Origin of the sequence: Arthrobacter sp. C9C5 (assembly GCF_013359735.1) — a bacterium.
Classification (GTDB): Bacteria; Actinomycetota; Actinomycetes; order Actinomycetales; family Micrococcaceae; genus Arthrobacter.
The window spans coordinates 1-57,479 of sequence record NZ_JABFMX010000011.1; the positions used below are offsets into that span (position 1 = coordinate 1).

Here is a 57,479-nt window from a genome sequence, read left to right on the forward strand (position 1 = left end):
TGCTCCCCGGGAGTCGGAACTGAATTTCTCAGTCCAACTTCCGGGGAGCAGTTCAGTTCTCCTCCCGGGGACTACTTTTTTGTGGTCTTGGTGGTGCTGCGCCCTAGTGGCCGCCTCCGCCGATAACGCCCTTCTCCACGGCCTTGGTGACCGCGTCGGCCTCGGCCTGGGTCAGGGTGCCGTCGCTGACAGCCTTGTCCAGCCTGGTTTTCAGCGCCGCGGCGCGTTCCGTCTGTTCGGCGGTACGGAGCTCCGTCAGGGCCGCGGTGACCTTGGCCTCGTCGATGCCCAGCGAGGAGGCGAGGGACTTGGCCAGCTCGGCCTCCATCGCCGCACGGTCCGGCTTGGTGCCTTCGGCCGGCGGGGCGGCGGGCCGGTGGGCGTCGCGGAAGGCCTTCAGCGCGTCGGTGACCTTGGCTTCGTCGACGCCGAGCTTGGCGGCGAGTTCGGACGCCCGCGCTCCGCCAAAGCCGCCGCGTTCGCCGCCATGGCCGTGGCCGCCGCGCATGCCCATGCCCCCTCCCGGCCCGTTGCTGCCGTCCAGCGAGGCGCTGGAGGTGGGGCCGGGGGTCGGCGTCGTGGTGGCGGAGGCCATCCCGGCAATTCCGAGACCGGCGCCGAGGGCCAAGGCACCGGCGGAAATGCCGAGCGTAATTCTCTTCGTGCGTGACATGTGCGCTCTCCTGGATCTGCCGTACGGCGACGGCTCTGCGGTCAGTGGTCTTTCGCAAGACGTGTTTCCATTGTGTGCCGGCGGGTTCGGCGGGAGCTGTCCACAACCTTTCATCTTGCTGTGAATGTTTCCAGGGCATGCCATTCCCCGGACCAGCCCTTGTCCGGGGGCGCAAAATGGCTAGGCTCAGGTCATGCTGATCGTCACCTCGAACGAGATCCCCGGCCACCGGATTGACGCCGTCTTCGGCGAAGTCATGGGACTGACCGTCCGGTCGCGGGACGTCGGCGCCCAGGTTGTTGCGGGACTCCGTTCCCTGGCCGGCGGCGAGCTGCGCGAACTGACCCAGGTGCTTTACGAGAGCCGGCAGGAGGTCATGGCGCGGATGGTTGCGGAGGCCGCGCAGCGCGGTGCCAACGCGATCGTGGCGATGCGGTTCGACACGGCCCACATGGCCAATAACTGGACGGAGATCTGCGCCTACGGCACGGCGGTGTTTGCAATCCCGCTGGGCGATGGCGAGCCCGGCGCCACGGGCCAGTCAATCCAGCTGACCAGCGCGCGGACGGCAGGCGCCGCGGCGGACGAATAAACTTGCCCTGAGTGCAAACATGCACATAGTGTAAGCGCATGCCCACTCCTCCTCTTTCCGGCCACGACGACGGCGCCGTGACCCCTTCGCGGCGCGAGCTGAACAAGGCCGCCACCCGGCAGGCCATTACGGACGCGGCGCTAAGCTTGCTCCGCTCCCGGGGGCCGGGCAACTTCACCGTGGAGGACATCGCCGAGTCCGCCGGAATCTCCCGCCGGACCTTCTTTAACTACTTCGGCAGTACCGAGGCGGCCATCGCCTCGGTGACGCACGGCTTCCTGGACAAGGCGCTCCAGCAGTTCCGGCTCCGGCCGGCCGGCGAGCCCATCCTGGAATCCGCGCGGGCTGCCCTGGTTGAACTCGCCGACCCGATGACGGTGGCGCCCCTGGCCGAGCTCTACAGCCTCGGCCAGTCCAACCCGCAGCTCAACCGGTCCGAACTTGAAGCCTGGGACCACTGCACCGTTGAGATCATTGACGCCGCCCGCGAGCGCTTCGCCCGGGGCGCCGACGTCGAAATCGACGAACTGTACCTGCGGGCCCTCGCCGGCTCCGTGATCTACTGCGGCAAAGCCGCCATGGATGTCTGGTTCGCCCGCTGCGCCGGCTCCCTCTCCGCCGAATCGCTCTCCACCCTGCGCCAGCTACTGATCGATTCCATGAGCCTGCTGGGCTCCGGATTTGCCTCCCCCGCAGCCGCCCCGGCCGCCACCCCAATCGCCGCCCCTTCCCCAGATCGGTCCTGACATGGCTCTTTTGCTCTATCGACTCGGCAAGTTCTCCTACCGCCACCGCTGGCTCGTCATCTCGCTCTGGCTTGCCGTCATGGTGGCCGTCGGCGGTGCCGCTGCGGCGTTCCACGGCACGCTGTCCAACAACTTCCAGATCCCGGGCACCGAAACCCAGCAGATGGCGGACAAGCTGAAAAAGGAACTCCCGTCCTCCTCGGGCGGCTCGGCGAGCATCGTTTTTGAAACCAACGACGCGCAGTTCAGCCAGGCCGGCAAGGACTCGGTGTCCGCCGCGCTGACCAAGCTGAAGAACCTCCCCGACGTCCAGGGGACCGTGGATCCGTTCGCCACCCAGGCCCAGCTGGACAAGGCCGTCACGGACCTTGCCGCCGCAGAACAGAAGGCCGCGGCGGGCAAGGCCCAGCTGGACAAGGCCTCCGCGGAACTCGCCGCCGGCAAGGCCCAGCTGGTCGGCGCCGAACAGCAGATGGCCGCCGCAGGGCTGCCGCCCGCGGCGATCGACGCCCAGCTCGGCCAGCAGAAGGCAGCCCTCGCCGCAGGCCAGGCAAAGCTCGACGCCGGCACCAAGGACCTCGAGGCCGGCAACGCCAAGCTGGCCCTCGGCAAACGCCAGCTTGAGGCCTCGAACGGCCTGCGCTTTGTCTCCGAGGACGGCAAGGCCGCCATCGCCCAGGTGCAGTTCAAGACCTCGATCAACGGCCTCAAGCCGGAGGTGCGGCAGCAAGTCCAGGACATCGTCAAGGAGGTCTCCTCCGCCAACGTGACCGCCCTGCCCAGCAAGGAAATCAGCGAGGACATCTCCGAGATCTTCGGCACCGCGGAGATCATCGGCATCGCCGTCGCCGCCCTGGTGCTCATCATCATGCTCGGCACCCTCGTCGCCGCCGGCCTCCCGCTGCTGATGGCAATCGTCGGCGTGGCCGTCGGCGTCGGCGGCACGTTCGCGCTCAGCGGTGCCGTAGACATGAGCTCCATCTCCCCGATGCTGGCGCTCATGCTCGGCCTGGCCGTCGGCATCGACTACTCCCTGTTCATCGTCAACCGGCACCGCGGCCAGCTGCTCGCCGGGATGGATCCCGAGGAGTCCGTGGCCCTGGCCACCGGTACCTCCGGCAACGCGGTGCTCTTCGCCGGCCTCACGGTGATCATTGCCCTCGCCGCCCTCGTGGTGCCGGGGCTGCCGTTCCTCGCTGTCATGGGTGTCTCCGCCGCCGCCACGGTGGCCGTCGCCGTCGTCGTTGCCCTGACTTTGACGCCGGCCGTCCTGTCCCTGGTGGGCCGCAAACTGATTTCCAAGCGGGCCTGGGCCAAGGCGGAGCGGCACAACGCCGCCCCGGGCCACGAGACCGAGGACCGGGCCAGGGACGAATACCGCAGCAGCCACGGCTGGGGCGGCGTCGTCACCCGGCACCCCTGGCTGTCGCTGGTGGCTGGCGTGCTCCTGCTGGGCGTGGTGGCCCTGCCCGCCAGCCAGCTCCGGCTCGCCCTGCCGGATGCCAGTTCGGAGCCGGTCGCCTCACAGGCGTTCAAAGCCTATGACGTCACCAAGCGGAGCTTCGGCGAGGGCATGACCGGGCCGATCATCGTCGTCGGCGACTTCCCCGCGGGCCTCAGTGCCGCCGAGGCGCAGGCCAAGCAGTTCGACGTCGCGGACATCCTGCGCAAGACGGACAACGTAGCCGCCGCGGTGCCGCTGGCGCTGAGCGAGGACCGCCGCACCGCCGTCTTCCAGATCCTGCCGAAGGAGGGTCCGGCCAGCGCCAGCACCGTCGAAGTGGTCTCGGATCTGCGCAACGAAAAGGGCCCGATCCAGGACTCCACCGGCGTCAGCATCGGCCTCACCGGCCAGACCGCCGGCAACGTCGACGTCTCCAGCAAGCTCGGCGCCGCGCTGCCGCCGTACCTGGCGATCGTCGTCGGGCTCTCGCTGATCCTGCTGCTGCTGGTGTTCCGTTCCATCGTGGTGCCTCTGCTGGCCACCGGCGGCTTCCTGCTCTCGCTCGCGGCCGCGTTCGGCGGCGTCGTCGCGGTGTACCAGTGGGGCTGGCTGGGGACCCTGTTCGGCGTCGAGAACCCTGGCGCGGTGCTGAGCTTCCTGCCCATCATCCTGATCGGCGTACTGTTCGGCCTGGCCATGGACTACCAGGTGTTCATCGCCTCCGGGATGCGCGAGTCCTACATGCACGGCGAAACGGCCAAGCACGCGGTCCGTTCCGGCTTCAGCCACGCGGCCGCCGTGGTCACGGCCGCGGCGATCATCATGGTCAGCGTGTTCTCCGGCTTCATCTTCTCGCACCTGAACATGGTGCGGCCGCTGGGCTTCGCAATGGCCTTCGGCGTGCTGGTGGACGCGTTCGTGGTGCGCATGACGATCGTCCCGGCCGTGATGTACCTGCTCGGCAGCAAGGCCTGGTGGCTCCCGCGTTGGCTGGACCGCATCCTGCCGGACGTCGACGTCGAGGGCGCCAAGCTGCGCAAGCCCGCCGGCGGCGAGGGCGACGCCGCCTACGTGGAGCCCGTCGCGGCCGAGGCACGGTAGCCGCATTCCGTCCCCCATTGCCGCCCGTCGATCCTTGCGATCGGCGGCCGGCTTTGTTGGTGGGAGACCTTGGTCGCGCAGCCTGCATCGCTCCAGACAATGATTCTAGGCCGCCGGGTTTATTGTGCGCGCGGGGAGGAGCGCTTTGATCCGTTTTGTGCGTATTCGACGGTGGGATCCCGCCAGCGTCCCGCCCGGTAGCGGCGGAGCCATGGAGTGGTAGCTGTGGCCGGTGGGGGTGGTGAGCTGAATGGTGTGCCGTCCGGGTCCTGGGCGTGGCTGGGCGTTCCAGCCAGGGGTCTCCTTGGAGTGGTTGCAGGCTTCGCAGAGTCCGGCGCCGTTTCCGCTGGTGGTTGGGCCACCGGTGTGCCAGGGGACGATGTGGTCCAGGTGCCGGATCGGAGCGTCGCAGTAGGGTGTCCGGCAGGTGTCGTCGCGAGCCTGGATGAACCGGCGCAATCCGGACGGGAAGATCCGGGCCCGGGAGTCCATAGCTAGGAGTTCGCCAGTGCCGGGGGCGGTATAGAGCCGGCGGAGCCAGACTGGGAGGCGTTGTTCGTCTCCGGCCCCGCTCGACTTGCCTGTCCCCGCGTTCTCAAGCAGAGCACGGGCCCAGCCTGCCGGGACGATGCCGTACCCCGGCAACCGTGCAGGATCGCTGTCGCCTTGAAACAGGGTGCGGTCGGTCATGACGAGTTGGATTTCGACGCCGCTGATTCCGCCGGCTTTCCCAGTGATGCGTTCGACCAGGGCATCGGCCATGAGCTGACCTCGGGAGCGGGGGTCACCGGAGCTGCGGACCGAATCGGCATGCCGGGTCAGGGCCGCCTGCACGGCGACGCCCTGGGCGACCGGCAACAGCGCGGTGAGGTAGCACATGGTGTCCGGCGCGGGGCGGAGACTGACGTGGCGTTCTGTTTCGGCGTGCGCGGCCCGCTGGGTGACAGATCGCGGGTCGCGGCGGTACGCGGCCGCCCGGGCTGCGGCAATAGCGGTACGGTCGCCGGCGCCGTCGAAGGTCCCGGAGTCGGCGGCGAGTTCCTCATCGACCGCGGCACGGTCGGCGGCTGGCAGGCACGCGGTTTCGCGGACCAGCAGGGTGGCGCGCCATTCGTTCAGCTGCCCGGCTTCGAGGGCGGCGAGGGTGTGCGGCATCTCCGTGACCAGCGCCCGCGCCAGCCCCAGCAGCCGGCCGCCCTTGGCCGGTGATTCCCGCCGTGCCAGCGCGATCTCGGCTCCGACGCCGGAGCCTTGCTTCTCGGCGGGTACCCCGGCAGCGGCTTGTTCGCGGCGACGAGCCAGATCGAATGCGGCGGCGAGCCGTGCCTGACGCGCCGCAAGCCCGGATTTCTGGTCTTCCAAAGCCCGTATCTCAGCAATCATGTCGGCACTGTCCAGCGCCGCGACGTAGTCGCTTCGCACCATTGTTGGAGGAGCAGCCAATTCGGGCTGCCGATTGCCGTCCATAGTTCAAGTGTCCCGGAGAGCTATGACATTACTAACGGCCACCAGAAGCCGCTCCCCCGCTTCGCGGGCCATCGGCGTGCTTCCCCACCGGGCCGCGCCATACTTCGCGAGCGGCGTCCGGTTGAGGACCGCGGCCACATTGCACCGCGTCGTGACTGTGGCCAGCGCGGCGGTCAGCTCATCGAGCCGGCGCAACATGTCTATCCTGCCCGCCTGGCTCTTGGGCAGCGCCAGTCCGTCAAGGGCGATGGTGCACAGTGCCGCTACGGCACGGAGGCTGGCTTCCGGTTCTTGGGTCCCGTCCATGAACCAACTCTCCCCGTGACCTCTGACAATATGGCGCAGCAGAACGAAGCCCAGCGGCAACTGGACCAAGGAACTAGGCTGGAGCCGTGACCCGCCTCATTCTCGCCTCCCAGTCCCCCGCCCGCACCAAGCTGCTCAGCAACGCCGGCATCGCCCACGACGTCCTTGTCTCGGACGTCGACGAGGACGCCGTGCAGGCCCGCTACGGCGTGACCGACCCGCACGACACCGCCCTGCTGCTGGCGCGAGCCAAGGCCGAGGCGGTCGCCTCGCTGCCCGAGGCCGACGGCGCCCTGGTGATCGGCTGCGACTCGGTCTTCGAGTTCGACGGCGAGGCCCACGGCAAGCCATACACCGCCGACGTCGCCAAGGAACGGATGCTCCGGATGAGCGGCAGCATGGGCGTGCTGCACACCGGCCACTGGCTGGTGGACTGCCGCGACACGGACTCGGACTCCTCCGACGACGGCACTGGTGACAGCAACGACGCCGGCACGGGCGCGACGCTCGGCGCCGTCTCCTCCGCGGAGGTGCACTTCATGGAGATGAGCGAGGACGAGATCGACACCTACATCGCCACCGGCGAACCGCTCCAGTGCGCCGGTTCCTTCACGATCGACGGCTACGGCGGGGCCTTCATCCGCAAGGTCGACGGCGACCCGCACACCGTCGTCGGGCTCTCCATCTCCACCCTGCGCGGCCTGCTGGGCCAGGCCAAAGTGAATGTCACCGAACTCTGGACCGGCGGGGCCGCCGACCCCGCCGACATCCGCGCCGAGTGAACGCCGGGCGGCTCCGAGGTCCGCGCCGCGTGAGCCATTTCGCACCACCTTGTAGGAACCCCACAAAGGATCGGCCGTTTACGCGCGGGATCCGCAAGTAATATCGGCGGAACCCACAAAACCGCGCTAGGCTCCCTGAAGGAAAGAAGGAGACGCCTTGTCAGCAAATTCGGAGCAGTCCGCAACGCCAGTGCCCGCAGCCACCACGCCGGGCACCCACCGCCTGAGCAAGGTGCTGATCGCCAACCGCGGCGAAATCGCCGTGCGCATCATCCGCGCCGCACGCGATGAAGGCATCGCCTCCGTCGCCGTCTACGCGGATCCGGACCGCGACGCCCTGCACGTCAAGCTCGCCGACGAGGCCTACGCCCTGGGCGGCAACACCGCCGCCGAGTCCTACCTCGTGATGGACAAGCTGATCGAGGTGGCCCAGCGCTCCGGCGCCGACGCCATCCACCCCGGCTACGGCTTCCTCGCCGAGAACGCCGAATTTGCCGCCAAGGTGATCGCCGCCGGCATCACCTGGATCGGGCCCTCACCCGAGGCCATCTCCGCCCTCGGCGACAAGGTCCAGGCCCGCCACATCGCCGAGAAGGTCGGCGCCCCGCAGGTTCCCGGCACCGCCGATCCGGTGAATTCCGCCGAGGAAATCCTCGAATTCGTCGACAAGTTCGGCCTGCCGGTCGCCATCAAGGCTGCCTTCGGCGGCGGCGGACGCGGCATCAAGGTGGCCCGCACCCGCGAGGAAATCCCCGAGCTTTTCGAATCCGCCGTCCGCGAAGCCACCGCAGCGTTCGGCCGCGGCGAGTGCTTCATCGAGCGCTTCCTGGACGCCCCGCGCCACGTCGAGACCCAGTGCCTCGCCGACGCCCACGGCAACGTCGTCGTCGTGTCCACCCGCGACTGCTCTCTGCAGCGCCGCAACCAGAAGCTGGTGGAAGAGGCCCCCGCCCCGTTCCTCACCGAGGAGCAGAACCAGCGGCTCTACGAATCCTCCAAGGCCATCCTCAAGGAAGCCGGCTACCTCGGCGCCGGCACCTGCGAATTCCTCGTCGGCCAGGACGGCACCATCTCCTTCCTCGAAGTCAACACCCGCCTCCAGGTGGAGCACTGCGTCTCCGAGGAAGTCACCGGGATCGACCTGGTCCGCGAGCAGTTCCGGCTGGCCCGCGGCGAGGAGCTCGGCTACGGCGACCCCGAGGTCCGCGGCCACTCGATCGAATTCCGCATCACCGGCGAGGACCCGGGCCGGAACTTCATGCCCGCCCCCGGCACCATCACCGGGCTGAAAAACCCCACCGGTCCCGGCGTCCGGATCGACTCCGGCGTGGAGCAGGGCGACGTCATCAGCGGCAACTTCGACTCGATGCTCTCCAAGCTGATCGTCACCGGCGCCACCCGCGCCCAGGCCCTGCAGCGCTCCCGCCGCGCGCTCGAGGAAATGGTGGTGGAGGGCATCCCCACCGTCATCCCGTTCGACCTCGCCGTCGTCAGCAACCCCGACTTCGCCCCCGCCGAAGGCCCGTTTAAGGTCCACACCCGCTGGATCGAGACCGCTTTCGTCAACGACATCCCCGCCTGGACCCCCACCGGCACCGCAGCTGAAGCGGCCGACGCCGGCGAACGCCAGCGCGTCGTCGTCGAGGTCGGCGGCAAGCGCCTCGAAGTGGTGCTCCCGGCGTCCCTCGGCTCCGTCTCCGGCGGCGGTGGCGGCAAGCCGGCGAAGGCCAAGAAGCGCTCCCGGAGCGCCGGCACGGCGGCACCGGCCGGCGGCAACGCCTTGACCTCCCCGATGCAGGGCACCATCGTGAAGGTGGCCGTCACCGAGGGAGAGCGGGTTTCCGAAGGCGACCTCGTCGTCGTGCTCGAAGCCATGAAGATGGAGCAGCCGCTCACCGCGCACCGCGCCGGCATCGTGATCGGGCTCTCCGCTTCGGCCGGCGAGACCGTCTCCGCGGGCGCCGTGATCGCCATGATCGAGGACGGCGAGTCGGCCGAATAGCGGCCAGGGGGCGGCGGGGGCAGACTTAGTTACGTGAAGCCATTTCTGCTCCTCGCCTCCCGCGCCGAGGACGCCGCCGCCGACGACGAATACCTCGCCTACCTGCGCTACACCGGGCTCGCCGAGACCGAGCTGCACCGGGTCCGGATGGAGGCAGCCCCGCTGCCCCGGCTGGAGCTCAGCGAGTATTCCGGCGTGATTGTGGGCGGCAGCCCGTTTACCTCCAGCGACCCCGCGGAGCACAAGAGCGACGTCCAGCACCGGGTGGAGCGCGAGCTGTTCGCCTTACTGGACCGGATCGTGGCCGCGGACTTCCCGTTCCTGGGCGCCTGCTACGGCGTCGGCACCCTGGGCCTGCACCAGGGCGCCGTGATCGACCGGACCTACGGCGAAGGGCTCGGCGGCGTCACCGTCAGCATGACCTCCGCCGGGCAGCAGGATCCGCTTCTTCGCGGCCTGCCGGAGCGGTTCACGGCGTTCGTGGGCCACAAGGAGGCGTGCACCGTGCTGCCCGGCGGGGCGGTGCTGCTGGCCAGTTCGGAGACCTGCCCGGTGCAGATGTTCCGGATCCGCTCCAACCTTTACGCCACCCAGTTCCACCCCGAGCTCGACGCCGACGGCCTCACCACACGGATCGATATCTACCGCCACGCCGGCTACTTCCCGCCCGACTCCGCCGAGGAGCTGATGGCCCAGGCCCGGCAGCACAACGTCACCGAGCCAATGGCCATCCTGCGCAACTTCGTCGAGCGCTACGCCCGGTAGCGCGCTGCGACGTCGTCTACGCCGCGCTGCGGACGCTCCTCCCCGGTTACTGCCCGCCGCACCCTCCCCGGACACGGAAATGCCCGGCGTGTTGACCTCACACGCCGGGCATCCGATTCATTAACTGGGGAGGAGCGTCAGGCTACGTTGTTCTCGTAGTCCAGGTCCCGGGTTTCCTTGCTCACGAACAGGGCAATCAGCGTCAGCACGGCCATGAGCGTGAGGTACACGCCCACCAGCACGGGGCTGCCCTTCGCCAGTTCCCAGAGCCAGACGGCGATGAACGGTGCCACGGCCGCGCCCAGGATGGACGAGAAGTTATAGCTGATGGCCGAGCCGGTGTACCGGACATTGGTCGGGAACAGCTCGGGCAGCAGGGCGCCCATGGGACCGAAGGTCAGGCCCATCAGCGAGAAGCCGATGATCAGCAGGGCCATGGTGCCGACGAAGCCGCCGCTGAACAGCGGAACGAACAGCAGGCCGAAGACGAAGATGCCCGCGGTCACGGCGATCAGCATCTTGCGGCGGCCGTACTTTTCGGCAAGCGGGCCGGAGACCAGGGTGAAGATGCCGAAGAAGACGACGCCGGCAATGAGCATCCAGAGGAAATCGTTGCGGGTGAAGCCCAGGCCCGGGACGAACGCGGCCGCTGCCGCCTCGGTCATCGGCTTGCCGGCCTTCTCGGCCGCTGCCTTGGCGGCGTCCAGGCTGGACGCGCGGGTGCCGTAGGTCAGGGTGAACGTGGTCATCAGGTAGAAGAGCACGTAGGTAGCCAGCATGATGAAGGTGCCCAGGATCAGCTGGCGCCAGCTGGTTTTGAAGACGCGGCCCAGGGGCAGCTTGGCGACCTCGTTGGACTCGATGACCTTGGTGAAGGCCGGGGTTTCGATCAGCTTGAGGCGGACGTACAGGCCGATGATGACCATGACGGCGCTGACCAGGAACGGCACACGCCAGCCCCACGCTTCGAAGGCCGCGGGGGTCAGGGTGTAGCTGAAGACCAGGAAGATCACGTTGGCGATGATGAAGCCGATCGGGGCGCCAAGCTGCGGGAACGTGCCGTAGATGGCGCGCTTGTTGGCCGGGGCGTTCTCGGTGGCCAGCAGGGCCGCGCCGCTCCATTCGCCGCCGAGGGCGAGGCCCTGGGCGAAGCGCATCACGACGAGCAGGGCCGGGGCCCAGAAGGTCCAGCCGGGAACGGTCGCCGTCGGGAGGCAGCCGATCAGGAACGTCGCGATGCCCATGGTGAGCAGCGAGGCGACCAGGGTGCCCTTGCGGCCGAACTTGTCACCGAAGTGGCCGAAGACGATCGAGCCGAGCGGGCGGGCGATGAAGGCGACGCCGAAGACGGCGAAAGAGCTCAGCAGCTGGGTGGTTTCGTTCTGGCCCGGGAAGAAGAGCTTCGGGAAGACCAGGACGGCGGCCGTGGCGTAGACGTAGAAGTCGTAGAACTCAACGGTGGTGCCGATCAAGCTGGCGACGATCACGCGGCCGCGCGAGTTCACCTGCTTGGCAGACCCATGCTCCGTCGAAGTGGCAGTGGATGACATGTAGTGACGCTTTCATGAAGACCGGATCGCCCTGCGGAGAGACGTCCGGCTAAGGAATGGATATATGTCTGATATTAGTTCCTCGTGTCCACGCAATGGACAAATGTTCCACTATTTGGACAATTCGTGTCGTCCCACCTGTTGGTCACCCCCGTTGCGGCGCCCATGCCGCCTCACGCCGTCACATATGCGCCGATAGGCAAACGTCACAGCACGTTAACAATGCGCGAGCTTCCCGGAAACGCGGCATCCCTAGTTTTGAGGGACACCCCGAAGGAGGTCCCTGTGACTGCTGAACGCATTGCCGACGCCGCAACCGGCGTTTCCCCGAACCACGACGCCGATGCCGCACCCGCCGCCGAGCGCACCGCCGTCGGCGGCCCCGCGCTGGAGTACCGCCCTGGCCGCTGGATCGCCAACTGGGACGCCGAGAACAAGACCCAGTGGGAGTCCCTGGGCCGCGGCATCGCCCGACGGAACCTGAACTGGTCCATCTTCGCCGAGTTCCTGGGCTTTGTGGTCTGGCAGCTCTGGTCGATCGTGGTGGTCCAGCTCCCCGCGGCCGGCTTCCGCTTCTCCACCAACGAAATCTTCTGGCTGATCTCGATGCCCAGCCTGGTGGGTGCGACGCTCCGTATCCCCTACACCTTCATGGTTCCCCGCTTCGGCGGCCGGAACTGGACCATCGTCTCGGCGATGCTGCTGCTGATCCCGTCGACCGGACTGGCCCTGTGCGTCGGCAACCCCGGCACCCCGTTCGGCGTCATGCTGCTCGTGGCGGCCCTGGCCGGTTTCGGCGGCGGCAACTTTGCCAGCTCGATGGCCAACATCACCTTCTTCTACCCGGCCCGCGAAAAGGGCTGGGCGCTGGGGCTGAACGCCGCCGGCGGAAACCTGGGCGCCGCCGTCGCCCAGCTCGCCGTGCCGGTCGCCATCACCGTGCTGGCCGCCGGGGCCGTGAACCTGCCGGTGGCCGGGCTGATGTGGATCCCGTTGATCCTGCTCGCCGCGTTCGGCGCCTGGAAGTACATGGACAACCTGACCAGCGCCAAGGGCGACGTCGCTGGCTCGCTCGCCGCGGTCAAGGAACCGCACCTGTGGATCATGGCGCTGCTCTACATCGGCACCTTCGGCTCCTTCATCGGTTTCGCGGGCGTGTTCCCGAAGCTGATCAAGGACTACTTCCCGGCCTTCTCCTCGATCGGCGTCGGTACCGTGGCCCTGTCCCTGGCGTTCCTCGGCCCGCTGGTCGGTTCGCTGGCCCGGCCCTACGGCGGACGGATGGCGGACCGGCTGGGCGGCGCGCGGATGACCGTGACCGCGTTCGCCGCGATGGCCGTCATCACCTTGACCATGGTCTGGACCCTGCCGCTGGGCAACTTCTGGCTCTTCCTGGCCCTGTTCCTGGCGCTGTTCACGGCTAGCGGCTTCGGCAACGGGGCCACCTACCGGATGATCCCGGTCATCTTCGCCCTGCACAGCCGGGCCGCCCTGTCCGGGGCCAGCACCGTGGCCACCCAGCGGCTGGCGTCCTCCGCGCTGGGCCTGATCTCCGCGATCGGCGCCTACGGCGGCTTCGTGATCCCGCAGGTCCTCAACGCCTCCAACACCGCCAGCGGCTCCTACACCCCGGCCTTCTACGGCTTTGTCGCCGCCTACCTGGTGATGCTGGCCGTCTGCTGGGCCTGCTACCTGCGCCCCGCCACCCGCCACGGAAAAGGACACGTCTAAATGACCGACGGCGCCGCCACGCACTGCCCGTACTGCGCGCTCCAGTGTGCCATGACACTGACCGTTCCGGCGGCAGCTCCGGCGGCTGCAGTTCCGGCACGGCCGGCGGACGCTCCGCTGGAGGTGGCCGGCCGGGACTTCCCCACCAACCGCGGCGGCCTGTGCCGCAAGGGCTGGACCTCGGCCTCGCTGCTGGAGCACCCGGGGCGCGTCACCGAGCCGCTGCTCAGGGGCCCCGACGGCGTACACCGCCCGGTCAGCTGGGAGGAAGCGCTGGAACTCACCGCCGCCGCGGTCAAGGACACCCGTGCCGCGTACGGGCCGGACGCCGTCGGGGTGTTCGGCGGTGGCGGCCTCACCAACGAGAAGGCCTACCAGCTGGGCAAATTCGCCCGGCTGGCCCTGGGCACCTCGCGGATCGACTACAACGGCCGGTTCTGCATGTCCTCGGCCGCCGCGGCCGGGATGCGCGCCTTCGGCCTGGACCGGGGCCTGCCGTTCCCGCTGGCGGACCTGGATTCCGCCAACACCGTCCTGCTGCTTGGCTCCAACGTCGCCGAGACCATGCCGCCGTTCGTCCAGCACCTGCAAGGGGCCCGCGACGCCGGCGGGCTGATCGTCGTCGACCCCCGTCGCTCCGCCACCGCGGCGTTCACCGCCGACGGCGGCGGCCTGCACCTGCAGCCCCTGCCGGGCACCGACCTCGCCCTGCTGCTGGGCCTGGCCCACGTGGTGATCCACGAGGACCTGGCGGACAGCGACTACATCGCGGAGCGGACCACCGGCTATTCGGCCCTGGCCCGCAGCGTCGCCCCCTACTGGCCGGAGCGCGTGCAGACCCTCACCGGGGTCCCGGCCGGGCTGGTCCGCGACACCGCCCGGCGGCTGGCCGAAGGTGCGCGGCAGGGCGGCAGTTACATCCTCACCGGCCGTGGTGTGGAACAGCACGTGGACGGCACGGACACCGCCACCGCCGCCATCAACCTCGCCCTGCTGCTGGGCCTGCCGGGATCGGGGCGCAGCGGCTACGGCACCCTCACCGGCCAGGGCAACGGCCAGGGCGGCCGCGAGCACGGCCAGAAAGCGGACCAGCTCCCCGGCTACCGCAAGATCACCGACCCCGCCGCCCGCGCCCACGTCGCCGGCGTGTGGGGCGTCCCGGAGGCCTCCATCCCCGGCCCCGGCGTCCCCGCCGTCGAGCTGCTCAAGTCCCTGGGGAGGGCCGACGGCGTCCGCTGCCTCTTCGTGCACGGCGCCAACGTGGCGGTCTCTGCCCCGGATGCGAACGCCGTGATCGCCGGGCTGCGCAGCCTGGACTTCCTGGTGGTCTGCGACTTCTTTATCTCCGAGACCGCGGCCGAGGCGGACCTGGTCCTGCCCGTCACCCAGTGGGCGGAGGAGGAAGGGACCCTGACCAACCTCGAGGGCCGGGTGCTGCGCCGCCGCCGGGCCATCGCTCCCCCGCCCGGGGTGCGCAGCGAACTTTGGATCATGACCCGGCTGGCTGCATTGTTGGACGCGCCCTCGACCTTCAGCGAGGATCCGGAGACGGTCTTCGAGGAACTCCGGCTCGCGTCCGCGGGCGGCCTGGCCGACTACTCCGGGATCGACTACGCCCTGCTGGACCGCGGCGAGGAAGCCTACTGGCCCTACCCTGCCGGGAGCTCCGGGACGCCGCGGCTGTTCCTGGACTCCTTCGCCCATCCGGACGGGCGGGCGGTGTTCGCTCCGGTGGCGCCCCGCCGTGGGACGCTTCCGGTCGCGGCGGCCGGCGCTGTCTCGGCGGGTGCTGACCCGGCGGGTCCTGACCCGGCGGGCACCCCGATGACCCTGATCACCGGGCGCCTGCTGGAGCACTACCAGTCCGGCGCCCAGACCCGCCGGGTGGCCGCCCTCGCCGCCGCCCGGCCAGAGGCCCGGCTGCAGATCCACCCGGCCGCCGCCGCGGCGCAGGCCATCGCCGAGGGCGACGTCGTCGCTATCGCCAACGGGCGGGGCGAGGTCCTCTGCCGGGCGGAACTGAGCGCGGGGATCCGTCCCGAAACGGTGTTCCTGCCGTTCCACTTCCCCGGCCCGGAGAGCGCCAACCGCCTCACCGAGGCTGCCACGGACCCGGTCTCGGGGATGCCGGAGTTCAAGACCAGCACGGTGTGGGTGCGCCCGGCTGTGGCAGGCTCCCGGGTCGAAAAAGTGCAGGCCGAAGTCCTGCAGATGGATGGTGCATCATGACGGAGCGGATTGTGGTGGTGGGCTTCGGCCCGGTGGCGGCACGGCTGATCGACGAACTGCTGCCCGCGGTGCGGGGCGGCCTGGTGGAACTGACCGTCGTCGGCGAGGAAACGGAGGCGGCCTACAACCGCGTGCTGGTGGCCGACCTCGGCGTCGGCCGGACCACGGCTGGCGCCCTGGCGCTGGCCGACGCGGCCGCACTGGTGGCCGACGGCGTCGACGTCCGGCTGGGCGTCCGGGTCCGCCGGGTGGACCGGGCCCGGCAGCGGGTCCTGCTCACCGACGGCAGCTCCCCCGGCTACGACCGGCTGGTCTTCGCCACCGGTTCCCGTCCGATGATCCCCAACCTCACCGGGCTGAACCCGGATCCGGCCGCCCCGGTGCTGCCCGCCGGCGTGACGGCGCTGCGGGACCTGGCGGATGCCGCGGCGCTGCAGGCGGCGGTGGCCGGAGACAAGCGGGTGGTGGTCCTCGGCGGCGGTGTGCTTGGTCTCGAGACGGCGCTGGCCGCGGCCGAGGAGGGCGCCGCCGTGACCGTGGTGCACAACGGCCCGCACCCGCTGGGGCGCAACATTGACCGCGGCGGCGGCGCCGTGCTCGCGGCTTCGCTGCGGAACTGCGGCGTGCGGGTAGCCGGCAACGCGCGCTCGGTCGCCGTCGAGACCGGGGCCGACGGCGGATTCTCGGCGCTGCTGCTGGAGGACGGTTCCGCGATCGACGGCGAGCTGCTGGTGCTCTCCTGCGGTGTCCGGCCGCGGACCGAACTCGCGGAGGGCTGCGGGCTGTCGACCGCGGCCGGCATTCTGGTGGACCACCGGCTACGGGCGCACCACGAGCCCCACATCTTCGCGATCGGAGACTGCGCCGAGGTCCGCTGCCCCGAGCCGGATTGCATGGTCTGCCGGAGCGCCCGCGGCCCGTCCGGGCTGGTGGGACCGGGCTGGCGGCAGGCCGAATGGCTCGCTGGGTACCTGACGCTGCTGGCCTCCGGCGTTCCCGGTGAGGCCGACGCCTTGCCGCCACTGCCGGCGGAACAGCCGGGCGTGCTGGTGCTCAAGGCCCGCGGGCTGACCATGGCCGTGGCCGGAGATGTTTCCGCCGAACCGTGGGACGAGGAAGCTTTGACCGCCGGGGCTGTTGGCGGCCGGGCCCGGCTGCAGGTGGCCCAGTGGGCCGATCCCGAGCACGGCCGCTACGTCAAGATGACCACGCGCGCCGGCGTGCTCGAGGGTCTGGTGGCCGTGGGCATGCCACGCACCGCGGCGGAGCTGGTGCAGCTCTTTGAGCGCGGCGCGGAGCTCCCGGCGGACCGGTCGCTGCTGCTGCGCCTGGACGGACCGGACCAGGCGGGGGCTACGGCTACTGATCCGGAGCGCACGGTGTGCCGGTGTGCCGGGGTGAGCGGGGCATCCATTGCCGCCGCGGTTTCCTCCGGCTGCGGGACGGTGGCCGAGGTCGCAGCTTCCACCCGCGCCGGAACCGGCTGCGGCGGCTGCCACGAGGACATCAAGGGGCTCATCGAAAAGCACTTCCAGGGGGCCGTGGCTTAGGTGCCTGATTGTACTGACGTCGGGCAGTCCGAAGAAAAGTTCAGGAGCGATCGCGTCTGTGCACCCGAGCCTCCGGCAGTGCTTTGCTAAGCCACGCTGTCGAACTGCTTCTGCCAGTCATCATGCTCACGATCAGTGTAAAACCGGCGGGTGGTGTTCCATCTGGGCAGGTAGTCCGGTGACGGCAACTCACGCGCTGGCATGGGCCTAGGCTTGGCTGCGAATTCCAGGACGCCCTTGGGTACCGGCTTGATCCGGACGGGCTCAGACTTGGCTGGCCGCTGCCTTTTCGGCTCCGGATACGGTTCGGCGTCCTTGCTGACATGGACCTTCCACAGAATCCGGACGAGTATCCAAAGGATGATCCCCAGCAGGATCCATTGCCAGAATGTGACCACCAGCGCGATGGCGATTAGCGCGACTACAAAGCCGGCAGACGATCCGTCATTTTTGCGGGATTTTGCCATGGCCGACACTATCGCATAGGCGTCACGGCCGGAGATAGAGGACTTAATCCCTGGTCGCCCGCACCGGAATTGTCGTCCGTTTGGTCCACGTGAGGCCTTTCTCCCCTTGGCTGCGTCTCCCCATAGGGCTTCAATGGGCACAGGATCCCACCGTCCCAGGAGGCACCCATGTCGGTCCCCATCATCCTGGCCGTAGCCGCCGTCGTCGTGGTCGCCGTCGTGCTCGGAGTTGTCCTCACCCGGCAGAAGGATCCGCAGCGGCGTGCGACGGCGCTGACGAGGGCGGGCGCGGTGCTGATGGCGGTCTTCACCGTGTTCGGCGGGGCGTTCATCGGCGGCTACGCCATGGAGGAGCCGGGCGGGCCGGCCGGCCTGACGGTGCTCCTGGCCTGGGCGGGGCCGATGCTGGTCCTCGCGGCCCTCGCCTGGTTCTGGCCGGCAGGGGCCGCTCCCCTGCTTGTGGCACTGACGGCGGCCTTCGTCGCGCTCTGCGTGTGGTTTGCCGTCGATTCGACGATGGCGCGCAGCTTCCAGGAAGTGAACGGACCCGTGCTCGCCGTCGGCGTCGTCGCCCTGGCGTTCCCGGCCGCCATCCTGGGGCTGAAGCGGACCGCCCTGGCCGGGTGGCTGCTGCTGGCCTTGGGTTCGCTGCCGCTGCTGATCACGGTGTTCGGCCGGTCCGGTCCAATCGCCTCGCTCGCCGCGGCAAGCGTGGTCCCGCTGGTCACCGGTGTCGTCTACCCGCTGGCCGCCCGGATGGCCCGCGGCAGTTCGACGTCGGGAAGCGTTCGGGCGGCTGCCGTCTAAGCGCTGGCTGGCGGCAGCCCGGCCAGGAAGTCCTCCGCGAAGCGCCGGACGCCGTCCCACTCGGTATAGACGTAGTCTCGCGACATGTCCGTGTCCGGGGAGCCCTGGCCGCTGACGATCCTCTTCATCATGTGCCGTTTGAGGAAGCCGTACTGGGTGTAGGGCAGCGCGCCGGCGAACAGGCCGACGTGCGCCGGACGCCAGCCGGTCTCCTCCTCGAACTTCTCCACATAGCCTTCCGCGCTCTCCTCGTCCCCGTGCGCGGCGAGACTGACCGAGAACAGCGCTGAGGGCAGCCGTTCCAGCGCGGCCTTGTTCGCGCGGACGAAATCCGTGACAAACCCCTCGTGCTTGCCCATGTGGACCGAGGCGCCGACGATGACGCCGTCGTACTCGTTCGGGAGGACGTCGCCGGAGGTCTGGAGATCGGCGGTCCGTGCCGCGTGGCCGTGTTCACGGATGACGTAGGCGATGTACTCGGCGATCCGGGCCGTCTGGCCCTCGACGGTCCCGAAGGGAAGGTAAATGTTGGCCATGGTCCACTGTGCGAGCACCCGTTAGCGCCGGGCTAGGGCCGAATGTCACCGGAGGGTCTTGACGGCGGCGGCGGCACAGCATGTGATGGACGGGATCGGCCCGTACGCTTTCGGCCCGGCGCACGGCCGCCCGAGGCAGCCCCACGATGAAAGGACAGACATGTCCCTGCTCGACTCCGCCCTCTGGGAGGGCAAGATCTACCTCAACGGCTGGCGCACCGGCGGCGGCGGGACCGCTGACGCCGTCGAACCGGCCACCGGCGACACCCTGGGCAGCTACGGCATCGCCTCCGTGGCGGACGTCCGGGAGGCCGCCACGGCCGCCGCCACGGCACAAAAGGAATGGGCCGCCCGCAACCCCGAGGACCGCGCCGCCGTACTGCGCCGCGCCGGGCAGCTCTGGGAGGAGCACGCCGCGGAAATCCAGGACTGGATCGTGCGCGAATCCGGCGGCATCCCGCCCAAGGCCGGACTCGAAACGCACATCGCCGCCAACGAATGCTACGACGCCTCCGCGCTGCCCTCACTCCCGGCCGGCGACGTGCTCACCTCCAACGAAAACCGCTGGTCCTTCGCCCGACGCCGGCCGGTGGGCGTGGTCTCGGTGATCGCGCCGTTCAACTTCCCGCTGATCCTGTCCATCCGCGCCGTCGCCCCCGCCCTGGCCCTCGGCAACGCCGTGCTGCTCAAGCCGGACCCCCGCACCGCAGTCTGCGGCGGCGTGAGCGTGATGCGGATCTTCGAGGAGGCCGGACTCCCGCAGGGACTGCTCTCGTTGCTGCCCGGCGGCGCGGACATCGGCGCCGCCGTCGTCGAGGCCCCCGAAGTCCGGGTGATCGCCTTTACCGGCTCGACGGCGGCCGGCCGCAAGATCGGCGAAACGGCAGGGCGGCTGCTCAAGCGTGCCCACCTCGAGCTGGGCGGCAACAACGCGCTGATCGTGCTGCCCGGCGCCGACCTGGCCAAGGCGGCGTCCGCGGCGGCCTTCGGATCGTTCATGCACCAGGGCCAGATCTGCATGGCGGCAGGCCGGCACATAGTGCACGAGGACATCTACGACGACTACGTCGCCGCCCTTGCCGAGAAGGCCGGGCATCTGCCGGTGGGCGATCCGAAGAGCGGCACCGTGGCCCTCGGCCCGGTGATCGACGAACGGCAGCTGCACCGGGTGGACGGGATCGTCCAGGACGCGGTGCAGGCCGGGGCACGGCTGGCCGCAGGCGGCACCCACGACGGCCGGTTCTACCAGCCCACCGTGCTGGTGGACTTGGCCGAAGACAGCCCGGCGTGGAAGGACGAAATCTTCGGCCCGGTGGCCCCGGTGATGAAGTTCTCCACCCTGGACGAGGCCGTGGCGCTGGCCAACGACAACGAATACGGCCTGTCCATCGGCATCCTGGGCGACGTCGGCATGGCCATGACCATCGCGGACCGGCTGGACTCCGGCAAGGTCCACATCAACGAGCAGACAGTCTCCGACGAGGCGAACTCGCCGTTCGGCGGGACGAAGAACTCCGGCAACGGCTCACGGATCGGCGGCCACCACGCCAATATGGAGTCCTTCACCGAGCTCCAGTGGCTCACCATGCGCCCGGACATCGCCCCGTACCCGTTCTAAGACGAGTCCGAAGAGCGGAGAACGGAAAGGGAGGAACCGGCGGAGACTTCCGCCCGTTCCTCCCTTTCCGCCTTCATTTCCTGCTCCTGAACTGTAGGCGGAGGTAGGCATCGAAAAGTCCCGAGCCCAGGAACCGCCGGGACTGGACGATGGCTTTGGCGGCCGGGGTGACGGTGTAGCGGGCCCGGGGCCGCCGGGACGTCACGGCGTGCTCAACCGCACTGGCGACGGCGTCCGGTTCGGCAGCGAGGAACGGCGAGGCGTAGGAGGTGGCCATTTGCTCGTCCGCGGCAGCCCGCAGTGCCGCGTACGGTCCTGCCGCGTTGCCGGAGGCGGCCAAGGTCCGGGAGGCTGTGGCACCAAAGCCGGTGCGGATCAGGCCCGGGGCGATCAAGGAGGTGTGGATGCCGAAGGGCGCGGTCTCGAAGCGGAGCGCGTCAGTGATGGCCTCCACGGCGTACTTGGTGGCGTGATAGTAGCCGCCGACGGGGAACGTGACCCGGCCTCCCATCGAACCGATGTTGACAATCCGCCCGGCCCCGGCGGCCCGCATCCCCGGCAGGACCAGCTGGATCATCCGGGAAAAGCCGAAGACGTTGGTCTCGAACTGCCGCCTGACCGCATCCAGTTCGGCTTCCTCGATCGTCCCGTACTCGCCGTAACCGGCGTTGTTAATGAGGACTCCGACGCTGCCGTGCTGTTCCTCGACGGCGCGAACGGCCGCGGCCATCGACTCTTCGTCGGTGACGTCGAGCGCCAGGATTTTGGCTCCGGCAGACCCCAGGTCGGCAATCGCCTCGGGTTTTCGCGCCGTCGCGTAGACGGTGAACCCGGGTCGGGCGAGCAGCCGTTCGGCCGTCGCACGGCCAATGCCGGAGGAGGCTCCGGTGATCAGTACTGCTGTGGTCATGGTTGTTCCTTCATAGGGGTGAGGTTGTTGAGACCGGCGACGAAGACTTCGACGCCCCGACGCAGTCTCTCGGGCAGGGCGGCTGGATCAGAGACTCCCGCTTCCAGGCCGCGGGTGAAGGCCAGCAGGATCTCGGCCGCTTCCGGGGCGTCCGCCGCCGGGTAAGAGTCCTGAACCGTCCGCGTCAGCAGACCGAGCATTGCCTCGTCGTAACGTCCAAGCACGTCCGAACTCAGGCGGGTGTCGACGCCAAGGAGTTCTGCCGCATGTGCCGGGCTGTCCCGCCAGATCTGCATCACCAGGCCGAGCTTGGCCGACAGGATCCCTGCCAGCCGCGCCTCGGGGAGCCCTTCCATTTCCGCCGCGCGTTCGGAGGCGGAGAGGGCACCGGCCAGCAGGCGCTCGACCAGCGCCCGGAACACGTCTTCCTTATTCCGGAAGTACTGGTACAGGGCCGCCCGGGAAATACCGGCTTCCTCCGCCAGGTCGTGCATCGTGGTCCGGCGGGCACCGTGGCGGGTGAAGCACACGTAGGCCGCGTCGATGATTTCGTCTGGACGGCTATTCATTCCGACAATATATGCATGAAATGTCAGAATGTAAACTAGTCGACCACCGAACCTGCCGCCGCGGACGGCGCGACCGCTCCGCGGCTCCCCTCTTTAGGGAAGCCCCGGCTCAAAGCGAAGCACCGGCTTAAAGCGAAGCACCGGCGCCCTGGGGACGCCGGTGCTGGCTTTTCCTGACCGAAAGGAACTGCCGGTCAGCTACATGTGGACGTGCAGGCGCCTCGCGGCTTCGGAGATGGAGCCGCTGAGTGACGGGTACACGGTGAAGGTGCTGGCGACGTCGTCGACGTGCAGTTTCTGCGTCACCGCGAGGGAGATCGCGAAGATCAGCTCGGAGGCGTTCGGCCCCACCACGACGCCGCCGATCACGGTGCCGGAACCCTTGCGGGCGAAGATCTTGATGAAGCCGTCCTTGTGGTTGCGCATCTTGGCGCGGGCGTTGCTCTTCAGCGAGAGCTTAACGACGTCGCCCTGGTACTTGCCGGAGTCGATCTCCGCCTCGGAGACGCCGACGTTGGCGATCTCCGGGGAAGTGAAGATGTTCGACGCCACCTGGTGCAGCTTGAGCGGGGTGACGCTGTCGCCAAGGAAGTGCGCGATCGCGATGCGTCCCTGCATGGCCGCGACCGAGGCGAGGGCCAGCACGCCGGTGCAGTCGCCCGCGGCGTAGATGTTCGGCGCGGTGGTGCGCGAGACGCCGTCGACCTTGATGTGGCCGCTCTCGGTCAGCGCGACGCCGGCCTCATCCAGGCCGATCCCGGCGGTGTTCGGGATGGAGCCCACGGCCACGAGGCAGTGGCTGCCGGTGACCTTGGAGCCGTCGCCGAGGGTGACCACGACGCCGTCCTCCGTGCGCTCCACGGTCTCTGCACGGGCCCGGGACAGCACCTTCACGCCGCGGCGTTCGAAGACGCCTTCCAGCACCTCGGCCGCGTCCGTGTCCGAGCCGGGCAGCACCCGGTCGCGGGAAGAAATCAGGGTGACCTTGGAGCCCAGGCCGTTGTAGGCGGAGGCGAATTCGGCCCCGGTGACGCCGGAACCCACCACGATCAGTTCCTCGGGCAGCTCGTCCAGGTTGTAGATCTGTGCCCAGTTCAGGATGCGTTCGCCGTCCGGCCGGGCCGTGGGCAGTTCGCGCGGGTGGGCGCCGACGGCGAGCAGGATGGCGTCGGCCTCAATCGTCTCGGTGCCCTCGGAGGTGAGGACCTCGATCGTGTGGTTGTCCAGCATTTTGCCGGAGCCGAGCAGGATGCGGACACCCTGGCCCTCCAGGCCCTTCTGGATGTCGGCGGACTGCTGCCGGGCCAGGCCCAGCAGGCGGTCGTTGATGTGCTTGAGGTCCGCACGCATCGTCGGGCTGCAGTCGCCGCCGTCGAGGTCGAACTTGACGCCCAGCTCGCCGGCCTCCCCCACGCGGGTCATCAGGTCCGCCGTCGCGATCAGGGTCTTGGAAGGCACGACGTCGGTCAGGACCGCGGATCCACCGAGTCCGGCGCGCTCAATAATGGTGACCTGCGCTCCCAGGGAGGCTGCGACCATGGCGGCTTCGTAGCCACCGGGCCCTCCGCCGAGAATTGCGATCCGGGGTGCGCTGAAATCGGGATGCGTAGTCACAATCATCCATTGTCCATCATCCGGACCGGCGCCACCAATAAAGATGCTGTGCGGTGCGGCACGGGCACGGTAGCTTGTACCAGTGAGTAATACAGAATTCCTGAACACGGACCCCTTCGACGCCGCCCGCGCCGCCGCCGACTACATTGCCGAAGAGACCGGCGTCGACAGCCACGACGTCGCGCTGGTGCTGGGCTCGGGCTGGGGCGACGCCGCCGAACTGATCGGCGAGACCACCGCCACGCTCTCCGCGGACGAGGTCCCCGGCTTCTCCTCACCCTCCGTGGTGGGCCATGTGGGCACCATCCGCTCGGTCCTCACCCGGGAGGGCAAGCGCGCGCTGGTCCTGGGCGCCCGCACGCACTACTACGAGGGCAAGGGCGTCCGCGCCGTCGTGCACGGCGTGCGCACCGCGGCCGCCGCCGGCTGCAAGACGCTGGTCCTCACCAACGGCTGCGGCGGCTTGAACGAGGACTGGGCGCCGGGCACCCCCGTGCTGATCAGCGACCACATCAACCTCACCGCCACGTCCCCGCTCGAGGGCGCCACCTTCGTGGACCTCACCGACCTGTACTCCTCGAGGATCCGCGGCCTGGCCCGCGAGGTCGATCCCAGCCTGGACGAAGGCGTCTACGCACAGTTCACCGGCCCGCACTACGAGACGCCGGCAGAGGTGCAGTACGCCAAGCGGATCGGCGCGTCCCTGGTGGGCATGTCCACCGCGCTGGAGGCCATCGCCGGCCGCCACGCGGGCATGGAGGTCTTCGGCATCTCGCTGGTGACCAACCTCGCCGCCGGCATCAGCCCGGTGCCGCTGAGCCACGCCGAGGTCCTGGAGGCCGGCCAGGCCGCGGGTCCGCGCATCTCCAAGCTGCTCGCGGAGATCATCGCCAAGCTCTGAGCCGGCCCTTGCGGGCCGCGGCCCGCGCGCCGGCGCGCCCCTTAGCCGAGGCCCGCGGTCAGATGGCGGACGGCCTTGTCGCGGTCGCCGGGAAGCCGACGCTCCATCGAGTCGGCGATCCCGGCAATGGTCTGCCGAGCCAGCGCCTGCCGCCAGGCCAGCTCCGCCTGCCGCATGGTCTGGGAGATCAGGCAGGTCCGGACGAAGTTCTCCTGCCGGTCAGCCTCCGGCACGTCGCCGAGGATGGCTTCACAGCGGAAGGCCGGCTCCTGCCCCTCCAGGGCCAGGACCACATCCAGCACGCTGATGTTCTCCGGCCTGCGCGCGAGGTGGAAGCCGCCGCGCGGGCCCGAGACCGAGGTCAGGATCCCGGCGCGGACCAGGGCCTGGAGCTGCTTGTTCAGGTACGCCGCGGGGAGCTTGTACAAGGCCGCGAGCCTGGCGCTGTTCACGGCCTCCCCCGGCGGCGTCCAGGCCATGTTGACGCACGAATGCACGGCCCATTCCACCCCACGGCCCATTTTCATATTCCAGACGTTACGTGTCCGGAAAAATGGGTGTCAATGACCCGCCACTGCCTTCGCGCCGGTCTTGAGCCGATCCTTCGGAAGACCTGCGCCGAGCTGACACTTCGCGGCAGTGCCGGCCGGAAACACTGCCGTGATGTGCCCACCCGCGCGCCCTTCGCCGGCCGGGTGTGATGGAACTGTAAGCCCCGCCCGCGCTTGTCGGGGCGCGCCGGGCCCAGCTTTGACGCTAGTTTGGTACCCATGACGTCTTCCGATGCCGCACTGACCCGACTGTTGAGCGACGCCCGCACCTGGGCGGCCCAGGACCCGGATCCCGCGACCGCCGCCGCCCTGACCGAGCTGGTCCGCCTCGCCGACGAGGGAGCCGCAGGAGCACGGCAGGAACTGGCGGACAGCTTCAGCGGCACACTCCAGTTCGGCACCGCGGGTCTGCGGGCGGCCCTCGGCGCCGGGCCGAACCGGATGAACCGCGTCGTGGTGCGCCGCGCCGCCGCGGGCCTCGCCGCATTCCTCGGCAGCGCTGTCGCGCAGGCCGCTCCCGGGACCCGGCCGCGCGCCGTCGTCGGCTACGACGCCCGCTACAACTCCGACATCTTCGCCGAAGAAACCGCCGCGATCTTCACCGCCGCCGGCATCGAGACGTTCCTGATGCCGGCCGCGCTGCCCACGCCGCTGCTCGCCTACGCGGTCCGCGCCCTGGACTGCGACGGCGGCGTGATGGTCACGGCAAGCCACAACCCGCCGCAGGACAACGGCTACAAGGTCTACCTTGGCCGCCACGCCGTCGAGGAGAGCGGACGCGGCGCCCAGATCGTGGCGCCGTACGATGCGCTGATCGCCGCGGAGATCGACGCCGTCGGCGCGCTGGACTCGATTGCCCTGGCCGCCGGGGGCTGGACGGTGCTGGATCCCTCCATCGCCGCCGACTACGAGGCAGCCGTCGCCGCCCTCGCCGTGCCGGAGCGCTTCCCGGCCCGCGAGCTGAAGATCGTCCTGACGCCCATGCACGGCGTGGGCGGCGAGACGGCCGTGGCCGTACTCAAGGCCGCGGGGTTCACCGACGTCACACTGGTGGCCGAGCAGGCGGAACCGGACCCCGACTTCCCCACCGTGAACTTCCCCAACCCCGAGGAGCCCGGCGCGCTGGACCTCGCGCTGGAAACCGCGGCCCGGGTGGACGCCGACATTGTGATCGCCAATGACCCCGACGCCGACCGCGCCGCGGTTGCCGCGAAGGACCCGGACACCGGCGCCTGGCGGATGCTGCGCGGGGACGAGGTGGGCGCCCTGCTGGGGGCGCACGTCGTGGCCCGGCTGGCCGCCACCGGCGACGGGGCCGCGGGGGGAGCCGCTACCGGCGTCTTCGCCAATTCGATCGTTTCCTCCCGCCTGCTGGCCCGCATCGCCGCGGCCGCGGGCTACGCCCACGAGGAAACCCTCACCGGGTTCAAGTGGATCGCCCGTGTGCCGGGCCTGCTCTACGGCTACGAGGAGGCGCTGGGCTACTGCGTCGCGCCGTCGCTGGTCCGGGACAAGGACGGCATCTCCGCCGCCGTGCTGATCGCCGAACTCGCCGCGGCCGCGAAGGCCGAGGGCAAGACGATCTTCGACACCCTGGACGAGCTGTACCTGGTGCACGGGTTGCACGCGAGCGACCAGCTCAGCATCCGGGTTGCGGACCTGGGCCTGCTGGACGCCATGATGAACCGGCTGCGGGTCAGCCCGCCCGACTCCTTCGGCGGCTCCGCCGTCGAGACCGTGGCAGACCTGGCCCAGGGCAGCGAACAGCTCCCGCCCACCGACGGACTGCTCTACCTGACGAAGGACCGCAGCCGCGTCATCATCCGCCCCAGCGGCACCGAACCCAAGCTTAAGTGCTACCTCGAGGTGATCCGCAGCGTCGGATCCGCCGCCGAACTGCCGCAGGCGCGGCTCGAAGCCCGTGCGGCCCTGGACGGCGTCCTGGCCGACGTGCGCGAGGCGCTGGGGCTCTAGAGCTCCACCTCGACGAAGCCGTCCATCACCCGGACGGCGTAGGTGCCCAGGCGCAGCCCGGGGGTGCCGAGGCACTCCCCTGTTCCGAGGTCGTAGACCTCCTTGTGCAGCGGCGAAGCCAGCGTCGGGCGGACACCGCGGGAACCGGTGATGCCGCGGGCCATGACATGGGCGCCGGTGGCAGGATCGGCGTGCTCGACGGCGAAAACCTCACCGGCCGCGGTACGGATCAAGGCCACCTGGTGGCCGGCGATCAGCGCGGCCTCGCCCCAGCCGGGCTCCAGGTCTTCCACGGCGCACACCCGGTGCCAGCCGGTTTCGCTGGCGGTTCGCTCCACAAAGCTGCGGGCTGCGCTTTCCAGTACGGCAGTCATGTCGGCCCCTCTCAAAGATTCCCGGCCACAACTGCGGCCACGGCTCCACGCTAGGACCGCGGTGTTTCAACGGCGTGCTGCCAATGTGTCCGGCCGGTAAAAGAGACCTCACGCGGCCCGAAACGCATCCGTGATGCAGAAGTTAAGATCACGAAACAAAAGGGAAACTGAAGCGAAACTGCCGGTCCCTACGCTGAACGGACCAGCCGATCGATGCTGCTGACAGCACGGGTCGATCGAAGCAGCTGGATCGAACCGTTGCAGAGCACCGCCTGCGGCCCAACGAAAGGCCACCCGTGACCGGACAGACCGCCAGCCCCGAAAACGAACGCTCCCGGACGGAATCCCGGCAGACCCCGCGCCGGGTCGTCGTCGCCGGCGGCGGACCCGCCGCGCACCGCTTCGCCGATGCCATGCACGCCCGCGGCCTTGACGGCTGGCAGGTCACCGTCCTCACCGAGGAAGCGCACCTGCCCTACGACCGCGTCGCGCTCAGCAAGGCGCTCACCGACGCCGATGTGGACCTCACGCTGGGAAGCGCGTCAATGTGGGACCACGACGCCCTCACGCTCAGGACCGGCGAGCGCGTCACCGGCATCGACACCGCCGCCAAAACCGTGGAAACCGCCGCGGGCACCGTCTACCCGTACGACGAACTGGTCGTCGCGACCGGCTCGGACGCGGCCCGCCTGCCCATCCCCGGCGCCGAACTCACCCACGTCTACCGCACCCTCGAGGACGTCCGGGCCATCAACCAGGCGATCGCGGAACTCACCGCGAAGCTGGGCCGCAAGGTCAACGCCGTCACGATCGGCGGCGGCCTGCTGGGCCTCGAATCCGCGGCCGGGACGGAACAACTCGGCGCCGTCCCGATCGTCATCAACGGCTCACCCTGGCTGATGAACACCCAGCTGGACGAGGGCGCCGGGCAGGCGCTGGGCCGGCTGATCGAGGCCAAGGGCTTCACCGTCCACGGCGGGGTCTTTCCCGCCGAGGTCCTCTCCGACGACGACGGCCAGGTCACCGGCGTGCTGATGGCCGACGGCCGGACCGTTGAGGCCGACATCGTGATCGTCGCGATCGGCGTGCGGCCCCGCGACGAACTGTTCCGGGCCGCGAACGGCCCGGACGGGCAGAGCGGCGTGCAGCAGTTCGAGCTCGGCCCGCGCGGTGGCGTCGTGATCTCCGATGACTGCTCCACGCAGGTGCCCGGCGTCTGGGCGATCGGCGAGGTAGCCAACTTCGGCGGCATGTGCCTGGGCCTGGTGGCCCCTGCCAACACCATGGCGGAGATCGTCGCGGACCGGCTGCACGGCGGCGGAGCGACCTTCCCGGGCTTCGATACCGCCACCAAACTCAAGCTCTCCGGCGTCGACGTCGCGAGCTTCGGCGACGCCTTCGCCAAGACCGAGCACGCGCTTGAAATCGTCTACGCGGACCCGGCCCGCGGGGTCTACCAGAAGATTGTCACCACCGACGACGCCAAGACCCTGCTGGGCGGCATCTTCGTCGGCGACGCGACCCCGTACACCTCGCTGCGCCCCATGCTCGGCCGCGAACTGGCCGCCGAACCCGGCGCCTACCTCACCGCGGCCGGCGGCGGCGAGGCCCCGGAGACAGAGCTCCCGGACGACGCCATCCTGTGCTCCTGCAACAACGTGGCCGCCGGCGCCATCCGCGACGCGGTCAACGGCTGCGGGGCTTGTGAGGGCAACGCCCCGGTCCAGGACCTCGGTGAACTCAAGGGCTGCACCCGCGCCGGCACCCAGTGCGGCTCCTGCGTGCCGATGCTGAAGAAGCTGCTCGAAGGCGAACTGGCCAAGTCCGGCGTCGCCGTCTCCAAGGCCCTCTGCGAACACTTCGAACTCTCCCGGCAGGAACTCTTCGACGCCATCAAGGTCCTGGAACTGGCCTCCTTCGAGGACATCCTGGCCCGCTACGGCACCGGCACCGGCTGCGACATCTGCAAGCCCACCATCGCCAACATCCTCGCCAGCCAGCACAGCGCCTACGTGCTCGACGCCGGCCGCGGGACCCTGCAGGACACCAACGACCGCGCCCTCGCCAACATGCAAAAGGACGGCAGCTACTCGGTGGTCCCCCGGATCGCGGGCGGCGAGATCACCCCGAAGAAGCTCGGCGTGATCGCCGCCGTGGCCGAAAAGTACGGCCTGTACACCAAGATCACCGGCGGCCAGCGGATCGACATGTTCGGCGCCCGGCTGGAACAGCTCCCGGACATCTGGAAGGAACTCGTGGACGCCGGTTTCGAGTCCGGCCAGGCCTACGGCAAGTCGCTGCGCACCGTGAAGTCCTGCGTCGGGTCCACCTGGTGCCGCTTCGGCGTCCAGGACGCCGTCGCCCTCGCGATCACGCTGGAGTTGCGCTACCGCGGACTGCGCAGCCCGCACAAGCTGAAGATGGGCGTCTCCGGCTGCGCCCGCGAATGCGCCGAGGCCCGCGGCAAGGACGTCGGCGTGATCGCCACGGACAAGGGCTGGAACCTCTACGTCGGCGGCAATGGCGGCTTCCAGCCGGCCCACGCCCAGCTCCTCGCGCAGGACCTGGACGAGGAGACCCTGCTGAAGTACATCGACCGCTACCTGATGTACTACATCCGCACCGCGGACCGGCTGCAGCGCACCGCGCGCTGGCAGGAGGAGCTCGACGGCGGCCTGAAGCACGTCGAGGACGTGGTGGTGCACGACTCGCTCGGCATCGCCGCGGACCTCGAGGCGGCCATGGCCAAGCATGTGGACACCTACCAGGACGAGTGGGCCGAGACGCTCAAGGACCCCGAACGCCTGCGCCGCTTCCGCTCCTTCGTCAACGCCCCGGACCAAAAGGACGACTCGATCTCCTTTGTCCCGGAGCGCGGCCAGATGCGCCCCGCCACGGCCGAGGAAAAGGCGCTGGCCGGCCAGCAGCCGGTGCTGATCGCCGCCAGCATCCCGGTCCGTTCCGCCGACGCCGACGCCAGCCCCGCAACGGCCAGCCCGGCCGTCTCTTCTGCTCCTACCGAAAGCCAGGCCTAACATGCAGCTCAGCATCGATCTCAGCGGCCGCGAAGTCCTCGTCACCGGCTCGGATACCGCCGCGCGCCAGGCCGTCCAGCGCTACCGGGCGGCCGGGGCCGTGGTGTCCCGGCTCAGCAGCCCCGACGGCGGAGCCCACGACGGCCCACTGCCGGAGCGGCCCTTCCTGGTCGCCGCGGTCGACGATGGCCAGCCGGGCTGGGCGTCCCTGCTGGAGCGCTGCCGCGAGACGGGCATCCCGGTCGCGGCAGAGCCCGCCGCCGGCCCCGCCGGCCATGTCACCCTGGTGGGCGGCGGACCCGGGACCCCTGACTTGCTGACCGTGGCGGCCGTCAAGGCGCTGCGGGACGCCGACGTCGTGTTCTATGACCGCCTCGCCCCCTACCAGGAACTGCCCGCCCTGACGACGGCGGAGCTTGTGGATGTGGGCAAGCGGCCCGGCCACCACCCCGTCAGCCAGGCCGGCATCGAGGAGCTCATGGTCGACGCAGCCCTGGCCGGGAAGAACGTGGTCCGGCTCAAGGGCGGTGACCCGTATGTCTTCGGCCGGGGCGGCGAGGAAGTGGCCGCCTGCGTGAAGGCCGGCGTGCCCGTGCGCGTGATCTCCGGGGTCACCAGTGCCATCTCCGTCCCCGCCGCGGCCGGGATCCCGGTCACGCACCGCGAGGTCAGCCACATGTTCACCGTGGTTTCCGGCCACGCCCCGCTGACCGAGAAGGAACACACGCACTTGGCCGGGCTGGGCGGCACCATCGTGGTGCTGATGGGCATCGGCACCCTCCACCAGCTGGCCGCGGGACTGCGGCGCGCCGGGATGCGCGCGGACATGCCGATGGCCGTCGTCGAACGCGGCTACCGCCCGGGCCAGCGGACCACCATCGCGGAGCTGGGCAGCATTACGACGGCGGCCGCGGACTGCAGCAACCCCGCCGTGCTGGTGATCGGCGAGGTGGTGAGGGTGGCCGAGGCCAACCGCGGCTGCGCCGAAGCTGAAGCCGAACTGGACCGCCTCGCCGCGTCCCTGATGGGAGCGTGAGCGCCGTGAGCGCGCTGGAAGCCATCGCCGCCGCCGGCACGGGAGCCCATGCCGCCGGAGCGCCCTCGCCCGGTGCACCCGCCGCGGACGAGGCGCCGGAGAAGGCTGAGCTGCCGCTGGAGGGCTTCCGGATCGGGGTCACCTCGCACCGCCGGTCCCAGGACCTGATCGAGGCCCTGGAACGGCGCGGCGCCGAGGTGCTGCACGCCCCGGCGCTGAAGATCGCCCCGGTCCAGGAGGACCTGCGGCTGATCGAGGACACCCGCGCCATCATCGAGGCCCAGCCGGAGCTCTGCATCGCCACCACCGCCTACGGAATGCGCCGCTGGTGCGAGGCGGCGGACACCTTCGGCATCGGCGAACAACTGCTGGAAACCCTCGGCGCCACCCGGATGTTCGTCCGCGGTCCCAAGGCCCGCGGCGCCGTCCGCGCGGCCGGGCTGGCCGACGTCGGGATCAGCAGCGACGAGACCACTTCCACCCTGGTGGACATGCTGCTGGCCGAGGGGGTGCGCGGTAAGACCGTCGCCGTGCAGCTGCACGGCTACACCGACGTGCGCCAGCTGGAGCGCCTCCGGATGTCCGGCGCCAAGGTCATGACGGTCACCCCGTACCGCTGGGTCAAGCCCGACGGCGCGGACCGGCTGCCGAAACTGATCGAGGCGGCCTGCGCCGGCAACCTGGACGTGCTGACCTTCACGAGCGCCCCCGCCGTCGACGCGCTGTGGAGCACCGCGCACGAGATGGGCCTCTACAAACAGCTCGTCGAGAGCCTGAAGACCACGGCGGCCACCGCCGTCGTCGGGCCCATCACCGCCCAGCCGCTGCTCGACGCCGGGGTGCAGCCGCTCATCCCGGAACGCTTCCGGATGGGCGCCCTGATCCGGCTGGTCGTGGAGCACCTGGCCCTGAACCATGTACGGCGGCTGGATACCGCCTCGGGCGCGGTGGAGCTGCGCGGCAGGTCGCTGCGGATCGACGGCGAGGCCGTGGAGCTGGCACCGGCGCCGCTCTTGTTGCTGCGGGCGCTGCTGGGGGCCGGTGGGGCCGTGCTGTCCCGCGAGGCGCTCTCCGACCTGCTGGAGCTGCGCGGATCGGTCCACGCCCTGGACATGACCGTCAGCCGGCTCCGCTCCGCGTTGCCGGACGGCAGCCTGGTGGAGACGGTGGTCAAGCGCGGCTACCGGATCCGGGTGTGACCCACGGCATTACCAGCTGGTAACAACTGGCGAACGAACCGCGAAAATACTGCAACACCGCGGAAACCTCCGTGAAAAGCCGGCCCCCTACGCTGGGAAACATCAAGAACACGGGCCACATCCGGCCCACCAGCGAAAGGGCCAGCACATGTCCGTTACGGAAGCGTCCGCCATCTCCACCGTGTCCGCCACCTCCCAGACCCGGCCGCGGATCGTCGTCGCCGGGGCCGGCCCGGCCGCTCAGGCGCTGGTCCGCCAGCTCACTCGCACCCCTTTCGCCGGCGGCATCACTGTGCTCAGCAACCGCGATGATGCCCCGGAGGAGCTGCTGGACCTCGCCGCCCTGCCCCAGGTCTCGGTCCGCTTCGGGCAGCCGGCCAGCTTCATCGACGCGGCGGAGCGACGGGTGACCACCGCGGACGGCCTCGAGTTCAGCTACGACCAGCTGGTGATCGCCACCGGTTCGACGCCGGCCCTGGCGCCGATCGAGGGTGCGGGCCGCTGCCTCAGCTACTCCACGATCGATGACGCCACCCGCCTCGGCGACGCCGTCAAGGACGTCACCCGGGTCCTGGGCCGCAGGCCGCTGGGCATCCTGGTGGGCACAGGCACCGCCGCGGGCCAGGCCGAGGCGGTGCTCCGGGCGCGCGGGGTCCGGCCCGTCCGCACCACGCTGCGCCCGTCCGCCGTCGTCCCCACCCTCGCCGGCTCCGCGCTGCCCGCCGCCGGGATCGTGTTCGACGACGGCTCCAGCATGAGCGGCGACCTCGTGGTCCTCGCCGAAGAGCGCGTTTCCCGCGACAGCCTCGCCCGCACCGCCGGCCTGGCCACCGCGGCACAGGGCGGGATCGTGGTGGGCACGGACTACCGCACCTCGGTGCCGGGGATCTGGGCCATCGGCGACGCGGCGGCCTACGACGGCGTACGGCTGGGCCTGCTGGTTGCCGCCGGTTCCGCCGCCGGCGTCTGCGCTGCGGCGCTGCTTCAGGCATCCCTCTCGGAGCCCCTCGCGCAGGCGGCGTAGGCCCGACGCCGGCCGGTGCTGTTATGGCAAGATGGTGCACTGAGAAGCCATGACACACGCCGTGTCAGCACGCCGGGCCGGGCATGAACCAGGTCCGCCAGGAAAGGGACCACCATGAGCAACGAAGCCACCACGGCCGCCGGCGCCGCCGGCACCGACAACCAGGGCGCCGCGGGCAACATTGCCTCGTACATCGACCACACCCTGCTCAAGCCGGAGGCCAGTGAGGCCGAGGTCCTGAAGGTCTGCGCCGAGGCGGCCGAGTACCACTTCAAGTCCGTCTGCGTGAACCCCATCTGGGTCAAGACCGTCAAGACCGCACTCAAGGGTTCCGGCGTTCTGACCTGCTCCGTGATCGGCTTCCCGCTGGGCGCCACACCGAGCGACGTCAAGGCCTTCGAGGCCCGCGGCGCGGTGCTCGACGGCGCCGACGAGATCGACATGGTGATCAACATCGCCGCGGCACGCGCCAACGACAAAGGCGCCCTGGTTGATGACATCCGCGCCGTCGCCGAGGCCGTCCACTCCGGCGGCGCCATCCTGAAGGTCATCATCGAGACCGCACTGCTCGACGACGCCCAGAAGGTCCTCGCCTGCGAGGCCTCCGTCGAGGCCGGCGCGGACTTCGTGAAGACCTCCACCGGATTCAACGGCGGCGGCGCCACGGCGGAGGACGTCGCCCTGATGCGCCGCACCGTGGGCCCGGGACTCGGCGTCAAGGCCTCGGGCGGCGTGCGTTCCCTCGCCGACGCTCAGGCTATGATTGCTGCAGGTGCAACACGTATTGGCGCCAGCTCCGGCATCGCGATCGTCAAGGGCGAACAGGGTTCGTCCGCGTACTGACCGCGCACCGGTCACAGCCCCTGCCGCCACAGTTTTTGAGCCCTGAGGGGCCGAGGAGGAACGAATGTCCAGCAACACCACCAAGACCCAGCGCGGCGAAAACAGCCTGGCATCCAGCGTCGTGCTGTTTGTCCTGATGATGGCCCTGTTCTTCGGCGCCCTGTATTCGCTGTCCTTCCTCAGCCTGGGCAACCCCTGGCCGATGGCCGCCTGCCTCATCCTGTTCGCCCTGGCGTTCTGGATCCCGCAGACCATCACAGGCCGCTCCGACTCCGCAGGCGAGAGCTAAACGCGTCTCTAACTGAAGCCCCGGTTTTCCGGGGCTTCAGTTGTTTAAGCGGCGGATCCGGAAAAGCGCGGCGGGTCGCTCCGCCGTCGGCCTTCAGGCTCCGACGACGGCCAGCAGGCGGCTGACCAGCGCGGTCCCCAGCGCGAGGGCGGCCGGGAAATGCCCCTTGGCCAGGGCAAGCGCGGCGGAGAACATCCCGACCATGGCGTAGGCGCTCACCGGGATCAGCACGAACCATTCCCGCCTCGAGCCTGCCCGGCCCAGCAGCGGGATGGAGAATGCCCCGTTGGCCTTCCAGACGTCCTTGACCAGCGGCAGCCTGCGCAGGAACTTCGGCGGCTTGACCACCAGCGGCCAGAGCAGCGGCACTCCCCCGGTGGTGATCATGTCGCCCACGATGTGCACCAAGACTCCGGTTAGCATCGACACCGGCAGCCAGGACCACTGGTGCGGAGCGAACCAGGTCACCAGGCCCGCCATGGCCAGGGCGAAGATCCAGTTGCTGATCCAGCCGTACTTGGGAAACAGCTTCAGTGCCTTCGCGGCGATGTTGATCATGAACATGCACAGCAGCCCGGCGCCCACGGACAGCAGGCCCCAGTCCGTCTGTAGCTGGGCTTGCCCGGCCATCGCCGCGAGCAGCACGAAGAACGCGGCGCCGAGGATCGAGTGGGTGCCCTGGCGGTGGCCGCCGGAGGCGTTCTCGATCCCCACGGCGATCATGTTGGACAGCGGCGGCAGGGCATGCGCCACCGTGCTGGAGCGGTGGTCCCAGTCGCAGACCAGGGCAGTCCCCGCCGTTGCCATCCCGCCGATCACAATCCCGGTGGCATCCAGCGGATACCAGCCCAGCGCGTAGGGTCCGGTCGAGGCAATAGCCACCCACGCCGCGGCCCCGGACGCGGCGTGGTGTCCTCCCATCACGGCCTAGCCCACCGAGAGCGGGACGTCGGAGAAGATCGCCTCGATCACGCCGTTGGCCCAGGCCAGGATTTCGGCGTCCTGCAGGTCGCGGCCGCCGATCCGGGCCGTCTTGGGCTTGGGGATCAGCACCGCGTCCAAAGCCGGTTTCGCCTGCGAGCCGGGGTACATCCGGGCCAGCCGCATCAGCTTGGACTCCGGCAGCTGGGCGGGCGAGAACTTGATGAAGTTGCCCTGCAGGGCGACGTCGGTGAGGCCGGCCTCGCGCGCCCCGACCCGGAAACGGGCCACCGCGACGAGGTTCTTCGCCGGCAGCGGCAGCTCCCCGTAGCGGTCCACGAGCTCGGCCTCGACCTCGTCGATCGCCTCGTTGCTGAGGGCCGCGGCCAGCTTGCGGTAGGCCTCCAGGCGCAACCGCTCACCGGGGACGTAGTCGTGTGGCAGGTGCGCGTTGACCGGCAGCTCGATCTTCATCTCCGCGGCCTTCTCCTCGGCCTCGCCGCGGTAGTCCGCCACCGCCTCGCCGACCAGCCGGATGTACAGGTCGAAGCCGACGCCCTGGATGTGGCCGGACTGTTCACCGCCCAGCAGGTTGCCGGCGCCGCGGATCTCAAGGTCCTTCATGGCCAGCTGCATGCCGGCGCCGAGTTCGTTGTGCGTCGCGACGGCCTTGAGCCGTTCCAGCGCCACCTCGCCCAGCGGCTTTTCGGAGGGGTAGAGGAAATAGGCGTAGGCCCGTTCCCGTCCGCGGCCCACGCGGCCGCGCAGCTGGTGCAGCTGGGAGAGCCCGTACTTGTCCGCGCCGTCCACGATCAGGGTGTTGGCGTTGGAGATGTCCAGCCCGGTTTCGATGATGGTGGTGCAAACCAGGACGTCGAAGCGCTTCTCCCAGAAGTCCACGATGATCTGTTCCAGCCGGCTTTCGGACATCTTGCCGTGTGCCACCTCGACGCGCGCCTCCGGGACCAGTTCGCGGATTTTCGCCGCGGTGCGCTCGATCGTGGAGACCCGGTTGTGCACGAAGAAGACCTGCCCCTCGCGCATCAGCTCGCGGCGGATCGCGGCAGAAGTCTGCTTGTCCGTGTACGGGCCGACATAGGTCAGCACCGGGTGCCGCTCCTCCGGCGGGGTCGCCAGCGTGGAGGTTTCCCGGATGCCGGTCAGGGACATCTCCAGGGTGCGCGGGATGGGGGTGGCGCTCATGGCCAGGACGTCCACGTTGGTGCGCATCTTCTTCAGCGCTTCCTTGTGTTCGACGCCGAAGCGCTGCTCCTCGTCGACGATCACGAGGCCCAGGTCCTTGAACGCGAAGTCCTTGGACAGCAGCCGGTGCGTGCCGATCACGACGTCCACCGAGCCGTTCTTCACGCCCTCGGCCGTTTCCTTGGCCTCCTTGGCGCCCTGGAAGCGGGACAGCGGCTTGACCCGCAGCGGGAAGCCGGAGAAGCGCTCGGTGAAGGTCTCGTAGTGCTGCTGGGCCAGCAGCGTGGTGGGCACCAGCACGGCCACCTGCTTGCCGTCCTGGACCGCCTTGAACGCCGCCCGGACCGCGATCTCGGTCTTGCCGTAGCCGACGTCGCCGGAGACCAGGCGGTCCATCGGGATCTCCCGTTCCATGTCCGCCTTGACCTCGTTGATGGTGGTCAGCTGGTCCGGGGTCTCCACGTAGGGGAAGGCTTCCTCGAGTTCGCGCTGCCACGGGGTGTCGGGGCCGAAGGCGTGGCCGCGGGAGGCCATCCGGGCCGAGTACAGCCGGATCAGTTCGCCGGCGATCTCCTTGACGGCCTTGCGCGCCTTGGACTTGGTGCTGGCCCAGTCCGAGCCGCCCATCTTGCTCAGCACCGGCGTGTCGCCGCCGACGTAGCGCGTGACCTGGTCGAGTTGGTCGGTGGGGACGAAGAGCCGGTCACCCGGAGCGCCGCGCTTGGAGGGGGCGTATTCGAGCACCAGGTATTCGCGCACGCCATCTCCCCCGCCCGCGACCTTGCGCTGGATCAGCTCCACGAACCGGCCGATGCCGTGCTGTTCGTGCACGACGAAGTCGCCGGCCAGCAGTTGCAGCGGGTCCACCGCGTTGCGCCGCTTGGACGGCATCCGGCGCATGTCCTTGGTGGAGCCGGCGGAGGTCCGGCCCAGCAGGTCGGCCTCGGTCAGCAGGGCAACCTTGAGCCGGTCCAGGACGAAGCCGCGGCCGACGGCGGCGGTGGTCACCTCGATCAGGCCGGGCTGCGGGTCGGCGTCGAGGGACTCCACCCGGGCGCACGGGATGTCGTTGTCGTGGAACAGTTCAGCGAGGCGCTGCGCCGGGCCGGGGCCCTCGGTGGCGACGACGATCCGCCACTGCTCCCGCACGTGCGAGCCGATGAAGTCCATCATCTCGGCCACGTCGCCCTGGTAGCCGCGCGGTTCGCGGGCGTGCAGGTTCAGCACGTCGATCTCGGGCAGCAGTTCCTCGTCGCTGGCGAGCGAGGTGATGGACCACCAGGAGACTCCGTGCGCGAGTGCCGTGCTGCGGGTCTCGCCGAGGGAGCGGAAGCTCGCCGAGTGCAGGGCCGCGGAGGCCGCGGAGCTCAGGTCCAAGGGCGCCGCGCCGCCGTCTGAGGCCGTGGACCAGGCCGCCTCGAGGAACTCCTCGTTGGTGGCGGCGAGGTCGTGGGCACGGGTACGGACCTTTTCGGGTTCGATCACCACCGAGATGGAGCCCTCCGGGAACTGGTCCAGGAACGGCACCATGGAGTCGACCAGCACCGGGGCCAGGGATTCCATGCCCTCGACGGCGATGCCGCCGGCGATCTTCTCCAGCATGTCCGCCGCGGCCGGCAGCTGCGCCTTCAGCGTCGCGGCCCGGGACATCACCGAGGGCGTGATCAGGATTTCACGGCAGGGCGGGGCGTGCAGTTCGGTGGGGTGGTGCACGCCCGGCGCGGTCAACGAGCGCTGGTCGGCGACGGCGAACCAGCGCATCTGCTCGACCTCGTCGCCGAAGAACTCCACCCGGATCGGGTGGTCCTCGGTGGGCGGGAAGACATCCAGCATGCCGCCGCGTACCGCGAACTCGCCGCGCCGGGTGACCATGTCCACCCGGGCGTAGGCGGCGTCGGCGAGGTTCTTCACGACGTCGCCGAACGGGACCTCCTGGCCGAGCTTGAGGGTCACCGGGACCAGCTCGCCGAGCCCGGCCACGATCGGCTGGACCACGGCCCGGACCGGGGCGACGACGACGCGCAGGGCGCCCCCGGCCTCGGCGTGCGCGAGGCGGCGGAGCACGGAGAGCCGGCGGCCGACGGTGTCCGAGCGGGGCGAGAGCCGCTCGTGCGGCAGGGTCTCCCAGCTGGGGAATTCCGCCACCGTGTCGGCCGGCAGGAAGGCGCCCAGTGCGGCGGCGAGGTCTTCGGCCTCGCGGCCGGTGGCGGTGACGGCGAGCACCACCGGGGCGGCGCCGCCGTCGGCAGCCCCTCCGCCGGGCGTGTGGCCGGACGCGAGGCCGTCGGCCATCTCCGCCAGCAGCGCGGCGCGCAGCCCGGCGGGGGCGCTGATCTGGTAGTCCTCGCTGCGGGCCGTGAACGGCCGGGACGCTTCGGCCTGCACCCGGGCAAAGGACGTGTCCTCGGCGAGGACACGCCGCAGACCGGTGAGAGAAGGGCCGTTGAGGCTCATGGCGGGAACTCCTGGAGTGATCACGGGCATGCAGGCAACACGAATACCCGAAATTCGCAAGAATCCCGGGTACTTCCAGCCTACCGCGACCCGGAGGCGGCCCGGCACCCGGGACTAAGCTGGCACGACGGGGCTCCGGCCGTCCAGGCTGCAGTCCAGCGCGGCCGGCGCTCCGAATGGCTTATATCCGCAATGATGAAGGAGCCACCCATGAACGGCACCCCCCACGCCATGAACCCGAAGACCGTGCTCGTCACCGGCGCCACCGGTTACATCGGTGGCCGGCTGGTCCCCCGGCTGCTTGAGGCCGGCCACCGGGTGAAGGTCCTGGTCCGTACCCCGGCGAAAATCGCCGGCGTCCCCTGGCTGGAACAGGTCGAGGTGGTCCAGAGCAGCCTCGACGACGGCGCGGCGCTGCAGGAGGCCCTGGACGGCGTCGACGTGCTCTACTACCTGGTCCACTCGATGGCCGGCGGCGCCGGGTTCGAGGCCAAGGAAAAGGCGATGGCCGAGACGGCGGCGCAGGCAGCCGCGGCGGCCGGCGTGGACCGGATCGTCTACCTCGGCGGGCTGCACCCCTCCGACGCCGAGCTCTCCACCCACATGCGCTCCCGCGAGGCCGTGGGCAAGGTCTTCCTCGACGGGCCGGTGGACGCGGTCGTGTTCCAGGCCGGCGTGGTGATCGGCTCCGGCTCGGCCTCCTTCGAAATGATCCGGCACCTGTCCGAGACCCTGCCGGTGATGCCCGCCCCCAGCTGGGTGCGGAACAAGATCGAGGCCATCGCGGTCCGGGACGTGCTGCACTACCTGGTCGGCGCGGCGTCGCTGGAGGGACGCATCAACCGCACCTTCGACATCGGCTCACGGCAGGTGCTCAGCTACGCCGGGATGATGCAGGAGTACGCGGCGGAGGCCGGACTCCCGCACCGGGTGGTGCTGGCCCTCCCCATCCCCGCCCCAAAGCTCGCGGGCATGTGGGTCGCGCTGACCACGCCGATCCCGCTGTCCATGTCGCTGCCCCTGGTGGAGTCGCTGCAGCACGACGCCGTCTCCCGGGAACATGACATCGACTCCTACATCCCACTGCCGGAGGGCGGCCTCACCCCCTACCGGCGCGCCGTCGCCCTGGCCCTGGGCAAGGAACGGGACGGCCAGGTGGAGACCACCTGGGCCAACGCCGGAGCCGACGCCGATCCCCTGCCGAGCGACCCGGAGTGGGCCGGCCACCGCGTCTACGTCGACGAGCGCAGCTACTCCAGCGCGGTGGACCCGAAACACGTCTGGACCATCATCGAAGGCATCGGCGGCCGCAACGGCTGGTATTCGCTGCCGCTGGCCTGGAGCGTGCGCGGCTGGCTGGACAAGCTCACCGGCGGCGCGGGCCTGGCGCGCGGCCGGCGGCACCCGCACCTGCTGGCCGAAGGCGAGGTGGTCGACTGGTGGCGGGTCGAGCGGATCGACCGCGGCCGGCTGCTCCGGCTGCGGGCCGAGATGCGGGCACCGGGCCGGGCCTGGCTGGAACTTTCGGTCGAACCCGAGGGCACCGGCAGCCGCTACCGGCAACGGGCCATCTTCTTCCCGAAGGGCCTCAGCGGCAAGCTCTACTGGCTCGCGGTCCTGCCGTTCCACAGCCTCATTTTCCCCGCGATGTCGCGGAATATCGCCGCCGCGGCGCAGCGCCTCGCAGAGAAGGAGCCAGACGCCGAATCGGAACCGGCGGGGCCCACCGCGTAGGATGTTGGGAGCCCGAAACGTCCAGTCCCACCCATGGAGGACCCCCAATGGCCCTGAGTGCATCCACCACCCTTCCGCACAGCGTTGAGAGCGTCACGGCAGTCTTCGTCAACGAGGACTTCCTGCGCCACACCAGCGAACTCGTCGGCGGAACCCTTGAATCGTTTACCGTCGACGGCGACCCCGCCGGCGCCTTCAACACCACGACGGTCCGCACCATCCCCACGAACCGGATGCCGGACCTGGCCCGCAAGTTCGTCGGCGAGAGCCTGAAGGTAACGCAGCTGGAGAGCTGGGGCGCCCCGGAGGCCGACGGTTCGCGGCAGAGCAACATCTCGCTGAATGTCGCCGGCGCCCCGCTGGACGTCAACGCCGTGCAGCGCCTCGTCGCCGACGGCGGCAGCACCCGGATCGAGCTGGAGGGCACGGTCACCTCGTCCGTGCCGCTGCTGGGCGGGAAGATCGCCGATGCGGCCGAGCCGATGGTCGGCAAGGCCCTCAACATCCAGTCCACGCAGGCCCAGGCCTGGCTGGAAAGCCACTAGGCGATGGAGCTGCCCGGCGCCCTGGCCGCTGTCCTGATCGTGGCCGGCGTCTGGTCCCTGGCCGTCTGGCCCCAGTTCCTGCGCCGGGTCATGAAAGACCCGCGGGCGCGCGACGCCGGCGGCAAGGCCACCCGCTTCCTCACCGTCCACGTCGTGCTGGTCAGCATTTCGATGCTGCTCGGCGCGGCGACGGCGGCGATCGGGATCGCGGGCCTGCTCTCCTAGGCTGGGGATCCTGCTGTCTGCGCCCCGCCGCCACTTGGGTTAATCCCGCGGCGGCGGCGGGGCTAGACTCAGGAAAATGCCTGTCCACTGCCGAAGGGGGATGCCTTGCGGCCCCAGCGCGTGGCCACGTGGGGACTCATCGCCTACGTCGCGGTGCTGGCTGCCGTCGCACTGTGGCCGCAGCCGGTGGACCGCCCGGTTGCCGGGCTGCTGCGCGCGGCGCTGAGGTGGCTGCACGGCCGGGGCATCCCCGGCTGGGTGGACTACGGCTTTGTGGAGTCCGCCGCCAATGTGCTGCTCTTCGTTCCGCTGGGCGCCCTGGTGGCCGTGGTCATCGGCCGCGGCTACTGGTGGGTCGGCGCGGCCGCCGGGCTCCTGATCTCGTGCGCCATCGAACTCGCACAGCTGCTCTTCTTGCCAGGACGCTATCCCACGATCGCCGATGTCCTGGCCAATACTCTCGGCGCCGTCCTTGGCGCACTGCTCACATTGCTGGTCCGGCGGCGCCGCAGGGCCGCCCCTTGAGGCCCCCGCGGTCCCGGTCGCTTCGGTCCCGGTCGCTGCGTTCCTGGTCGCTTCGGACCTAGGAGGTACGGTCCTGGGCCGCGACGGCCTGGCCGAGGGCGTCCTCGGCAGCGACCCAGGAGAGCATCGCGCACTTCACTCGCGCGGCGTACCGGGACACGCCTTCAAAGGCCGCCGCGTCGCCCAGGATCTCCGGGTCGGCGGGCACCTTGCCGCGGGAGCGCAGCACCTCGCGGAAGCTGTCGATCACGCTGTGCAGCTCGTCCGGATCCAGTCCCTCGGCGAGGTCGGTCAGCACGGAGGCCGACGCCATCGAGATCGAACAGCCCTCGCCGTCCCAGCGCAGCTCGCTGACCTTTCCGCCGGCCACCGAGACCCGCAGCGTGATTTCGTCGCCGCAGACCGGGTTGAGCTGGTGCGACTGGCCGCTACTGGCCCCTTCGGGCACTCCGGCGCCGGCCAGGCCGCTGCCGTGACGAGCTTTGGAATGCTCCAGGATGATCTGCTGGTACAGCTGGTCAAGACTCATGCAGTGCCGTCCTCAGGCTTGAAAGTATTCGCGGACACCGGCGACGGCGTCGAGGAACGCGTCGACGTCGTCCGTGGTGTTGTACAGGTAGGTGCTGGCCCTCGTACTCGCCGTGAGTCCGAGCCGGCGGTGCAGCGGCTGGGCGCAGTGGTGACCCACGCGGACGGCGATCCCGCGGCTGTCGAGGAATTGCCCGACGTCGTGCGCGTGCACCCCGGCGACGTCGAACGCGGCCAGGCCGATCCGCTCCTCCCCCGCCGCCGGGCCCAGCACACGGACCCCGGGGATGGCCGCAAGGCCTGACACGAGCCGCTGGCCCAGTTCCGTTTCCCAGGCGTGGATCCGGGCCGGGCCGGTTTCGCTGAGGTAGTTGGCGGCAGCGGCGAGCGCCACGGCCTGCGAGATTTTCTGGGTGCCGGCCTCGAAGCGCTGCGGGCTGGGCAGGAACCCGGCGCGCTCCATGGTGACAGTGGTGATCATGGAGCCGCCGGTCAGGAACGGAGGCATGGCATTGAGCAGTTCCGAGCGCCCGTAGAGTCCGCCGATTCCGGTGGGGCCGAGCATCTTGTGCCCCGAGAACACGGCGAAGTCCACGTCCAGGGCCTTGACGTCGAGGGGCAGGTGCGGGGCGGACTGGCAGGCGTCCAGCACCACGAGGGCACCGACGGCGCGGGCGAGCGGGACCAGCGTGGACACCGGGTTGATGGTCCCCAGGACATTGGAGGCGTGGGTGAAGGCCAGCACGCGGGTGCGGCCGCCGATCAGGCGCGCGGCGGCCTCGAGGTCCAGGGCGCCGGCATCGTCGACCGGGATAAACTTCAGCACGGCGCCGGTCCGGGCCGCCAGCTGCTGCCAGGGAATCAGGTTGGCGTGGTGCTCCATCTCGGTGACCACGATCTCGTCGCCGGCGGCCAGCGCGAAGCGGGCAGCTTCAGCCGGGGCGCCGGGCAGGGAGGCGTTCAGGAAGGAGTAGCTGAGCAGGTTCAGGCCCTCGGTGGCGTTGGACGTCCAGATCAGTTCGTCCGGGTCCGCGCCGATGAAGGCCGCCACGGTCTCGCGGGCGTCCTCGAAGGCTTCGGTGGCCTCCACCGCGAGGTAGTGGGCGCCGCGATGCACCGCGGAGTTCCGCTGTTCGTAGAACTCCTGCTCCGCTTCCAGCACGCTGAGCGGATTCTGTGAGGTGGCACCGGAATCCAGGTAGACGAGCGGGTTCCCGTTGACGGACCGGTGCAGGATCGGGAAGTCGTTGCGGATCCGCATGACCTCCTCGTTGCCCAGCGCCGTGGCTGAGCGGAGGAGATGGGCTGGTGTGGCAACCATGGGCAGTAACTCCTGGATCGGCTTTCGCTGGGACGTAGCGGGAACGCCCGACCGGGCTGTTCCTATTACGTCACGCAGATTAGACCTAATTATCCCACGTTCCCGCGGCCCCTGGTTTCGACCGGCCGAAACCGGGGGCCGGGTCAGGCGGTCCGCAGCTGCCGTCGCGGGACTGGGCGAAGGGCCCTAAAACTTCTGGATAGTAGCCGGAAACGTATAGTTCCCGCCGTTGCGGCCCGCTACGATGACTTCATGCCACCGACAATCGCAGCATCCGCGCTCCGGAATTTGGCAGTTACCGAGGTTTCGCCGTGCAGGTAGGGCACACCCAGCCAACGCTGACCCGTTCCTCAACCCACCGTCAATTGGTTCAGGCCTTGCGGTCAAAGCAGAAGACCTCCAAGGGCGCTTCTGCCTACGCGCGATACCTTAACCGTCCCGCGGGGCGCCATCTAGCCGCGCTGGCCTTCAAACTGCACCTGACGCCGAATGGAGTGACCGCGGTGAGCGCCCTGTGCAGTTTCGCGGGCATCGGCCTGATTGCTCTGGCTCCGGCCACGGCGGTCAACAGCGTTCTAATAGCCTTGCTGCTCGTTCTGGGCTATGCCCTGGACTCGGCTGACGGCCAGCTTGCCCGGCTGCGCGGTGGCGGAAGCTTTGCTGGTGAGTGGTTGGACCACGTCGTCGACGCCGTCAAGATGGCGTCCCTCCATTTGGCCGTGCTGGTGGCCTGGTACCGGGGCTATGCCGAGAGCGCAGCGTGGCTGGTTGTTCCCCTGTTCTATCAGCTGCTGGCGGTCGTGCTGTTCTTCGCCATAATCCTGACTGACCAGATGCGGCGGGCGCACCGCGGCTCTGCGTCCATGCGGCTGGCAGGGGAAGGGAACTCGTCCTTCCTTTATTCCCTGGCCGTGTTGCCCACCGAGTACGGGGTGCTGTGCCTGGCGTTTTTCCTGTGGGCAGTCCCGCCCGTCTTTTCAATTGTTTATGCGGTCCTTTTCGGAATTAACGTGTGTTTTGTCCTGCTGGCGCTGCCCCGCTGGTATCGCGAAATGCGGAGTTACGACTCTGCTGATACGGCGTAGGGATCGCGCCGGCGTCGCCCTCCGGCAACGGCCAGCTAAGCGCCGTCCCGATGCCGGTGTGCCCGACGTCCGGCGCTACTGCCGCACCGACTCTTGTAGCCGGTACCATTCCACAACCTCGGCTATGCCCTTCTCCAGCGGGATCCGGCTGCTCCAACCGGAGCCTGTAAGTTTGGAGACGTCCAGCAGCTTTTGCGGGGTCCCGTCAGGCTTGCCAGTGTCCCATTCCGTAGTACCGGAAAAGCCCACGGCATCCGATACCAACCCGGCCAGTTCGGCAATGCTGATATCGGTCCCGGTACCGATATTTACCTGCTCCGGGCCGTCATAGTGTTCCATCAGGTGCAGGCAGGCCTCGGCCATGTCGTCGACGTGCAGGAACTCCCGCCTCGGTGAACCGGTCCCCCAGTTGGTCACCGACGCGGAGCCAGCGGCCACCGCCTCCGCATAGCGGCGAATCAGGGCGGGCAGTACGTGGGAGCCCTGCGGAGAAAAGTTATCGCCCGGGCCGTACAGGTTCGTAGGCATGGCCGAAATCCACGCCAGCCCGTGCTGGCGCCGGATTGCTTGGACGTGGAGGATGCCGGCAATTTTCGCAATGGCATAGGCGTCGTTGGTTGGTTCCAGGTGACCGGTCAGGAGGTACTCTTCCCTGATGGGCTGGGCCGCCAACTTGGGGTAGATACAGGAGGACCCCAGGAAAAGTAGCCGCTCGACTCCCATTTCCTTGGCTGCATCCAGCACGTTGACCTGGATCTGGAGGTTCTCGCTCAGAAAATCCGCAGGATACGTGTTGTTGGCGAGGATTCCGCCGACCTTTGCAGCTGCCAGGATCACGTAGCGCGGCTGCACCTTTCGAATGTAAGCGAACGTTGCGCTCCGGTCCTTCAGATCGAGCTCGCTGGAGGTGCGGCCGACCAACTGGGTGAACCCTTCGCGTTCGAGGGACCGCCAGAGCGCCGAGCCGGCCAGGCCCCGGTGCCCGGCCACGTAGAAAGTGGAGTCCCGGTCCAGCGGGCCGGGTGTGAAGCCGGAGCTGTTAGTCATCCCCGTTCACCCAGCTGCCAAGATCCACGGAGTCGATCCAGCCGCCCGGATGCTTCAAGGCCTCGATGTCGGCTTCGACCATGAGCCGGGCAAGCTCAGGAGTCTCCACGGTCGCTTTCCATCCAAGTTTTTCCCGCGCCTTAGACGCATCGCCCACCAGGGCATCCACCTCGGTGGGGCGCAGGTAGCGCTCGTCAAATTCCACATGGTCCTCCCAGTTGAGGCCAGCGTGGCTGAAGGCGATCTGTAGGAAATCACGGACGGTATAGGCGGCCCCCGTTGCCAGCACAAAGTCATCGGGCTCGTCAGCCTGGAGCATCCGCCACATACCCTCGACGTATTCGGCGGCGTAGCCCCAGTCACGGACGGCATCCAGGTTGCCCATGTAGAGGGTGTCCTGTCGTCCGGCGCTGATGGCGGCCACAGCCCGCGTGATCTTGCGGGTGACGAAGGTTTCGCCTCGCCGGGGCGATTCGTGGTTGAACAGAATGCCGTTGACCGCGTACATCCCGTAGGCTTCCCGGTAATTCTTGGTGACCCAGTAGCTGTAGACCTTGGCAGCCCCGTACGGTGACCGGGGGTAGAAGGGCGTATCTTCACTTTGCGGCGGCGGCGTTGCCCCGAACATCTCAGAGGAAGATGCTTGGTAGTAGCGGGTGTCGATTCCCGCCAGCCGTACGGCTTCCAGCATCCGGACCGAGCCGACGCCGGTCGTATCTGCGGTATGCTCCGGCTCGTCAAAAGAAACGCGGACGTGGGATTGGGCGGCCAGGTTGTAAACCTCGTCGGGTTTGATTTTGGCTATCAAGGTGACAAGCCTTGCCCCGTCGCTAAGATCCCCGTAATGAAGGAAGAGTTTGGCGGTCGGGTCATGCGGATCCACATACAGGTGTTCTATCCGCACAGTGTTAAACGTTGAAGCCCTTCTAATGAGGCCGTGGACTTCGTAACCCTTCCGCAAAAGGAGTTCGGCCAAATATGAGCCGTCCTGCCCAGTAATACCGGTGATAAGCGCACGTTTGGTCAACAGGTCCCCCGCCAGGTCTCGAACGATTGTGAAGGCAAATGCCTGGACCCCGGGAAGGGGGCCAGGACATCCGTGCTGTCAGGATAGATGACTTGGATCACAGTTGCGAGCAAAATTTCATACTAAATTTGCGCCCGTTCACCAGCTACGGCTAGCCGGTCCGCAGCAATTTTCCGTGGCGCTCCTGTCCCGCGCTTTGGAATGAGGCGAACGTCATGTACGACTTATTCCACGAGAACCGCCTGGCGGCGGCATCCATCCGGTAGGTGTTGTAGTCAAAGCGGTTGTTCTTGGCGTGGTAGTAGGTCGCCGGGGAAACAGGTGACAAGGTACCCAGGCCCTGGACGCCCTCGCCCGGCCGCGTCCCCGTGGCGAGCGTTACATCGTTGTGGTGGACGTTGAGGTTGTGCAGATCCCAAGCGCCATAGGAGCCGCTGCCGCGGTTGCGCATTTGGGCGGCGATCCCGTTCTGGTTCTTCCCAAGGATGTTTTGCCGGATCTCAACATCGGGTGAGGAATTGACGTTAATGGCGGCCACGGCGTACAGCGAGTAGTCGCTTCCGCGTCCGTCGCCGGCCGCCAGGCCGTAGCCGTTACCGGCCAGCCTGTTGTCGCTGATAAGCGCCTTGTAGCTGATCTCGTACCGGATTCCATCGGCGTAATTGTTATTGATGGAGTTCCCGAGAATTGTGGCGTTCATGTTGTTGATATCAAACCAGGTGCCGGTTCCCCGGTTGTCGTGGACGTTGTTACCGCGGAACATCACACTATTTGAGTAGGTTGCCTTAAACCCTCCGGATTCCCAGTCGGCACCCCAATAGCCGGCCGTGTTGTTCCTTGCGATCTCATTGTTCTCGACGATGGTGTTGTTCGACGCGTAGTGTCCCATGCCGAGCTGTCCATTCTCAATCATGGCGTTGTTCCGGATCCGGGCCCTGGCTGCATTCGCGAGCTGCAGGCCGATGGCATGGTTTCGCTTAAAAGTGCAGTTTTCAATGACCCAGTCCGTTCCCCCTGCCACGACGGCACCTTTCTGGGAAGGACTGGCAAACTGGGTGAACGTAAGGCCGCTGAGGGTGACGCCGGAAACCGAGGAATTGATGGCGTGGGGGGTGCGTGCGACCTCCAGGGTTGCATTGGCGGGGTCGCTGCCCAACCATGTGCGATTGGTCGTGTAGTCCTGGAAGAAACCGTTCGGGCGCAGATCTGCGAGCCGCATGGAACGCTTCAGCGGCACACCGTTCCGGTACACCTGCTCCCGCTTTCGACACGGGTTGGCAGCCGCGCCGCTATTCACCTCACACTGTCCCGAATCGGAATAGGCTGCCGGCAGCAGGCCGTTTTTGTACCAGCGGGCCTGGGACCCATCCTTGACCCATCCCGTGACAACTTTCGAGCCCTTAATCACAGCGGTCCCCGCGCCGCCCAGCGCCAGCAATTTCTGGCCTCGTTTGGGGCTGAGGGCGCTGCTGATGCGGAACGTACCGGCCGGAACGCCGATCCGTGCGCCTTCCGGAGCGGCGTTGATCACCGCTTGGATGGATCCGCCAGCCGGAACGGTGGCGTCCACCACCGGCGTCGCGGCAGGCGACGCCGTTACGGGTCCAAGGCTGATTCCAGCCACGAGCGCAACGACGGCAACGGCACGTCTGCCCCGTCCGGGACGGAGCCGTTTCATGCCGGGCACGGGTGTGAGCGGGGGGAATTCCATGAGAAATTTCTTTCTGTTGATGAGCCCAACCGGTACGCCGTACGCCGCGACTCCCCCAGCGAAAATCGCGGCATGGGCATGCTAAGGGCATTACGTTTGGACACTCTAGCAACCCGTGGCTGCATGACAACCGCCTATTGGTTCGTGACCGGTGGTCGGCAGTTCGGACCGCCGAGTGGCGAAATGAGCCGTGGCCGACGACTCAGCCCGGAACGGCCTCTCCGGTGGAGTCGTATCCAGAACCCTGCCAAGCTTTGAAATCCACGGTCCCGCCGTTGACATTAAACTTGCTCGCGTTGATGTCCTCGAGAATGTACCGGTTGCTTTGGATTTCGATGCGACGCATGTCCGGCGGACGCGTCAGGGCGCCCGACTCGACGTAGCCAGTGGTCGCTGTGGCCGGGGAGCCAAGGTCGATGAGGTTTCCCTCCACCCGCACCATGTCGAGGACGTATTCACCCCACGGCCCGTTGCCCCGGGGCCTGGCCTGGAGCCCGATTCCGTTGAGGTTGCCGGCGAGGGTATTTCTCTCAATCGTGACGTCGCTGCTGGTGTTCACGGTGATGCCCGCTCCGGTGAGCAGGCCGGTTCCGCGCCCCCGCTTCAGGCCCAGTCCGTTGCCCGTCACGGTGTTGCCGGCGATGCGCCCGTTTCGGCTGATTTCATACCGAATGCCACAGGCCGCGTTTCCGCCGATTTCATTGTCAATGATGGCGACGCCATCTCCGGCAATGTCTACCCAAACGCCGACGCCGAGATTGTTGGACACGTCATTGTTGCTGATAGCAGAGGACGATCTTGTCACCTTGATACCGCCGGCTTCCCAGTCAGCGCGCCAAAACTCCGCAGTGTTGTTATTGCGAATTCTGTTGTTGTCGATGCGGCCCCCCTGGGAGCGGTACTGCCCTAGGCCCATCTGCCCGTTTGCCGTTATGGAATTCCCCGTCACGTGCGCATTGTCGGCCTGTGCAATCATGACACCGACCCCATGATTTGCGGTGATAGTGGAATTCTGGACAGTCCAGTCGTTGCCCTCAACCACAATGGCACCCTGCTGGGCCAGGTTCGCGAATCCGCGAACGGTCAGATTCTCGATGACAACTCCGGGTGCGTTGGAGGCGATAGCCGTCCTGGTACGGGCCAGAGTCGGAGCACGCCCAGCCGGGTCCTGCCCGAGATACACGATATTGGCAGCATAATCAGCATAGAAGGTGGTCGCGTCGACGGCGCCCTTTGTCATGACGCGACGTACAGGTTTGCCGTCCAAGAAGAGGTCCTCGGCGACCTGGCACGGCTTGGAATGCGTGTCCTCACACTGTCCGGATTTCTCGTAATCAGGCGGCAAATAGCCCCGGGCCGCCCAGACGGTTCCTTCCGGTTCCCATCGTTCCAGGGGGACGTCGCCTGCCAGCACTGTCTTATCACTCCCCCGGAGGGTTTGAGATGCCTTGGGCCGGACGGCATGGGCCAGTTCGAACCTCCCCGGGCCCAGGCAGATTACGGCGCCCTCAGGCTGATCCTCTACCCGGGCGGCCAGATCTGCTCCGGGTTCCACCGCAGCAGTGCAGGGTGCCGCAGCGGCCGCCCGCGGGGGTGCTGTTGGCGGCGTCGTCGAATTGGCCGGGCTGCAGCCGCCCAGTGCCAAAGGAAGCGCCAACAACAACAAAGCGCCCGGATTCCTCCGTCCGGCACGGATCATGTCGACCCCTCTCTGGCAAGAACGGAACCGATCCGGTAGCATCCGACCTAATTCCAAGCTAATTCGGCCATCTAGTGAACGGAACGAATTGCGAGTCTTGTTGGTCCATAATCGCTACCGTTCGGATCATCCTAGCGGAGAGGACATGGTAGTAGACCAGGAGCGGAAGCTTCTTGAGGATGCCGGCCATGAGGTTGGCGAATACGGCCGCCGCAGCGACGACATTTCGGCCATGTCGCTCGCACGCAAAGCAGAACTGCCGCTGCGGGTCACGTGGTCCATTCAGGACCAAGTGGCGGTGAAGAACGAGCTGGGGCGGGGACAATTCGACGTGATTCACCTGCACAATTCGTTTCCGCTGATTAGCCCGTCCATTTTGGCGGCGGCTCGTCAAGCGAATGTTCCCGTTGTCGCGACCCTGCATAACTACCGCCTTGTATGCGCCGCTGGCACGCTGTTGCGCGACGGCAAACCCTGCTTCAAATGCCTCCCCGGCTCACCGCTGCCGGCGATCACCCACGCTTGTTACCGCGACAGCCGCCTCGCCACCGCTCCGCTGGCGTTCTCGATCGGGATGCACCGGGCGCTGCAAACCTGGCCGCGGGGCGTCGACCGGTTCATCGTGATGAGCAAGTTTGCCCACGGCATCATGGCGCAGGCTGGCCTGCCGGCCGAGAGAATCACCATCAAGCCGCACTTCATTCCCGCTCCTGCCCGGGTCAGGGAAGGTCCAGGATCATATGGGCTGTACCTTGGACGGCTCTCCGTGGAAAAAGGAGTCTCGACCCTCATCAAGGCGTGGGATCCATCGCTGGGTACGTTGATGATCGCGGGCGATGGTCCGTTGCGCCCGGAACTGGAGAAGCAGGCGGCCCGGCTTGGAACCTCCGTCCGCTTCCTCGGCGCGCTTGAGCGCGCAGCCGCCTTGGAATTGCTGCTGAACGCCCGCTATCTCGTCAACTCGTCGCGGGCATTTGAAACGTTCGGGTTAACCGTGATGGAAGCGTTTGCCCATGGCGTACCCGCCCTGGTGCCCAGGCAGGGGGTGTTTCCGGAACTTGTCCGTGACGGCGAGAACGGCTTCACGTTCGAGTCCGGCAACCCGGAGTCGCTGCGTGCGTCCTTGCACAAAATCAACGATCCAAAGGTATCGCTGCGAACTGGCGAGAAGGCCCGTCACGACTACCGTGCACTCTTCACCCCGGCAAGGAATCTGACCGCGCTTGAGGAAATTTACCGCGCCGTCATCGCGGCGAGGGCAACCGCCCGGTCCTGACACCACGGGAAAAGGGTGTCCCGGTTCAGGTTACCTCGATGTGCCGGAACTCCACCGGCTGCCTGCCCAGATAGTTCTTATTTAGCCCGAAGTAGCCCCCGCGGTACGAGTCGTCCCGGGCGGCGGCGCTTACCACCGCTCCGTCGAGCCTGGCCACGGCAATCTCGCCGGGGCTGATATCCACTTGGAACCGCATCCAGGCACCGGCCTTAGGGGGATTCGAGCGCACCTCGGCCAAGAGTTTTCCATCCTGTGCTCCCTTGGCCCGGGCAAAGAGCCGAATAATACCGGTCGGATCCAACGTCAGATGGTAGCCAGCCACGGTGGCCGGCGCCGTGGGTCGGTACGGCTGATCGTTCGCCTGGCCAAAAGCAATTCCCGCGCTCCCTCGCAGTTCCGGAACGGCTATCGGCCACCGCATGTCGAAGCACAGCGAGTAGTTGGGCTTCTTGACCGGGCACATCGATCCCATGGTGTAGCTGGAACTGGATTCGTTGTTGAGGCTGATCGAGGAGAAGCCGGGCTGCAACGTGGGCTGATAGGGCGCTGCCAGTATCCAGGGCAAATCGCCTGCCGCACGCACGCCGGTATCAAAGGCGTCCCGGGAGCTCGACGGGGTGTCAGTGGAAACGTAGGGAAAATTAGAACACATCAGCCCGGTCACACCCAGGGCGGCCAAGCGGTCGCGCATCCACCGGGTGTGGACCTCCCAGCAGATCACAGGCTTTCCTAGGCCAACAAGCTTCTTGATTTCTGCGTCCGTGGCACCGTGATAGATGCCCAGGTAGTCAAAGCGCCCTGCGAATTCCGCAAAGCCGTTCCGGGCATCGTCGACAAAGTAGCCCCACGTTTTGTAGCCCCGCTCCTTGGCCTCGGCAAAGTGTTTGCCCGCCGCGGTCTGTTTCCACACGAAGTGCTTCGTGGAATCGGGATAACTGTCCATGAGGTCCAGCAGGGCAGCCGAGTTGGTGCCCTGCTTATCCTCAATGAAGATGACGTTTCTGGCCGCATGGGCATCCAGCACGTCCCTGAGCCGGGGTACAGGCTCAAGCGCAGCCTGGGGCCCGACCCATGGCCGGGCGTCGTTTCGCAAGGCGCTCAACTCCGCATACGTCACCTCGCTGATTTGCAGGTTCCGGCCCGTCATCCTTTTAGTGTTGAGGTCGTGATGGCAGACCAGCACCCCGTCGCTGGTGGCGCTGACAGAGACTTCAATTGCCGTCGCACCGTTTTGGAGCGCCTGCGCGTAGGCAGCAGCCGTGTGTTCTGTCCAGTTGTCCCCGGAGCCACGATGGGCGATATGGAACGGCTTCGTCGCCATCAGGTCAGCCACGGTGCAGGACTGACGCGCCGGCTGTGGTGGAGCGGGTGTTGGACGAGGGCCAGGCGCGCCGCCGCAGGCCGACAGCAGGGCTGCGGTGCCGGCAGCGGCGAGCAGGTGCCGGCGGGACAGCCACTGCGCTCCGGGGCTTTCTTCAGGGGGTCTGCGGGACAAGGCCACCCACCTCCGACGACACGCTGGAACCGTTGCCGGCAGCGTCCCGGCCGGCCCGGAACTGTGCTGCCTGTCCATACCAGGCCTCCAGGAGTGCTGGCATCCGGGCGGATGACCAGCGATCGCTCGGGGTCGGCCGCTGGACCGACTCTGAGTCCCGCAGCGCGACGGCCAAGCGTGCGGGCAGCCCTGGTCCCACGTCCACGACGCGACTGACCCCGTCGGCAGTTCCCCGAACGAAGATCGGGGGTCCTCCTAAGTCCACGCAGATGACGGGCAGTCCCGCGGCGCAGGCCTCGGCCACTACCCATGGAGCGGAATCATGCAGGGAAGGAAAAAGCATCGCGTCCGCGGCATCAAGTGCTGCCAGGACGGCCTCGCGCGGCAGTTGTCCCCGGCAGGTCACGCGGTCCGAGATACCTCGCCGGGCCGCTTCCGCCTCCAGCCAACGCTGGTCCGGGCCGGCGCCGATGAACTCCAGCTTCCAGTTCGCAGCGGCCGGATGGCTGAGGGCCTTCACCGCAAGCCTGGTGCCCTTCCAGGACACCAGGCGGCCGACGAATACCGCGGTCCGCACCCGGGACGGGGCGCTGCTGCCGGACGAGCCCCGCGCCGCGGGATCCACCACCGCGTTGGGCTCCACGACCACTGCGGCGGTGCCGGCAAAGCGCCGTCGGACGTCGTCGTTCAAGCCGACGACGAGCTGAGCCCGGCGGGCCGTCCTGTCGGCAATAGCCCGGCGGCAGGCTCCCGTGACCGTACGCCGCGCCAGCTCGGCCGCGGCTCCGCGGAGACCGAGCCAACGCAGGAGTGGCACCGGAACGTACGACGCCCCCCCGACCGGCCCCCACACCAGTGGCACCGTCGGGGGGAGCGCCGTCAGGCCGCACGGCATCCAGTCGGAGGCAAAGGTGACGTGATGGGCGACGTCGAATGGCGCCTCCCGATGGAGGTCCAGGGCCCGCTGCCCGGCCAGTCGCTGCCAAAGCGGGTAATACCAGTAGACATCCCGATGGTGCTTCTTCAGGCGGAGGCACCAATCCGGCAAATCCACGTATACCGGGTGAATCCACGGCGCCAGCACGGGCTCCGCCGCAAGGGCGTGGGCTATGAGCGGCTCGAATCGCGGCCGGGTGATAACCCAGACCTCGCTGTGGACGGCCGCTGCCCGGGCAAATTCCCAGCCGGCGCCCGGTTCCGAGCCCATGCCCGGACCGCACGCGTAGGCACTGACGAGAACGCGGCGCCGGCCCGGCCCGAGTGAGCCAGCGCCGCTGGCTTTGTTGGAGGACTGCAAGGTCTGATCCCTTCTCAACGCGGGGTGGTCAGGGTGAAGCCGGACACCCGCGCAGTGACAGGGGCGTTGGTAGCCGAACCCGACAGCACGGCAGTGACTCCCGTGTACCCCGGCGCCTGGAGTCCCGGGGTAGTATCGGTGACCTCAAGTTGCCAAGCGGCCGGTTCCGCACCGTTGGCTGCCCACACCTTGGCTTTTACGGCGGTGGTTCCCTGGCCGGTGACTTGGATACGGACGCCGAGCTGCTGACTGCCGGTTCCCGTCAGTCCGGCAATCTGGGTTTCGGCAGTCAGGTACGTTTCCGCGCCCGTAGCAGTCATCCTCGTGATGGCGAGGTAGACCCTACCCGCGGCGATGAAACGAACTTTGGCCCGGTACTCGCCTTGGCTGGGTACCGAACGTCCCACCGCCGACACATAGACTCCACCGCCGGTGGCGTTCTTGTCCAAGGAGACGTTGAAGGACAGATCCGTGTCAGCGTCCTCTACGTTCTTCAGGTACGCGGCGGGAGCGTTTCCGGGCGCCAGCATGATCCAGTTGCCGGTCGGGTTGGACACGGAGTAACGAGCTACGGAACCGCTGACGGTCCAGGCCCCGCCCACCTCGGCGGTTCCCAAGCCCTGGGCGAGGACCCTGGCGAAGGTATCTTTCGCCAGCACCGTGCCGGCTGGGAGCGACGCGGGGGTGGCAGTCGTGCTGGCCTCGTTGGAAGCCCCCTTGTCATCCGTGACGGTGAGTTTCACTGTGTAGCTTCCGGCCGCCGTGTAGGTATGGGTGGCTGTCCGGCCGTTGCCGCTTTTCCCGTCACCGAAATCCCACACCCAGGAGCTGATGCTGCCGTCGGGGTCCGAGGACGCGGATCCATCGAAGGAACAATCGAATCCCTTGCACTCCGCCGTCAGGGCGGCTACCGGTGCCTGGTTCGGAGCGGTCACCGTCACGGTCTTCACTTCGAGGGTGCTTGCGCCCAGGTTATCCGTCGTGCTCAGGCGGACCTGGTAGGTTCCCGCTGCGGCGAAGCTGTGCGTTGGGGTCACCCCGGTGGCGCTTTGCCCGTCTCCGAAATCCCAAGCGAATTCCGCTATCGTGCCGTCGGAGTCCGATGAGGCAGACGCGTCGAACCCGCAGCTCAGCTCTGTGCAGACTGCGCTGAAGGAGGCGATCGGCGCCTGGTTTCCGCTGCCGAGGTTATAGTGCCACTGGACATCGGATGAGTCCAGTTGGACCGGGTAGATGGCCACTTCGTCAATACTGCCCACCATGGCCCGGGACCAGGGCTGATTCGGCCAGCCGTTGAGGTTGTCCGCCCCCACCCTCCAGTAACCGTCGTATCCTTGCGCGACCGTCGGACTGTTGGTGCCTTGACTGACGCCATCTACGAACAGTTCAGAGCGGCCCGGGACCATCGTGCCGACGAGGTGGTGCCACTTACCGTCGTTGAGTGCGGCGCCGCTGGTGACCGTTGTGGCCGAGCCAGTCCACACGCCGAAGACAACCCTGCCGTCGTTCTGCATAAAGATGTGACGGTCGTAATTGCCGCTCTGGCCCGACTGGCTGTTACCAAAGCCGACAATCCGACCGCCGGCCGTGGTGGTCGTCTTGATCCAAGATTCCACGGAAAAGGTCTGCGGACCGGCCTGGGACTGGCTGCTCGCCATGTTGCTGTTGCTGTCGGTGAGATCAGAAGACGTGGTGCCAGCCAGGATCCCGGCCCCGCCCAGATTCATGGCCCAGTAGGTGCCGGTGTTGCTCCCGGCGAAGTCCGCCGCCGTCGTGCCACTGGTCTCCTCAAAGCGCCACAAGCTGCTGGCGCCGTCGCCCTTCACTGTGTCCTGGTAGCTGGCGGACTGTGCGGCGACGGTGACGTAGGGGGTCCAGAAGGACTGGACGGCAACGGTACCGTCGGACGCCTCAACGCGGTAGGCCGCCTGGGCGCCGGCAGGGCGGTTTTTGTCGATGAACGTCAGGGTGGGGATGTCCCAGAAGCGGGAGCGAACCACCTGGGTGAAGATCGGTTCGGTGGTTCCGGCCCGGTACAGCTTGTAGGTCAGGTTTTCGTCGTCCTTATCAGTCGTGGCCTTGAACGTGACCTTGACCTGGCCGGGGCGGGTGCTTGACGCCGAGGGAGTCGAAGGCCGGGCAGGGGCTGTTTCCGGATCCGCCTGGAACCTGGTCACACCCTGCTGGACAGCACCGTTGACCGTGGTGAAGTCGCCCCCGACCCAAAGCTGCTTGCCGTCGGTAGCCATGGCCAGCGGACCGACCTGGGTTGTGCCGCTCGCGTTTGTCTGCGGGTACCAGCCGGCCAGCTTTCCGTCCTCGGGACGCTCAACTAGGAGAAAGCGGTTGGGGCCTTGCGGGAATCCGTCATCACGGCTGCAGTCATGGGCGTGTGAGCCTTTGTAGAGCCAGCCTCCGATGAGCGCAATGGCTTCGGTGGCGCCCAGGCAGCTGTTCTTCCACTTGAGGGCACCGGTCGCGATGTCGGCCGCGAAAGTGCCGTCAAAGCAGCCTCCGCCTTCCCCTGCGTTGGCAAAATAGGCGGTGTTCTGGTCAACAACGATGTCCCGCACCGTCGACACGCAGCTGGTGGACTTCGGCGGAATCGCCGTCGCCGCAGGGAACGGAAGCGGCAGCCCCTGAGTGCTGTCGACCAGGCCGACGGCCCACGTGGGAACGCCGCCGAGGGTGTCGAATTTAC

General features: G+C 68.2%; 47 protein-coding genes (1 of these 47 running past the window's edge). 25 read left to right on the plus strand and 22 right to left on the minus strand.

Features of this window, described 5'->3' with window-relative positions; translation table 11 throughout:
• Window positions 1–103: 103 nt before the first annotated feature.
• Window positions 104–673 carry a hypothetical protein gene (locus tag HNO80_RS10090; RefSeq protein ID WP_175322728.1) on the minus strand — a complete coding sequence of 190 codons (570 nt, stop codon included), beginning with the start codon at window positions 671–673 and terminating at the stop codon, window positions 104–106.
• A 193-nt stretch (window positions 674–866) separates the two neighbouring features.
• Here HNO80_RS10090 and HNO80_RS10095 point away from each other — a divergent pair, with 193 nt between their 5' ends.
• From HNO80_RS10095 to HNO80_RS10105, 3 genes are read left to right on the plus strand one after another with little or no spacing between them, the layout of a single operon-like run.
• Entirely contained in the window at window positions 867–1,265 is a 399-nt protein-coding gene (locus HNO80_RS10095; protein ID WP_175322729.1) for a YbjQ family protein, read from the plus strand.
• Window positions 1,266–1,303: 38 nt separating this feature from the next.
• Entirely contained in the window at window positions 1,304–2,011 is a 708-nt protein-coding gene (locus HNO80_RS10100; protein ID WP_175322730.1) for a TetR/AcrR family transcriptional regulator, read from the plus strand.
• 1 nt (window position 2,012) lies between these two features.
• Complete coding sequence (locus HNO80_RS10105; RefSeq protein WP_175322731.1) at window positions 2,013–4,556, plus strand: MMPL family transporter; 2,544 nt, start codon at window positions 2,013–2,015, stop codon at window positions 4,554–4,556.
• Between the two features lie 105 nt (window positions 4,557–4,661).
• Here HNO80_RS10105 and HNO80_RS10110 read toward each other — a convergent pair whose 3' ends face one another.
• The gene (locus HNO80_RS10110) at window positions 4,662–5,981 is read right to left on the minus strand and encodes an HNH endonuclease (RefSeq protein WP_249777285.1); all 1,320 of its coding nucleotides are present in this window, start codon (window positions 5,979–5,981) and stop codon (window positions 4,662–4,664) included.
• A gap of 45 nt (window positions 5,982–6,026) precedes the next feature.
• A complete protein-coding gene (locus HNO80_RS10115) occupies window positions 6,027–6,329 on the minus strand; it encodes a hypothetical protein (protein ID WP_175322733.1) in 303 nt (100 codons plus the stop codon).
• An 86-nt stretch (window positions 6,330–6,415) separates the two neighbouring features.
• Here HNO80_RS10115 and HNO80_RS10120 point away from each other — a divergent pair, with 86 nt between their 5' ends.
• The 3 genes from HNO80_RS10120 (at window position 6,416) to HNO80_RS10130 (ending at window position 9,878) form a co-directional block, all read left to right on the plus strand.
• Window positions 6,416–7,111 carry a Maf family protein gene (locus HNO80_RS10120; protein WP_175322734.1) on the plus strand — a complete coding sequence of 232 codons (696 nt, stop codon included), beginning with the start codon at window positions 6,416–6,418 and terminating at the stop codon, window positions 7,109–7,111.
• Window positions 7,112–7,268: 157 nt separating this feature from the next.
• The gene (locus HNO80_RS10125; RefSeq protein ID WP_502707837.1) at window positions 7,269–9,113 is read left to right on the plus strand and encodes an acetyl/propionyl/methylcrotonyl-CoA carboxylase subunit alpha; all 1,845 of its coding nucleotides are present in this window, start codon (window positions 7,269–7,271) and stop codon (window positions 9,111–9,113) included.
• A gap of 33 nt (window positions 9,114–9,146) precedes the next feature.
• Window positions 9,147–9,878: a glutamine amidotransferase gene (locus HNO80_RS10130; protein WP_175322735.1), complete on the plus strand. Its 732-nt coding sequence runs from the start codon at window positions 9,147–9,149 to the stop codon at window positions 9,876–9,878.
• 137 nt (window positions 9,879–10,015) lie between these two features.
• On the opposite strand, the gene HNO80_RS10135 is transcribed toward HNO80_RS10130, so the two are convergent.
• Window positions 10,016–11,428, minus strand: coding sequence for an MFS transporter (locus HNO80_RS10135; protein ID WP_175322736.1), 1,413 nt, complete (start codon window positions 11,426–11,428; stop codon window positions 10,016–10,018).
• A 285-nt stretch (window positions 11,429–11,713) separates the two neighbouring features.
• Between HNO80_RS10135 and HNO80_RS10140 the strand changes: the two genes are divergently transcribed.
• Genes HNO80_RS10140 through HNO80_RS10150 form a run of 3 tightly spaced genes read left to right on the plus strand, consistent with a single transcriptional unit; the run spans window position 11,714 to window position 16,938 of the window.
• Window positions 11,714–13,159 carry an MFS transporter gene (locus HNO80_RS10140; RefSeq protein ID WP_175322737.1) on the plus strand — a complete coding sequence of 482 codons (1,446 nt, stop codon included), beginning with the start codon at window positions 11,714–11,716 and terminating at the stop codon, window positions 13,157–13,159.
• Window positions 13,160–15,388 (plus strand): molybdopterin oxidoreductase family protein, encoded by a 2,229-nt coding sequence (locus HNO80_RS10145; protein WP_175322738.1) that lies wholly within the window; start codon window positions 13,160–13,162, stop codon window positions 15,386–15,388.
• Window positions 15,385–16,938 (plus strand): FAD-dependent oxidoreductase, encoded by a 1,554-nt coding sequence (locus HNO80_RS10150; RefSeq protein ID WP_175322739.1) that lies wholly within the window; start codon window positions 15,385–15,387, stop codon window positions 16,936–16,938. Before HNO80_RS10145 ends, HNO80_RS10150 begins: the two co-directional genes overlap by 4 nt.
• Window positions 16,939–17,024: 86 nt before the next feature.
• On the opposite strand, the gene HNO80_RS10155 is transcribed toward HNO80_RS10150, so the two are convergent.
• The gene (locus HNO80_RS10155) at window positions 17,025–17,405 is read right to left on the minus strand and encodes a hypothetical protein (RefSeq protein ID WP_175322740.1); all 381 of its coding nucleotides are present in this window, start codon (window positions 17,403–17,405) and stop codon (window positions 17,025–17,027) included.
• Window positions 17,406–17,573: 168 nt separating this feature from the next.
• Here HNO80_RS10155 and HNO80_RS10160 point away from each other — a divergent pair, with 168 nt between their 5' ends.
• Entirely contained in the window at window positions 17,574–18,212 is a 639-nt protein-coding gene (locus HNO80_RS10160) for a hypothetical protein (protein ID WP_175322741.1), read from the plus strand.
• On the opposite strand, the gene HNO80_RS10165 is transcribed toward HNO80_RS10160, so the two are convergent.
• On the minus strand, window positions 18,209–18,748 hold the full coding sequence (locus HNO80_RS10165) for a flavodoxin domain-containing protein (RefSeq protein ID WP_175322742.1): 540 nt from the start codon (window positions 18,746–18,748) through the stop codon (window positions 18,209–18,211). The genes HNO80_RS10160 and HNO80_RS10165 overlap by 4 nt on opposite strands.
• A 160-nt stretch (window positions 18,749–18,908) precedes the next feature.
• On the opposite strand from HNO80_RS10165, the gene HNO80_RS10170 reads away from it, so the two are divergent.
• Window positions 18,909–20,366, plus strand: coding sequence for a benzaldehyde dehydrogenase (locus tag HNO80_RS10170; protein ID WP_175322743.1), 1,458 nt, complete (start codon window positions 18,909–18,911; stop codon window positions 20,364–20,366).
• Between the two features lie 73 nt (window positions 20,367–20,439).
• Here the strand turns inward: HNO80_RS10170 and HNO80_RS10175 are convergent, their stop codons facing one another.
• The 3 genes from HNO80_RS10175 to HNO80_RS10185 all read right to left on the minus strand — a co-directional run bounded on the left by HNO80_RS10175 (window position 20,440) and on the right by HNO80_RS10185 (window position 23,459).
• Window positions 20,440–21,276, minus strand: coding sequence for an oxidoreductase (locus HNO80_RS10175; RefSeq protein ID WP_175322744.1), 837 nt, complete (start codon window positions 21,274–21,276; stop codon window positions 20,440–20,442).
• Complete coding sequence (locus tag HNO80_RS10180; protein WP_175322745.1) at window positions 21,273–21,845, minus strand: TetR/AcrR family transcriptional regulator; 573 nt, start codon at window positions 21,843–21,845, stop codon at window positions 21,273–21,275. The genes HNO80_RS10175 and HNO80_RS10180 overlap by 4 nt, the downstream gene beginning before the upstream one ends.
• Before the next feature lie 198 nt (window positions 21,846–22,043).
• Window positions 22,044–23,459, minus strand: a complete 1,416-nt coding sequence (locus tag HNO80_RS10185) for an NAD(P)H-quinone dehydrogenase (protein ID WP_175322746.1) — start codon at window positions 23,457–23,459, stop codon at window positions 22,044–22,046.
• A gap of 82 nt (window positions 23,460–23,541) precedes the next feature.
• Between HNO80_RS10185 and HNO80_RS10190 the strand changes: the two genes are divergently transcribed.
• Complete coding sequence (locus tag HNO80_RS10190; RefSeq protein ID WP_175322747.1) at window positions 23,542–24,360, plus strand: purine-nucleoside phosphorylase; 819 nt, start codon at window positions 23,542–23,544, stop codon at window positions 24,358–24,360.
• 41 nt (window positions 24,361–24,401) lie between these two features.
• Here HNO80_RS10190 and HNO80_RS10195 read toward each other — a convergent pair whose 3' ends face one another.
• Window positions 24,402–24,887 (minus strand): RrF2 family transcriptional regulator, encoded by a 486-nt coding sequence (locus HNO80_RS10195; protein ID WP_175322748.1) that lies wholly within the window; start codon window positions 24,885–24,887, stop codon window positions 24,402–24,404.
• A gap of 243 nt (window positions 24,888–25,130) precedes the next feature.
• Here HNO80_RS10195 and HNO80_RS10200 point away from each other — a divergent pair, with 243 nt between their 5' ends.
• Window positions 25,131–26,885: a phospho-sugar mutase gene (locus HNO80_RS10200; protein ID WP_175322749.1), complete on the plus strand. Its 1,755-nt coding sequence runs from the start codon at window positions 25,131–25,133 to the stop codon at window positions 26,883–26,885.
• Here the strand turns inward: HNO80_RS10200 and nirD are convergent.
• Entirely contained in the window at window positions 26,882–27,259 is a 378-nt protein-coding gene (gene nirD / locus HNO80_RS10205) for a nitrite reductase small subunit NirD (protein WP_175322750.1), read from the minus strand. The two genes, HNO80_RS10200 and nirD, sit on opposite strands and share 4 nt — an antisense overlap.
• 296 nt (window positions 27,260–27,555) lie before the next feature.
• Here nirD and nirB point away from each other — a divergent pair, with 296 nt between their 5' ends.
• The 6 genes from nirB (at window position 27,556) to HNO80_RS10235 (ending at window position 34,685) form a co-directional block, all read left to right on the plus strand.
• On the plus strand, window positions 27,556–30,294 hold the full coding sequence (gene nirB, locus HNO80_RS10210; RefSeq protein ID WP_175322751.1) for a nitrite reductase large subunit NirB: 2,739 nt from the start codon (window positions 27,556–27,558) through the stop codon (window positions 30,292–30,294).
• A 1-nt stretch (window position 30,295) separates the two neighbouring features.
• Window positions 30,296–31,330 (plus strand): uroporphyrinogen-III C-methyltransferase, encoded by a 1,035-nt coding sequence (gene cobA / locus HNO80_RS10215; RefSeq protein WP_175322752.1) that lies wholly within the window; start codon window positions 30,296–30,298, stop codon window positions 31,328–31,330.
• 110 nt (window positions 31,331–31,440) lie between these two features.
• Entirely contained in the window at window positions 31,441–32,529 is a 1,089-nt protein-coding gene (locus HNO80_RS10220) for a uroporphyrinogen-III synthase (protein ID WP_175322836.1), read from the plus strand.
• Window positions 32,530–32,677: 148 nt separating this feature from the next.
• Window positions 32,678–33,553: an FAD-dependent oxidoreductase gene (locus tag HNO80_RS10225; RefSeq protein ID WP_175322753.1), complete on the plus strand. Its 876-nt coding sequence runs from the start codon at window positions 32,678–32,680 to the stop codon at window positions 33,551–33,553.
• 114 nt (window positions 33,554–33,667) lie between these two features.
• Window positions 33,668–34,396, plus strand: a complete 729-nt coding sequence (deoC, locus tag HNO80_RS10230) for a deoxyribose-phosphate aldolase (RefSeq protein ID WP_175322754.1) — start codon at window positions 33,668–33,670, stop codon at window positions 34,394–34,396.
• A gap of 64 nt (window positions 34,397–34,460) precedes the next feature.
• Window positions 34,461–34,685, plus strand: coding sequence for a hypothetical protein (locus tag HNO80_RS10235; RefSeq protein ID WP_175322755.1), 225 nt, complete (start codon window positions 34,461–34,463; stop codon window positions 34,683–34,685).
• A gap of 93 nt (window positions 34,686–34,778) precedes the next feature.
• Here HNO80_RS10235 and HNO80_RS10240 read toward each other — a convergent pair whose 3' ends face one another.
• Entirely contained in the window at window positions 34,779–35,606 is an 828-nt protein-coding gene (locus HNO80_RS10240; RefSeq protein WP_175322756.1) for a metal-dependent hydrolase, read from the minus strand.
• Window positions 35,607–35,612: 6 nt separating this feature from the next.
• Window positions 35,613–39,263, minus strand: a complete 3,651-nt coding sequence (gene mfd, locus HNO80_RS10245; RefSeq protein WP_175322757.1) for a transcription-repair coupling factor — start codon at window positions 39,261–39,263, stop codon at window positions 35,613–35,615.
• A 210-nt stretch (window positions 39,264–39,473) separates the two neighbouring features.
• On the opposite strand from mfd, the gene HNO80_RS10250 reads away from it, so the two are divergent.
• The 4 genes from HNO80_RS10250 (at window position 39,474) to HNO80_RS10265 (ending at window position 42,292) form a co-directional block, all read left to right on the plus strand.
• Window positions 39,474–40,997: an SDR family oxidoreductase gene (locus HNO80_RS10250; RefSeq protein ID WP_175322758.1), complete on the plus strand. Its 1,524-nt coding sequence runs from the start codon at window positions 39,474–39,476 to the stop codon at window positions 40,995–40,997.
• A gap of 47 nt (window positions 40,998–41,044) precedes the next feature.
• On the plus strand, window positions 41,045–41,542 hold the full coding sequence (locus tag HNO80_RS10255) for a DUF2505 domain-containing protein (RefSeq protein ID WP_175322759.1): 498 nt from the start codon (window positions 41,045–41,047) through the stop codon (window positions 41,540–41,542).
• A 3-nt stretch (window positions 41,543–41,545) separates the two neighbouring features.
• A complete protein-coding gene (locus HNO80_RS10260) occupies window positions 41,546–41,767 on the plus strand; it encodes an SCO4848 family membrane protein (protein WP_175322760.1) in 222 nt (73 codons plus the stop codon).
• Window positions 41,768–41,872: 105 nt separating this feature from the next.
• Window positions 41,873–42,292 carry a VanZ family protein gene (locus HNO80_RS10265; RefSeq protein WP_217500783.1) on the plus strand — a complete coding sequence of 140 codons (420 nt, stop codon included), beginning with the start codon at window positions 41,873–41,875 and terminating at the stop codon, window positions 42,290–42,292.
• Window positions 42,293–42,350: 58 nt separating this feature from the next.
• Here HNO80_RS10265 and sufU read toward each other — a convergent pair whose 3' ends face one another.
• Both sufU and HNO80_RS10275 read right to left on the minus strand, forming a co-directional pair.
• Window positions 42,351–42,821 (minus strand): Fe-S cluster assembly sulfur transfer protein SufU, encoded by a 471-nt coding sequence (sufU, locus tag HNO80_RS10270; RefSeq protein ID WP_175322761.1) that lies wholly within the window; start codon window positions 42,819–42,821, stop codon window positions 42,351–42,353.
• Between the two features lie 12 nt (window positions 42,822–42,833).
• The gene (locus tag HNO80_RS10275; protein WP_175322838.1) at window positions 42,834–44,147 is read right to left on the minus strand and encodes a SufS family cysteine desulfurase; all 1,314 of its coding nucleotides are present in this window, start codon (window positions 44,145–44,147) and stop codon (window positions 42,834–42,836) included.
• 305 nt (window positions 44,148–44,452) lie between these two features.
• Between HNO80_RS10275 and HNO80_RS10280 the strand changes: the two genes are divergently transcribed.
• The gene (locus tag HNO80_RS10280) at window positions 44,453–45,226 is read left to right on the plus strand and encodes a CDP-alcohol phosphatidyltransferase family protein (RefSeq protein WP_349627329.1); all 774 of its coding nucleotides are present in this window, start codon (window positions 44,453–44,455) and stop codon (window positions 45,224–45,226) included.
• A 75-nt stretch (window positions 45,227–45,301) separates the two neighbouring features.
• On the opposite strand, the gene HNO80_RS10285 is transcribed toward HNO80_RS10280, so the two are convergent.
• The 4 genes from HNO80_RS10285 to HNO80_RS10300 all read right to left on the minus strand — a co-directional run bounded on the left by HNO80_RS10285 (window position 45,302) and on the right by HNO80_RS10300 (window position 50,710).
• Entirely contained in the window at window positions 45,302–46,273 is a 972-nt protein-coding gene (locus tag HNO80_RS10285; RefSeq protein ID WP_175322762.1) for a GDP-L-fucose synthase family protein, read from the minus strand.
• Window positions 46,266–47,300 (minus strand): GDP-mannose 4,6-dehydratase, encoded by a 1,035-nt coding sequence (gene gmd, locus HNO80_RS10290; RefSeq protein WP_175322763.1) that lies wholly within the window; start codon window positions 47,298–47,300, stop codon window positions 46,266–46,268. The genes HNO80_RS10285 and gmd overlap by 8 nt, the downstream gene beginning before the upstream one ends.
• A 151-nt stretch (window positions 47,301–47,451) precedes the next feature.
• Window positions 47,452–49,011, minus strand: coding sequence for a right-handed parallel beta-helix repeat-containing protein (locus HNO80_RS10295; RefSeq protein WP_175322764.1), 1,560 nt, complete (start codon window positions 49,009–49,011; stop codon window positions 47,452–47,454).
• Window positions 49,012–49,213: 202 nt separating this feature from the next.
• Entirely contained in the window at window positions 49,214–50,710 is a 1,497-nt protein-coding gene (locus HNO80_RS10300) for a right-handed parallel beta-helix repeat-containing protein (protein ID WP_175322765.1), read from the minus strand.
• 145 nt (window positions 50,711–50,855) lie between these two features.
• Between HNO80_RS10300 and HNO80_RS10305 the strand changes: the two genes are divergently transcribed.
• The gene (locus HNO80_RS10305; protein WP_175322766.1) at window positions 50,856–51,986 is read left to right on the plus strand and encodes a glycosyltransferase family 4 protein; all 1,131 of its coding nucleotides are present in this window, start codon (window positions 50,856–50,858) and stop codon (window positions 51,984–51,986) included.
• Between the two features lie 25 nt (window positions 51,987–52,011).
• Here the strand turns inward: HNO80_RS10305 and HNO80_RS10310 are convergent, their stop codons facing one another.
• The 3 genes from HNO80_RS10310 to HNO80_RS10320 all read right to left on the minus strand — a co-directional run.
• Window positions 52,012–53,319 carry a glycerophosphodiester phosphodiesterase gene (locus tag HNO80_RS10310; protein ID WP_175322767.1) on the minus strand — a complete coding sequence of 436 codons (1,308 nt, stop codon included), beginning with the start codon at window positions 53,317–53,319 and terminating at the stop codon, window positions 52,012–52,014.
• 142 nt (window positions 53,320–53,461) lie between these two features.
• The gene (locus tag HNO80_RS10315) at window positions 53,462–54,688 is read right to left on the minus strand and encodes a glycosyltransferase (RefSeq protein ID WP_175322768.1); all 1,227 of its coding nucleotides are present in this window, start codon (window positions 54,686–54,688) and stop codon (window positions 53,462–53,464) included.
• A gap of 104 nt (window positions 54,689–54,792) precedes the next feature.
• On the minus strand, window positions 54,793–57,479 hold the 3' portion of the coding sequence (locus HNO80_RS10320) for a PKD domain-containing protein (RefSeq protein WP_217500784.1). 622 nt of this gene lie beyond the right edge of the window; the window shows 2,687 of its 3,309 coding nt (coding positions 623–3,309); its start codon lies beyond the right edge, outside the window; the stop codon is at window positions 54,793–54,795.

What these genes read in the sequence shown, in the direction of transcription:
- HNO80_RS10090 (WP_175322728.1), bottom strand. Translation starts at nt 673, where the DNA reads ATGTCACGCACGAAGAGAATTACGCTCGGCATTTCCGCCGGTGCCTTG.
- HNO80_RS10095 (WP_175322729.1), top strand. Translation starts at nt 867, where the DNA reads ATGCTGATCGTCACCTCGAACGAGATCCCCGGCCACCGGATTGACGCC.
- HNO80_RS10100 (WP_175322730.1), top strand. Translation starts at nt 1,304, where the DNA reads ATGCCCACTCCTCCTCTTTCCGGCCACGACGACGGCGCCGTGACCCCT.
- HNO80_RS10105 (WP_175322731.1), top strand. Translation starts at nt 2,013, where the DNA reads ATGGCTCTTTTGCTCTATCGACTCGGCAAGTTCTCCTACCGCCACCGC.
- HNO80_RS10110 (WP_249777285.1), bottom strand. Translation starts at nt 5,981, where the DNA reads ATGGTGCGAAGCGACTACGTCGCGGCGCTGGACAGTGCCGACATGATT.
- HNO80_RS10115 (WP_175322733.1), bottom strand. Translation starts at nt 6,329, where the DNA reads ATGGACGGGACCCAAGAACCGGAAGCCAGCCTCCGTGCCGTAGCGGCA.
- HNO80_RS10135 (WP_175322736.1), bottom strand. Translation starts at nt 11,428, where the DNA reads ATGTCATCCACTGCCACTTCGACGGAGCATGGGTCTGCCAAGCAGGTG.
- HNO80_RS10145 (WP_175322738.1), top strand. Translation starts at nt 13,160, where the DNA reads ATGACCGACGGCGCCGCCACGCACTGCCCGTACTGCGCGCTCCAGTGT.
- HNO80_RS10150 (WP_175322739.1), top strand. Translation starts at nt 15,385, where the DNA reads ATGACGGAGCGGATTGTGGTGGTGGGCTTCGGCCCGGTGGCGGCACGG.
- HNO80_RS10155 (WP_175322740.1), bottom strand. Translation starts at nt 17,405, where the DNA reads ATGGCAAAATCCCGCAAAAATGACGGATCGTCTGCCGGCTTTGTAGTC.
- HNO80_RS10160 (WP_175322741.1), top strand. Translation starts at nt 17,574, where the DNA reads ATGTCGGTCCCCATCATCCTGGCCGTAGCCGCCGTCGTCGTGGTCGCC.
- HNO80_RS10165 (WP_175322742.1), bottom strand. Translation starts at nt 18,748, where the DNA reads ATGGCCAACATTTACCTTCCCTTCGGGACCGTCGAGGGCCAGACGGCC.
- HNO80_RS10170 (WP_175322743.1), top strand. Translation starts at nt 18,909, where the DNA reads ATGTCCCTGCTCGACTCCGCCCTCTGGGAGGGCAAGATCTACCTCAAC.
- HNO80_RS10175 (WP_175322744.1), bottom strand. Translation starts at nt 21,276, where the DNA reads ATGACCACAGCAGTACTGATCACCGGAGCCTCCTCCGGCATTGGCCGT.
- HNO80_RS10180 (WP_175322745.1), bottom strand. Translation starts at nt 21,845, where the DNA reads ATGAATAGCCGTCCAGACGAAATCATCGACGCGGCCTACGTGTGCTTC.
- HNO80_RS10195 (WP_175322748.1), bottom strand. Translation starts at nt 24,887, where the DNA reads ATGAAAATGGGCCGTGGGGTGGAATGGGCCGTGCATTCGTGCGTCAAC.
- HNO80_RS10200 (WP_175322749.1), top strand. Translation starts at nt 25,131, where the DNA reads ATGACGTCTTCCGATGCCGCACTGACCCGACTGTTGAGCGACGCCCGC.
- nirD (WP_175322750.1), bottom strand. Translation starts at nt 27,259, where the DNA reads ATGACTGCCGTACTGGAAAGCGCAGCCCGCAGCTTTGTGGAGCGAACC.
- cobA (WP_175322752.1), top strand. Translation starts at nt 30,296, where the DNA reads ATGCAGCTCAGCATCGATCTCAGCGGCCGCGAAGTCCTCGTCACCGGC.
- HNO80_RS10225 (WP_175322753.1), top strand. Translation starts at nt 32,678, where the DNA reads ATGTCCGTTACGGAAGCGTCCGCCATCTCCACCGTGTCCGCCACCTCC.
- deoC (WP_175322754.1), top strand. Translation starts at nt 33,668, where the DNA reads ATGAGCAACGAAGCCACCACGGCCGCCGGCGCCGCCGGCACCGACAAC.
- HNO80_RS10235 (WP_175322755.1), top strand. Translation starts at nt 34,461, where the DNA reads ATGTCCAGCAACACCACCAAGACCCAGCGCGGCGAAAACAGCCTGGCA.
- HNO80_RS10240 (WP_175322756.1), bottom strand. Translation starts at nt 35,606, where the DNA reads ATGGGAGGACACCACGCCGCGTCCGGGGCCGCGGCGTGGGTGGCTATT.
- mfd (WP_175322757.1), bottom strand. Translation starts at nt 39,263, where the DNA reads ATGAGCCTCAACGGCCCTTCTCTCACCGGTCTGCGGCGTGTCCTCGCC.
- HNO80_RS10250 (WP_175322758.1), top strand. Translation starts at nt 39,474, where the DNA reads ATGAACGGCACCCCCCACGCCATGAACCCGAAGACCGTGCTCGTCACC.
- HNO80_RS10255 (WP_175322759.1), top strand. Translation starts at nt 41,045, where the DNA reads ATGGCCCTGAGTGCATCCACCACCCTTCCGCACAGCGTTGAGAGCGTC.
- HNO80_RS10260 (WP_175322760.1), top strand. Translation starts at nt 41,546, where the DNA reads ATGGAGCTGCCCGGCGCCCTGGCCGCTGTCCTGATCGTGGCCGGCGTC.
- sufU (WP_175322761.1), bottom strand. Translation starts at nt 42,821, where the DNA reads ATGAGTCTTGACCAGCTGTACCAGCAGATCATCCTGGAGCATTCCAAA.
- HNO80_RS10285 (WP_175322762.1), bottom strand. Translation starts at nt 46,273, where the DNA reads ATGACTAACAGCTCCGGCTTCACACCCGGCCCGCTGGACCGGGACTCC.
- HNO80_RS10295 (WP_175322764.1), bottom strand. Translation starts at nt 49,011, where the DNA reads ATGGAATTCCCCCCGCTCACACCCGTGCCCGGCATGAAACGGCTCCGT.
- HNO80_RS10300 (WP_175322765.1), bottom strand. Translation starts at nt 50,710, where the DNA reads ATGATCCGTGCCGGACGGAGGAATCCGGGCGCTTTGTTGTTGTTGGCG.
- HNO80_RS10305 (WP_175322766.1), top strand. Translation starts at nt 50,856, where the DNA reads ATGGTAGTAGACCAGGAGCGGAAGCTTCTTGAGGATGCCGGCCATGAG.
- HNO80_RS10315 (WP_175322768.1), bottom strand. Translation starts at nt 54,688, where the DNA reads ATGGGCTCGGAACCGGGCGCCGGCTGGGAATTTGCCCGGGCAGCGGCC.